The organism is Micromonospora sp. D93, from assembly GCF_018070365.1.
Lineage (GTDB): Bacteria > Actinomycetota > Actinomycetes > Mycobacteriales > Micromonosporaceae > Micromonospora > Micromonospora ureilytica.
On sequence record NZ_JAGPXW010000034.1, the window covers coordinates 1 to 57,671 of the forward strand.

The following is a 57,671-nucleotide window of genomic DNA, read 5'->3' on the forward strand; positions in this document are numbered from 1 at the left end:
CCGACTGCCCACCGGGGCAGTCGGCGGACCGGCTCTCAGCGGATGTCGGTGGTGGTCCAGCGTGGGGAGGCGTTGGTGACCGGGACGGTGTCACCGACCAACGTGGTCACCGCCTCGGTGTCCCGCCGCGCACTGGTGCCGACCCAGATCTCGACGTCGCCGGGCTCCACGACGCGGGTGAACGTGCGGTCGGAGAAGGCCAGACGGGTGGTGGGCACCGTCAGCTCGACAGTGACGGACCGGCCCGGTTCCAGGTGGACCCGCCGGTAGCCGAGCAGCTGAGCCACCGGCCGGGTCACCGAGGCGACCAGGTCGCGACCGTAGAGCTGGACCACGTCGTCGCCGGCGACCGTGCCGGTGTTCGTCACCCGCACGGTCACCCCTACCGTCCCGTCGGTGGGCACCGTGCTGGGCACTGTGAGATCGCCGTACGCGAACGTCGTGTAGGACAGGCCGTGACCGAACGGCGCCACGGGCGTCGCCAGCAGGTTGGTCCCCGCGTTCCCCGCGCCGAGGGTGGGGTGCAGGTAGGAGTACGGCTGCGCGCCGGCCGACCCGGGGAGGGTGACCGGCAGCCGGCCCGACGGGTTGACCCGCCCGGAGAGCACGCCCGCGATCGCCCCGGCGCCCTCCTCACCCGGGAAGAACGCCTGCACCACCGCCGCGCAGCGTGAGACCGCCCAGCCGACCGCGTACGGCCGGCCGGTGAGCAACACGAGGACGACAGGTGTGCCGGTCGCCAGCACCGACTCGACCAGTTCGCGCTGGACGCCGGGCAGTTCCAGGTCGTCCCGGTCGCAGCCTTCGCCGACGGTGCCGCGCCCGAAGAGGCCGGCGTGGTCGCCGACGACCAGGACCGCGACGTCCGCGTCGGAGGCCGTGGCGACGGCCTCGTCGAAGCCGGACCGGTCGTCGGTGTCCACGTCGCAGCCGCGTGCCCAGGTGACGAGATCGCCGCCGAACTCGGCCCGCGCGGCGTCGAGCACTGTGGACACCTCGATGCCGGTCTCCACGCCGGGGTGCTGGACGAGGACGTGGTTCAGGAACGAGTAGCACCCGAAGAGCGCACTCTGCCGGTCGGCGTTCGGGCCGATGAGGGCCACCCGTCGTCCCGCCGGCAGCGGCAGCACGTCCCGGTTGGCGACCAGCACGACCGATTCCTCGGCGAGCCGGCGGGCGATCGACCGGTGCTCGGGTGAGTCGAGGTCGATCGCCTCAGGCGGCTCGTCGCTGAAGGTCGCGTCGAGCAGACCCAGGTCCAGCTTCTGGCGCAGTACCCGCAGCACCGCGCGGTCGACGAGCGCCTCGTCGAGCGTGCCCGCCCGCACCGACTCCCGCAGGGTCAGATAGGCGTCGCCGGTCGGCAGTTCGACGTCGAGACCGGCGGCCAGCGCCTGCCCGGCCGCGTCCGCGTGGTCACTCGCCACGTGGTGCAGCAGGTTCAGGAACGCGACCCCGTAGTAGTCGGCCACCACGGTGCCGTCGAAGCCCCACGTGTCGCGCAGGATGCCGGTCAGCATGGTCGGGTCGGCGGCGACGGGCATCCCGTCGATCTCGGCGTACGAGTGCATGACACTGCGGGCGTCACCGTCGATGACCGCCATCTCGAACGGGGGGAGCAGTACGTCGGCCAGTTCCCGGCGGCCGATGTGCACCGGGCCGAAGTTGCGCCCGGCGCGCGAGGCGGAGTAACCGGCGAAGTGCTTGAGGGTGGCGTGCACCCCCTGCGACTGGAGGCCGCGCACGTACGACGTGCCGATGGTGCCGACCAGGTACGGGTCTTCGGCGATGCACTCGTCCACCCGGCCCCAACGGGGGTCGCGGATCACGTCGAGCACCGGAGAGAGCCCCTGGTGGATGCCCAGGGCCCGCATCGAGGCGCCGATCGCCGCGGCCATCTCGGTGACCAGTTCGGGGTCGAACGCGGCGCCCCAGGCCAGCGGGGTGGGAAACGTGGCCGCCTTCCACGCGGACAGCCCGGTGAGGCACTCCTCGTGGACGATCGCCGGGATGCCGAGCCGGGTTCCGGTGACCAGGTCGCGCTGGAACTTCCACAACCAGGCCGCGTGTTCCGCCGCGTCCACGGGGCGGGTGCCGTAGGTGCGGGTGAGGTGACCGAGCCCGTGCCGGGAGAACTCTTCGAGCTTGGCGTTCCCGCCGAACTCCCCCTGCATCGGTGCCACCGCCTCGCCGTCCTCCTTCTCCCAGAAGCCGACGAGCTGGGCGATCTTCTCCTCGATCGTCATTCGGCCGAGGAGATCGCGCAGGCGGGTCTCACCGTCGTGCCCGTCCGGTCGTCCGTGTTCCGGGCCTACCTGGGCCGGTGCCGGCCCGCCCACCACCGCGTGGACCTCAGTCATGCTGTGCCTTCCTGTGGTTGTGCTCGTACCGCTGCCGCTCAGCCCTTGACCGCGCCCTGCAGGCCGCCGACGATCTGCTTTTCCGCGAGCGTGAAGAAGAGCAGTGCCGGCAGCATCGCCAGCGAGGTGAAGGCGAGTACACCTGCCGTGTCGGTGGTGTACTGGCTGGAGAAGTTCTGCACGCCCAGCGGCAGGGTGTGCAGGCCGACGTCGCTGAGGACGAGCAGCGGCAGCAGGAACGAGTTCCAGCTCGCCACGAACGCCAGGACGCCAACCGTGACGAGCGCGGGCCGCGACAGCGGCATCGCGATGCGCCAGAGGAAACCGAGGCGACTCGCCCCGTCGATGGCGGCGGCGTCCTCCAACTCCCTCGGGATGGCCGACAGGAAGGGACGCAGGATCACGATCGTCAGTGGTAGTGAGAAGGCGACCTGCGGGAGGATCACCGCGTAGTAGGAGTTGATCAGGTTCAGGTCGCGCAGCATGAGGTAGAGCGGCAGGATCGCCGCCCCGGCCGGAAACAGTAGGCCGAGTGTGAAGAAGGTGTAGAGCCCCTCCCGCCCGCGGAACGTGTAGCGGGCGAGCACGAACGCGGCGGCCATCCCGAGGACGACGACGGCGAGCGTGGTGCCGAGGGCGATGACCGCGCTGTTGAATGCCTGTTGCCAGAAGTTGCTCTGGGTCAGCACCCTGGCGTAGTTGTCCCAGACGAACGGGTCGGGCAGGCCGGCCGGGTCGGCGACGATCTGCGGGGTGGTGCGGAAACCGCCGATGACCACGTAGACGACCGGGGCGATCGACACGGCTGCGATCGCGAGGGCGAGCGCGTAGGTGAGCGGGGTGCCCCAGGAGACCTGACGGCGCCCGGTGGACGGGGGGAGAACGGAGTTCACGGCCATCGTCACTTCGCCCTTCCGGTGATGGCGCCCTGGATGTCGCGGCGAAGCAGGAACCGCTGGAACAGCAGCGCCGCCACGAAGGAGATGGCGAACAGGATGACCGCCACCGCGTTGCCGTAACCCCAGAGCCGGGCGAAGAACCCGTTGTCCACCATGTAGGTCGCCATGGTGGCCGATGCGCCGAGGGACCGCACCGCGGGCACCGAGGTCACCCAGATCATGTCGAAGATCTGCAGTGAGCCGATCATGGACAGGAACATCCAGATCCGGATCGTCGGGCCGAGCAGCGGGATCGTGACATGTCGTTGGATCTGCCACCAGCTCGCGCCGTCGATGGCCGCGGCCTCGGTCAGCTCGTCGGGCACATTGGACAGCCCGGCGAGGAGAAGGATGATGGCGAAGCCGACGTACTTCCAGGTGAGGACAGCCAGCAGGGTCCAGATGACCACATCCAGGTCCGCGAGCCAGGCCTGCACGAAGCCGCCCATTCCCAGGGACCGCAGCAGCGCGTCGACGGTGCCGTCACCGGTCAGCAGCAGCTTCCACATGATGCCGACGGTGACCTCGGCGAGCACGTACGGCACGAACACCAGCAGGCGGAACACGGCCCGCCCACGGAAGCGACGGTTGAGCAGCAGGGCGACGCCCAGGGCGATCGGCCCCTGGATCAGCAGCGACCCGAACACGATGATGGCGTTGTTGCGCAACGCGTCGAGGAAGATCGGGTCCTGGAAGGCGAGGGTGTAGTTCCGCAGACCGACGAACTCGGTGGGAGGCCCGACCCCGCGCCACCGGAACAGGCTGTAGTAGACCGCGAAGCCCATCGGCACCAGCACGAACATCACGTAGATGACGACGGCCGGCGTGGTGAGCCCGATGATCTCGTACCACTTGCGGCGGTTGTCGGCTCGGCGGGCGGAGTCGCGCCCGGCCTTGTGGGGGCCCGCCGGCGACGCGGAGGCGCCGCCGGCGGGCATACGGATCTGGTTGGCGGAGGTCACTTGCTTGCGGCCGCCTTCATCGCCGAGACGACCTTCTCAGGCGTCCCGTTGCCGGCGAAGATGGCGACGATCGCGTCGTTCATCGCGTTGCCGACCGTGCTGCCGTAGGCCGTGTCCAGCCAGAGCTGGACGTAGCTCGCCCCGGAGGTTGCCTCCAGGATGGACTTCAGCGCAGGATCCTTCACGCCGGCCTCGGCGCCCTTGGCGACAGGCAGGCCAGTGCCGGTCTCGGCGTAGCCCTTCTGCACCTCGGGGCTCACGAGGTACTTGAGGAACTCGACGCACTCAGCCGGGGCGTTCTTGGCACAGGAGAAGCCGTCGCCACCGCCGAGGGCCGCCTTCGGGTCACCCGGCGAGCCGGCGATCGCCGGCACGGGGAACCAGCCGAGGAACGACGCGAGCTTCGCCTTGTCCGTGGTGACGGTGTCCAGCGTGCCGCGGTTCCAGTCACCCATGAGCTCCATCGCGGCCTTGCCGTTGGCGAGCATGCCGTTGGCGCTGGTCGGGTCGTTCTGGCCCGGCGTGGCGATGAAGTTGGGCTGGAACGGCTTGGTGTCGATGAAGGACTTGAGGTCCTGACCGGCCTTCACGAAGCACGGATCGTCGAAGTTCTTCTCCGCGGAGGCCTTCTTGAGGGCGTCGACCGAGCAGGCGCGCAGCGCCATGTTGTACCACCAGTGCGCGGCCGGCCACTTGTCACCGGCGCCCACGGCGATGGGAATGACATTCGTCGCCTTGAGCTTGGTGACCGCGGCGTTGAGCTCCTCGAAGGTGGTCGGCGGAGCCGCGATGCCCGCCGCGGCGAACATGTCCTTGTTGTACCAGATGCCTTCGATGCCCATCCGGTACGGCAGGCCGTACTGCTTGCCCTTGACCTGCCAGATCTCCGCGGCGCTGCCGATGTTGCCGACCTCGGTCTTGGTCTGGTCGGTGATTTCCTTGAGGTAGTCGGCCTCCACCTGCTCGGTCATCTCGCCGCCGCCCCAGGCCTGGAAGATGTCCGGTGGGTCGTTGCTGAGCAGCGCGGCGGGGAGCCGGGTGCGCTGGAGCTGGTTGGTCTCGATCGCCTCAATCTCGATCTTGACGGTGGAGTGGAGTGCGGAGAAGTCCTTGGCGACCTTCTCCCAGTAGGTCTTGCCGGGCCCGTCCTGTGAGGCGTTGTGCCACCAGGTCAGGGTCACCGGGTCCTTGTACAGCTCGCTCTGAGGGGCCGCCTCTTCGCCGCCGCCGCTACACCCGGCGACCACGAGAACACCTGTCATTAACAGTGCCAGGACGGCACTTCTACGCTGCTTCGTTGCCATCGATGTCTCCTCGACTAGTCAGTCGCGGTACTCGGCCTGCGGCGAAGTTTTACAGTCATGTAACTTGATGTCAATCGGTATCGATAACGTTTTCGAGTCGGTGACGACGCACCCCCGGCGGCGGCCCTATCATCATCGACGTGGTGTTTCAGCAGCGCGTCAAGATGTCGGATGTGGCACGTACCGCCGGCGTCTCGGTTGCGACCGTATCGAAGGTCGTCAATGGGCGCTACGGCGTGGCCCAGGCAACCGTGGAGCGTGTCCAGCGAGTCATCCACGAGCTCGGCTACGAGGCGAGCCTGGGGGCGCAGAGCCTGCGCAGCCACCGCACCAACGTGCTGGGCATCCTGGTCGCCGAGTTCGAGCCGTTCTCGACCGAGCTGCTCAAGGGGGCGTCCCAGGAGGTCGCGGGCAGCGGATACCAGCTGCTGGCCTACTCCAGCGGGGACGGCGAGGGCGCCGCCGTGGGGTGGGAGCGGCGTTCGCTCGCCCGCCTCTCCGGCACTCTCATCGACGGTGCCGTGATCGTGACGCCGACCGTGGTCGAGACCGAACACAGCTTCCACGTCGTGGCCGTCGACCCCCACACCGGGCCGTCCGACCTGCCCACCGTCGATTCGGACAACTTCGCCGGCGCCGTGCTGGCCACCAACTACCTACTGTCGCTCGGCCACCGGCGGATCGGGCACATCAGCGGACGCACCGACCTGAAGTCGGCGCAGCTGCGCGAGGCCGGCTTCCGCAGTGCGATGGCCGACGCCGGCGTGCCGGTGGACGAGCGGCTCGTCCGCGTCGGCGGGTTCCGGATCGAGAGCGCCGCCGGCACGGCCGCGGAGCTTCTCGCCCTCGCCGACCGGCCGAGTGCGATCTTCGCGGGTAACGACCTCTCGGCGATCTCCACGATGACCGTGGCCCGCGACATGGGCCTCTCGGTGCCCGAGGACCTGTCGGTGATCGGCTTCGACAACGTACCGGAGTCGGCGCTGGTCAACCCCCCGCTGACGACCATCATGCAACCGCTGCAGCGGATGGGCGCCGAGGCGCTACGCCTGCTCGTCGACCTGATCGCCGGCGTCGAACGCGACACCCACATCCGGCTCCCCACCGAACTGGTCATCCGCTCCTCCTGCCGCCCACTCGACTGACGTCCGGGGGCGGGGTACGCGGGGCACGCGACAGGGTGGCGGAACGTGAATCTCACCTAAGTCGAGACTTATCCCCCTAGGTTCGATGCGCAGGACGCAGCCGAACCGGGGAGAGACGTGGACAGCTATCCGGCGATCGAGGATCACGGACTCATCGGCGACCTGCAGACCGCCGCGCTGGTGACGTGTGACGGGACTGTCGACTGGTTCTGCGCGCCGCGGTTCGACTCGCCGAGCATCTTCGCCGCGCTGCTGGACAAGGAGAAGGGCGGCTACTTCCAGATCGCGCCGCACGACGTGCGGTACGTGACCAAGCAGCTCTACCTCCCCGGCACACCCATTCTGATCACCCGGTTCATCAGCGCCGACGGTGTGGCCGAGGTGATGGACTTCATGCCGGTCACCGGCGAGAAGGTCACCGACGCCCACCGCCTGGTCCGCATCGTCACCATGGTCCGAGGCAGCATGCGCTTCCGGGTGGAGTGCCGGCCACGGTTCGACTACGCCCGCGAAGAGCATCAGCTGGAGCGCCACCCCAACGGCTACGTCTTCCGCAGCCGGTCGGCGACGCTGACGTTCAACCCTGTCGATCCGGTGCGGCGGTTGATCTCCGAACAGGGTGACATCCACCTCGAGGGCGGCGACCTGGTCGCGTACGGCACGCTGAACGAGGGCGACACCGGCGGGGTGGTCCTGGAGACGGCCGGTAGCGAACCGCGCATCATCCCGCCGGAAGAGATCCAGGCCATGTTCGAGTGGACCCGGGACTACTGGCGGCGCTGGCTCGAACGCTCCCGCTACACCGGCCGTTGGCGGGAAATGGTCGAACGCTCCGCCATCACGCTGAAACTCATGACGTACGCGCCCACCGGCGCGATGATCGCCGCGCCCACCGCCGCGCTACCCGAACTGGTCGGCGGAACCCGCAACTGGGACTACCGCTACACCTGGGTACGCGACACGTCGTTCTCGGTGCACGCGCTGCTCGGCCTCGGCTTCACCGAGGAGGTCAGCCGGTACATGAACTGGTTGGACGAGCGGATCCGCGAGGCCGGCGACCACCAGGACCCACTGAAGATCATGTACCGGGTGGACGGCTCCTCCGACCTGCACGAGGAGGTGCTGGACCATCTGGAGGGCTACCGCGGCTCACGGCCGGTGCGGATCGGCAACGGCGCCGCCGACCAACTCCAGCTCGACATCCACGGTGAGGCGCTATACGCCATGCACCTCGCCGACGAGCAGGGCATCCGCGTCTCGCACCAGGTGTGGAAGAGCACCGTCCGGCTCGTCGACTGGCTCTGCCACAACTGGGACCAGCCCGACGCGGGCATCTGGGAGAGCCGCCACCACCCCCGCAACTACACCTTCGGCCGGGTGATGTCCTGGGTCGCGCTGGACCGGGCCATCCGGCTGGCCACCCGTACCGGCCGCCCCGGGGACATGACCTGCTGGACCGAACAACGCAACCGCATCTACGACCAGGTCATGGCCCGCGGATACGACCGGGCCCGCGGCACCTTCGTGCAGGCGTACGACGAGACCGTGCTGGACGCGGCGCTGCTCGCCATGCCGGCCGTCGGTTTCGTCACGCCGAGCGACCCGCTGTGGCAGTCGACCCTGCAGGCGATCGAGCGCGAACTGGTCTCGGACAGCCTGGTCCACCGCTACGACCCGGTCCACTCCCCCGACGGTCTCCCCGGCCACGAGGGCACCTTCAACATGTGCACCTTCTGGTACGTCGAGGCGCTGGCCCGTGCCGGCCGCCTCGACGACGCCCGACTCACGTTCGAGAAGATGTTCACCTTCAGCAACCACCTCGGCCTCTATGCCGAGGAGATCGCCGCGACCGGAGAGCAGATCGGCAACTATCCCCAGGCGTTCAGCCACCTCTCCCTGATCAATTCCGCGCTGACGCTCAACGACCTGCTCGACACCGAGGCCGACGCCCGCCGACGCCGGTAGCGCGGGCACGCTCGGCTCGGCTGCCGTGGGGTGCGCCGCCGACGGCGGGAAGGGCTTGACGCGTCCACGTGCAGCGCGCATCGTCAATACGTATCGACCATCTTGAATGTATTGACGCGGGGAGAACCGATGAAGGGCTTCGTCACGACCGCCTCGACTGCCGCCCTCCTGCTCCTGGCCACGGGCGGTGTATCCCACGGCCAGCCAGCAGCCGACGCGCCCTGCGCCGGACAGATCCACGCGAATCCGGGGTTCGAGCACGGCACCACCGGCTGGACCGCCGGCCCCCGCATCGTCGTGTTCGGCGACGCGACCCGGCCCGCACACACCGGCCGCGCGTACGCCGCCTTCGCCGGGCTGGACGTGACGCGTGGCGACCTGCTGCGCACCACCGTCACCGTGCCAGCCAACTGCGACCTGACGGTCCGCTTCTGGGTGCGGACCACCACCACGGAGACCAGCCGCGACGACTACCTGAACGTCGGAATGGCGGTCACCGGGATACCCCCGAAGACGAGGTTCTCGCTGGCCTTCGACGGCGGGGCGCAGTGGCGGCAATACACCATGTCGACCGGGACGGCGACGACCGAGCGCACCGCGACGGTCAGCTTCGTCGCCAGCGAGACGGCCGGCAACGGCGCCACGGCCTTCGACGTCGACGACGCGACCTTCACGCTGAGCTGACCTGAGCGGGGCCGGGCTTCGCAGCCGCGGTGCGCCCCTCGTCCAGTTGTCGGAAAGCACCCGCAGATCAGATAAGGACTGGACTGTCAATAAGCGATTCGAGATCGGTGAGGTCACAAGCAACCCCGAGACTGCAAGGCATTGAGACGCCAATCTCTGCCGGCGGATTTCCTGGTCGCTGAGGGCCATCAACCCTATGCTTGCCGCCTAATGCGGCTACGGCTCATCCGGGCCGAGGGTTACCCGATACGAGGATTCGCGAATGCGCCGGAAATCTGATTTGAGCAACAGCACCACCGGCGTCAACGACGTAACACCGGACGGCCAACTGCCGACCCCTACCACCGAGGGCGTCGCGCTCCGATCCGCCGTCGCCGAGGAGCAGGCGTTTCTGGACCTGGCCACGGCACGGCGCGACAGGCTGACCGACCGCCTACAGGCCGAGCTTTCGTCAGAGGCCCTGGACGCGTTGGAGCAGGCCCGGCAGCGCATGCTCCGCCAGCAGCACGACGAGTTGGCGCGAGCAGGGGAAGGGCTGGTCTTCGGCCGCCTCGACGGCCTTGATGGCACCGTGCGACACGTAGGCCGCGTCGGTCTCCGCGACGACGCCGAGGGCAGCGAGCCACTGCTCGTGGACTGGCGCGCTCCGGCAGCTCGACCGTTCTACACCGCGACGGCTGTCGACCCACAGGGTCAGGCACGACGCCGGCACATACGCACGACGGGATCGACAGTCGTCGGCGTGGATGACGAGCCGCTGGACGGGACCACAACTGCGGAACTCGTCGGCGAAGGCGCCCTACTGGCCGCCCTCGACCAGCGGCGCACGGGTCACATGTCGACGGCGATCTCCACCCTGCAACGCGAACAGGACGACATCATCCGTGCTGAGGCGACCGGCCCGCTGATCGTTCAGGGCGGTCCCGGCACGGGCAAGACCGTGGTTGCCCTGCACCGCGTCGCGTACCTGCTGTTCACCCACCGAAAGATGGCCGAGCAGGCGGTCCTGGTGCTCGGCCCCTCGCCGCGGTTCCTCCAGTACATCGCCCAGGTGCTGCCCGCGCTCGGTGAGACCGCCGTCGTCTCGGCGACCTGCGACACCCTGCTGACCGACGTCCACGTGGGTCGCGACGAGAGCCGACTTCTCGCCGAGATCAAGGGCCGCGCCCTCTGGCAGCCCGCGCTCGAAAGCTACGTCGCGTCGCTGCTCCCCCGGGCCCGCGAGCTGAAGCTGCGCTGGGAGGGCGAGTTCTACCTCATCCCAGCGGCAACAGTGGCGCAGGCGCTCGCCTCGGCGGTACAGGGACGCCCGTACCACCGCGCCCGCGCGGCCTTCGCCGAGCAGTTGCACCACCTCCTTGCCGATGTCGTCGCCGAGCAGCGTGAGGCGCTGATCAACGAGATGGAGGAGGGCTTCGAGGACATCCTCGCCCGCGTCGACAGGAGCATGGGGCATGACCACCACTCCACCCGCACGCCCACCGGCAGTGACATCGACGGACTGCTCTCCGACGAGGAGACCGAGCAGCTCCGTCGTCGTATCGCCGAGAACGCCACCATCGCCCGGTTCATCGAGTCATGGTGGCCAACCCTCGACCCCGCAACCCTGCTGGGTTATCTCCTGACCGACCGCACCCTGCTGGCCCGGTTCGCCCCGCAGCTGTCCCCCGAGGAGATCACCGCCGTCGCGGCCGAGCCCGCCCCCTGGGCGGCGAGCGACATTCCTCTGCTCGACGCACTCGCCGACCTGCTCGGCGAGGTCGACGCCCCGCAACCACCTGGCGAGTTCGTCGCCGACCGCGCTCGCCGGCAGCGCGCCTGGGTGTACGGCCACGTCGTAATCGACGAAGCGCAAGAGCTCTCCGAAATGCAGTGGCACATGGTGCTGCGGCGTTGCCCCAGTCGCTCCATCACCGCGGTCGGCGACATCGACCAGGCCGAGGCAGCGCACCGGCACGCCAGCTGGGCAGAAGCCGTACGGGCCGTTCTCGGAGACCGCTGGACCGCTGCGGAACTCACCATCTGCTACCGGACCCCGCGCGAGGTCATGGACCTCACCCGACCGGTCTTGAAGGCGGCTGGCAGCCAGAACGCGCCGCCCCGAGCGGTACGCTCCTCCGGCGTCGCCCCCTGGGAACTCACGATCACGCCCGCCGAGCTTGCCAGTGCCGCCGTCGACGCGGTGCGGCAGTTGCAACAACGGTGGCACGGTGGCACGGTCGGCGTCATCGCCCCCGCGGACCGCATCGCCGAACTCCTCGCCGTACTGAATGATGTGCCGGTGCTGACCGCGACCCAGTCCAAGGGATTGGAATGGGACGCGACGCTCCTCATCGACCCGCAGGGCATCGCCGGCGAACCACGCGGCTGGAACGGCCTCTACGTCGCGCTCACCCGATGCACCCAGGAACTCGGACAGCTGATCCTCACGCACTGAGTTCCGGCTGCGGGACGGTCTTGACAGCGCCATGGCACCGCCAAATAATTCAGCCATTGAACAAATCTCGCCCGTTGCCCGGCTCCGTCGACGGACGGCCCGTACCAAGCACGGAGGTAAGGTGCCGCTCGTCGCCGGGGTCGACTCGTCGACCCAGTCGTGCAAAGTCGTCATCCGCGACGCCGAGACCGGGAAGCTGGTGCGCGAGGGCCGGGCACTGCACCCGCCCGGCACCGCGGTGCCACCGGCCGCGTGGGAGGCCGCGCTGTCCGACGCGGTCGCACAGGCTGGCGGTCTGGACGACGTGGCGGCCGCCTCGGTCGCCGGGCAGCAGCAAGGCATGGTGTGCCTGGACGACGAAGGCGCCGTGGTTCGGGACGCCTTGCTGTGGAACGACACCCGCTCGGCCGGCGCCGCCGCCGACCTGATCTCGGACCTCGGCGGCGGCGAGGCCGGGCAGCGAGCCTGGGCTGAGGCGGTCGGCCTGGTACCGGTAGCCAGCTTCACCGTCAGCAAGCTGCGCTGGCTGGCCTCGGTCGAGCCTGAGAACGCCGCCCGTACGGCTGCGGTGTGTCTGCCGCACGACTGGCTGACCTGGCGTCTGGCCGGCGCGCCGGGGCTGGATGCTCTGCGCACCGACCGCAGCGACGCCAGCGGGACCGGGTACTGGTCGGCCGCGACCGGTGCGTACCGGTCGGACCTGATCCAGTTGGCGTTCGGTCGGGATGGTCTGCTGCTGCCGCAGGTGCTCGGGCCGACCGGCCGGGCCGGGCAGCTGCGCACCGGCGCGCCGCTGGGTCCCGGCGCCGGCGACTGCGCGGCTGCGGCGCTGGGTGTCGGCGCCGAGTCGGGCGACGTCATCCTGTCGATCGGCACCTCCGGCATCGTGTCCACCGTTTCTGATGTGCCGGCCGTCGACCCGAGCGGGATCGTGGCCGGGTTCGCCGATACGACCGGCCGTTTCCTGCCGGTGGTGTGCACGCTCAACGCCGCCCGGGTGCTGGACGCGGCCGCGACCATGCTGCGGGTGGACCACGCGGAGCTGTCCGCGCTGGCGCTGTCCGCCCCACCGGGTGCCGACGGGCTGACCCTGGTGCCCTACCTGGAGGGCGAGCGCACACCGAATCGCCCGCACGCCACCGGGGCCGTGCACGGCCTGACCCTGCGGACCTCGACCCCCGCACACCTGGCCCGTGCGGCGGTGGAGGGCATTCTGTGCTCACTCGCCGACGGGCTGGACGCGATGATCGCGCAGGGCGCGACTGTCAACCGGATCTTCCTGGTCGGCGGCGGCGCCCGCTCGGAGGCGGTGCGCCAGATCGCGCCCACGGTCTTCGGCTGCCCCGTGCTCGTCCCACCACCGCTCGGGGAGTACGTCGCGGACGGCGCTGCCCGCCAGGCGGCCTGGGTGGTGTCGGGCGGGCAGCAGCCGCCGGCGTGGACGATCGGGCAGGTCGAGGTGTACGACGCAGACGCCGTGCCGGCAGTCCGCGAACGGTACGCCGTCGCCCGCGCCAACGTCCTCGACCACGCTGGCTGACAACACGTCCGCCGCCACTGTGGACAGGCATGGATGGTTGATCGGATCCTCGCTACCACTGGGCGACTGGACGTGCCGACAGGCTGAGCTTGTTGGTGAGCGCTGAGCGGGTCGCGCGCATCGATGCCAGGAGTTGCAGCCGGTCCGCGTCGGCGCTGCCCGGCTCGGCGGTGAAGACGAGCATGAAGGGTCCGGGGCTTCCCGGTAGGGGGTAGGTGTCCCAGTCCAGGGCGATGTCGCCTACTTCGGGAATCCGGAAGGTCTTGGTACCGCTGACCGACTCACATACGTCGTGCTGGGCCCACAGCCGCCGAAACTGGGCGCTGCGGATGCTCAGCTCACCAACGATCGCGGCGGCGCGTGGGTGGGTGGGGTCGGTGGCGACGGCGGCGCGCATCATGCCGATGTAGTCCAGGGCCTGCCGCTCCCAGTCCGGGCAGCTACGCTCGCCGGTCAGCGTGTCGTCGAACAGCAGTAGGAGCATGTTGAGCCGGTCGGCAGGGTAGGCGTCCGGGTCGCCGAGCAGCGCCTGCGCCATCGGGTTCCAGTCGAGCAGGTCGAGATGCCGGCCGAGTATGACCGCAGGAGTGTCCATCACCCGCAGCAGGCGCCGTGTCCCATCCGGCACCCGCTCCGGATCGCGGTTCACCCGGGCGGGCATCGACCGGCGGGCGGCGTGGGCCAGGGTGAACAGGTGCCGGCGTTCCTTGTGGTCGAGGCCGAGCGCGCCGGCAAGCGCGTCCAGGACGTCGTCGGACGGGCGTACCTCCCGGCCCTGTTCGATCCGCTGGTAGTAGTCAGTGCTCAGCCCGGCCAGCAGGGCCAGCTCCTCACGCCGTAGCCCGGTGACCTTGCGCCGGCCGCCCGGCTCCAAACCGACGTCGTGCGGACGCAGCCGACTACGCCGAGCGCGTAGGAAGTCGCCGAGCTCACGAGCGTACGGATGAAGGCTGTTCATGCCGCAAGTGTGCAGCGGCCCGGACCGCCGAAGGTAGGTCCCTCAACCCTAGGCAACCGAGAACGACTGAACCCGTCGGGATCGCTCCTAACGTCGATGGGGCCAGCGCACCGACACCTCCAGGAGCAGCAGATGACCGGATGGACCACCGACCACATCCCCGACCAGCACGGTCGGGTTGCCGTCGTGACCGGCGCGAACTCGGGCCTCGGCCTGGTCACCGCCACCGAACTGGCCAGCCACGGCGCCCACGTCGTGCTCGCCGTTCGCCACACTCCCGCCGGCGAGGAGGCCGCCCGCCGCATCGGTGGCGACGTCGAGGTACGCGAGCTGGACCTGGCCTCGCTCGCCTCCGTGCGGACCTTCGCGGCGAAGCTGGCTGGCGACCACCCGGCGATCGACCTGCTGGTCAACAACGCCGGCGTGGTGCTGCTTGGCCCACGTCGCACCTCCGCCGACGGATTCGAGCTGCACCTCGCCACCAACATGCTGGGCCACTTCGTACTGACCGGCCTGCTGCTCGGCAACCTGGCCGCGGCGCGGGAAGCCCGCGTGGTCAGTCTCAGCTCGATCACCCACAAGAACGCGCACCTGGACTTCAATGACCTGATGTTCGAACACGACTATCGGGCAGCCACCGCCTACGGCCGGTCCAAGCTCGCCACCACGATCTTCGGCATCGAACTGGACCGCCGCCTGCGCGCCGCCGGAACGCCGATCGTCAGCGCCCTGGCCCACCCCGGTCTCACCCGCACCAACCTGACGCCGCGTGCCTGGGAACACCGTGGCCGATTCGGGCGACTGATCGCGTCGGCCGGCCTGCTGGCAACCCAGCCGGTGGCGCACGGTGCGCTGCCGCAATTGCACGCTGCGACCGAGCCCGGTGTGCGGGGTGGCCAGTTCTTCGGGCCGTCCGGACTCTGGGAGACGCGAGGCAGAGTCACCGAGGCCCGGCTCAGCCAGGAAGCCGCCGACCCGGCCGTCGGCACGCGACTGTGGGCGGCAGCCGCGGACCTGACCGGCGTCAACTACCTCTGACCTACGACGGTCACCGGCTGGCCGGCAGCAATCCCCGCATCGTCGCGATCAGCCGCCGCACCTGCCTTCGCGCGGCTGCCAGCCACGATCGCGCGTCCGACTCCCCCAGACCGAACGTTCTATCCGCTAAGATGGCCGCATGACGCGCGGCAAACCCGACACTCGGCCCTCTGAGGCGCGCCTCCGGCTGCTCAACACGGCAATCAGGCTCTTCTACTCGGAGGGCATCCACTCCGTCGGCATCGACCGGATCATCGCCGAGGCGAAGGTGACCCGGGCGACCTTCTACCGGCACTTCCCCAGCAAGGACGACCTCATCCTCGCCTACCTGCGTGAAGTCCATAAGATGGAGCGCAGCACGGTCGACGCGGCAATCGCCACCGACGACTCATCCCCGACCGACCCACTCCTTGCCATTGCCGGGTCCATCGCGCAGAACATCCAGTCCCCCGGGTTCCGTGGATGCGCCTTCCTGAACGCCGCTGCGGAATATCCGGGCACGGAACATCCCGTACGCCAGGAGATCATCGCCCACCGGCAGTGGTTCCTGGACACGCTCAGCACGCTGATGGGGCGGGTTCACCAGGAGACGGCGGATCCCGCCGCGCGCCATTTCGTCATGCTCCGCGACGGCGCCATGGCCGCCGGATGCCTCTTCGACCCCGCACTGGTGTCGGAGACTTTCCTCCGCGGCGTCGAAGGTCTTCTTCTGATCAATGCCGAGCGCCAGTCGACCGAATCCGCCGGCTAGAACCACGACGGCCCTCGCCACGTCGCCTCACGCCTCGGCTTCGCGCACGTCGGAATCCCCTCGACCGATCGGCGGGGCGGGAACCTCCACCGGTCGTCCCCGGCTCCGCAGCGCGTCGATCAGCGCGACAAGGGCCAGCACTCCGGCGAAGGCGGTCGCTGGTGTCAGGCGGGTGGCATTGAGGGCCGGCGGCTGAAGAACCCGTCGACCAGGTGGTCGGTGAAATCCGCGTCGACAGGCTCTCCGGTCACCAGGACCCGGTAGAAAATTGGTCCAACCATCTGATCGAGCTCGGCCGCGACATCGAGGTCGGCGGAGATTTGGCCCCGTTGCACCGCCCGATCCAGCGGTAGGCGGTCGCGTTGGCGCTGCTCGTCGAGAAACCGGGCGCGGAACGCTGCCGCGAAGGTCTGGTCGTGCTGGGCGTGGCCGATCAGTGCCTTGAAGACGGCGCCGGGATCGGATTGGCTGAGAATGTCAGCCAACTGCCGAAGGTGCGCGCGTAGGTCGCGGTCCAGGTCACCAGTGTCGGCCGGGGTCAGGTGCTCGGCCGCGTCTTGCAGGAAGGCGTCCATGAGGACGTCCGTCTTCGACGACCACCAGCGGTAGACGGTCTGCTTGGCGACACCGGCGCTGGACGCGATTTCTTCCATGGTGACGCCCGCAAAGCCCTTCGCGGCGACCAGGTCGTCGGCAGCCTCCAGCACCGCCTGCCGGGCACGTTCGCTGCGCCCGTGCCGGTTGCCATGGTGGCGGGTTACTGCCGGCCTGGCTTGTTCGTGCCCCATCATCGCCCTCCTCCTGTCGCAAACGATAGACCAACGGTCTAGACGTGACGCAACGTTGCGTCTAGCCTAGGCGCCATGACGTTCACTAACACGCTGCACGACGCCCGCGTAGCCGCCGCCCTGTCCGCGATGTTCCGCCAAGCCGAATACGACGACGCCATGACCAGGCGTTACCAGGCGCAGCGCGCCCCCGGGGCGGCGCCGATGACGCACCAGGAACACGCCGACGCCGCCGCGCAGGTCTACATGCCGATCTCCGCCCGCGGCGGGCAACTGATCTACAACCTCGTCCGGGCCGTCCGTCCGGCCACCGTCGTCGAGTTCGGCACCTCCTTCGGGATCTCCACCCTGTATCTGGCCGCCGCCGTCCGCGACAACGGCGCCGGCCGGGTGATCAGCACCGAGTTGAATGCGACGAAGGTCGCCGCCGCGCAGCGCACCTTCACCGAGGTCGGCCTGGATGAGCTGATCACCGTGCTCGAAGGCGACGCCCTGCAGACCCTCACCACCATTGAGGGCCCGGTGGATTTCGTTCTGCTCGACGGCTGGAAGGACCTCTGCCTGCCGGTGTTGCGACTGCTCGAGCCCCGCATCGCACCTGGCACCCTTGTCGTCGCCGATGACGTGAACCTGCGGTCCCTGCAGACATATCTCGACTACGTTCGAGAATCCGCCAACGGATACCACAGCGTGACTTTCCCCGTCGAGGACGGAATGGAGATCAGTTGCCGCCTCTGAAACGAGATTGGCCGAGTCAGGCCCAGGTGTGGTCGAGGGCCAGTGCCAGCCGCCTGGTCGACTGCCCCCGACACCCCAGGCGCGGGCGGCGTTTATGGCACGGCCCAACCGGCCAACGCGCAGCTCCCGCACGACCGCCGCCCTGTGACCAGCGCTCCGACGGCGACGGCCCGACGGCCCGTGCCCTCACAGCGAGCATGCAGATGGCGGATGAGTTGGGTATAGATTCAATTCTATGTAAGGTGGGAACGCTCCCAGACCGCGTCCACCACCCACTTATTCGAGGAGCTCACCATGTCGCGACGGCGAAGTCGCCCGGCCACCATGCTGGCCGGGCTGCTCATCCTGACCCTGTCCGCGTTGTTGTTGCCACCGGCGCCGGTGACCGGCGCCTCGGCGGCCGGCACATCTCACACCCGCGCTGCGCCTCTCGCCGAGCTGACCGTGGTCTCCGAACGGGTGGCTTTCGGTCTGCAGCGTCCGATCGCGATCACCGGGCTCCCGGACGGCCGGATGCTGATCGCGGAGAAGAACGGCACCGTCCGCGCCTATCACCCCGACACCGGCCTGGCACCCGACCCGGTGCTCGACCTCACCGCCCGGATCGACCCGTCGGACAACGAGCGCGGCCTCCTCGGCATCACGCCTGCGCCGAACTTCGCACGGACCGGGATGCTCTACGTGGCGTACACGAGCCTGCCGGCCGGCGCGCTGACCCTGGCGCGAGTGTCCCTCAACGCTCCTGATCGGGTGCAGGTGCTGCTCACCCAGGAGCACGCCGAGTTCGGCAACCACAACGGCGGACAGGTGGCGTTCGGCCGCGATGGCTACCTCTACTGGTCGCTCGGCGACGGCGGCAACGCGAACGACCCGTTCAAGAGCGGTCAGAACCTCGGCACCCTGCTCGGCAAGATTGTGCGGATCGACGTCAACCGCAGCTGCGGGGGGAAGCCCTACTGCGTGCCCTACGACAACCCGTTCGTCCGCACGTCGGGCGCCCGGCCGGAGATCTGGGTCTACGGGCTACGCAACCCGTGGAAGTTCTCCATCGACCCGGCCGACAACTCGCTGTGGATCGGTGACGTCGGCCAGGGCCTGATCGAGGAGATCAACCACGTCCGCCCGTCGCAGCGTGGCGCGAACCTCGGCTGGTCCTGTCGCGAGGGCACCCCGGTCTTCGACGAGACGCAGTGCCGGCCGGGCGTGCGGCTCACCGACCCGGTCGTCGAGTACGACCACTACATGACGGAGAACTGCTCCATCATCGGCGGCCTGGTGTACCGAGGGTCCGTCACCCCGGAGGCGCGGGGAACCTACATCGCGAGCGACTACTGCTCGACCCGCGCGTTCGCCGTGCGTCCCAAGTCCACGGGTGGCTACGAGTCCGCCGAGATCGGCACCTTCCCCACCCAGCCGACGGCGTTCGGCGCCGATGTGAACGGCGAACTGTACGTGCTCAGTGACCTCCCTGGCTGGCTGAGCAAGGTGCGGTTCGAGCGGATCCAGCCAGCCCCCACCGGCGGCCCGGCGAACCGCTGAACCTCGGCACCCTCCGCAACAGCCAAGGGGACGGCCGCCTTCGGGCGGCCGTCCCCGATCAGCCGGTCAGAGGCCGGCGGCGTGCGCGGCGGCGGTCCCGCCGACCACAGGTAGGACGATATTGCTGCTCTTCAGCGCGACCTGCAGGTTCGCGGCGGTGGTGTCCGCCTGGCTGGAGTACTGCGGGTAGCTGGCCACGATGATCACGCCGATCCGGTGGCCGGGCTTGAAGACGTAGTCCTCCGGCAGCAGCGGGAAGCTGAAGTTGTACGACTCCCCCTGCACCAGTGGCACGGCAACGCGGATCGACTGCCGGTTCTGCGCGTCCATGATGCCCTTGGTGACCAGCTCGTAGTCTGCCGTGGCCACCCGCTTCGTCGTCTGCTTGTAGCAGCCGTCGTCGGTCGGGCTGCTCTGCCCCCAGCAGTCCTCAGTGTCCAGGGTGATGATTCCCTCGCCGGAGGCCCGGTGCGCGACCCGCTCGTCGGTGCCGTAGTCGACCAGGATCGCCCCGAGGTTGGTGTCGGTCTGGTCGGCGGAGGCCCGCAGTTGCACGGTGGGGGTGCCGGAGATGTGCAGCGGCGCGGAGAGTGGCGCGGAGAGGAAGGCCAGCCGGTTTGGCTGCACCACGTCCGGGTTGAGGATCATCGTGTTCTGACTCTGCGTGCGGTTGTCCTGGAACGCGCCGGTCGCCGGCTTCGCGGTGGGCACCAGCCCGAGGCCGCCCGCGCCGGTGGTGCCGGGCTGGAGGAACACCTCCGTGTCGGCCTTGCCGGGGATCGGCCAGTCGGCGTGGGTCTCCCACACGTCGGCGGACCGCTCCAGGTCCACCCGCGGCTCGTCCATGATGCCGTTGGCGACGTTCTGCAGCCAGAAGTCGAACCACCTGTGCAGCGTCGACACCCACACCGCGCGGCGCGAGTCGAACGGGTCGACGTGGCCCTCCTGGGACAGCCACAGCTTGCGCGGCACGTTGTTCTCCGCCAGGGCGTACCAGAACTTGCTGAAGTGGTCCGGGCGGACGTTGTCGTCGTTGAGGCCGTGGTAGAGCAGCACGCTCGCGGTGACGTTGGGGACCTTCTTGACGTAGCTGCGCTCGTTCCAGAAGGACGTGTAGTCGCCGTGCTCGTCGCCGTCGGCGGCGCCTATCGCGTCGCGCACCGGCTTGCAGTACTCCCGGCGCTCGGGGTTGGTGACCGTGTTGGCCAGCGAGGACACGTAGCTGTTGCCCCGGGTGACCACGCCGTTGCTGCGCACGTAGTCGTAGTACTCGGTCGGTCCGCTGATGGGCACGACAGTGGTCAGGCCCTTCACGCCGGTCACCGCCGTGGCCATGGCCAGCGAGCCGTCGTACGACTTGCCGATCATCCCCGTCTTGCCGTTGTGCCAGTCCGCTTTGACGACCTCACCGGCGGCGTTACGGGCGGTGGCCCGGCCGTTAAGCCAGTTGATGGCCTGCTTGGCGCTCAGGTTGTCCTGGTTGGCGTTGGTGGTCGGGCAGCCGGTGGAGTTGTTGGTGCCGACCATGTCCAGCAGGATGACCGCGTAGCCGCGCGGCACGAAGTAGTTGTCGTAGAACAGCGGCCACTTGTCCAGCAACCCGTCGCCGTCGAGGTCCGCCTTGCACTCGGACTCGTTGCCTCGGCAGACCGTCGAGTAGTACGGGCTGGCGTCCATCACCACGGGGGCCTTGAGCCCCTGTGCGGTGGCCGCCGGCCGCATCAGGTCGAACGCGATGATGTCGCGCAGACCGTCGTTGTCGCTGTCGAAGGTGGAGTCGATGAAGAGGCGTTCCCGAATGGCGTCGGCGTAGCCGAACACCGGCTGGGTGACCCCGTCCTGGACGACGATCGACGGCGGGCCGTCCGCCGCCAGCGCCTGTGGCGCCGCGCCGAGGGCGGCGAGCACTGTCGCGGACAGTACGGCCACGCCTCTGCGCCAGCGCGTTCCCACTGTAGACATGCAATCTCCTTGATATGTCCGAGGCTGCGTACGCTACGAGCCGGTGGCCTGCGCCACCATCTGCACGTGTAGGAACTTCGCCGGGTGTGGTTCGACGGGGTGCCTGCGCGACGGGACTACGGCTGGTCGGCCAGCACCAGCTCCCGCAGCCGCCTGTCGAGTGTTGGGGCGTCCAGGCCACCCGGCCAGCCGCGGAGCAGGGCGCCGCCCTTGGCCACCAGCACGACGGCCGGCGGCTCCCGCACCGCGTACGAACGCCAGATCGTCTGCTGGTCGTCCAGGACGACCGGATACTCCACCCGGTGAGCGCGTAGGTACTCCTGGACCTCGTCGGCCTGGTCCGCGCCGGCCACGCCGACGAAGACCACCCGGTCCCGGTAGGTGCGGGCAAGCTCACTGAGGGCGGCCTGGCGGCTGGCGCAGGTGGTGCACCAGGAGCTGAAGAAGGCGAGCACGACGGGACGTTGCGCCCACAGCTCGGCGGCGGCGAACGGTGTGCCGTCGGTCAACGCGCCGGTGAACGCCGGGGCGGCCGGGGCGGTGCCGGGCGCCGGTCGCAACGCCAGGTCGGCGGGGAGCGGCCCGGGCAGCGCCGCCGCCCCTCCGGCGGGAGCCGGCGGGGGCTCGGGCTCGGGCGTACTGCTGCATCCACCCAGCAGCGCCGCCGCCAGCACCAGCGGCAGGAGTGCCTGTCTCATGACGGGACCACCGCCACCAGTGCCGGGCCCTCGCTGCTGTCCGGCGTCAGGTCGAGCGCCGGGCGGCCGTCCACCTCCAACCGGTAGGAGGCCCGCTGCGGCACCCGCACTCCGACGGCGAATTCGCAGTAGGTGGGCAGGCGCTCGACCCCCAGATCCTCGGCGAAGGCGGCCACCGCGGTCCCCGCCGACAACTGCCCGCTGGCCAACGCCGCCCCGTCCGGGTCGAGCACGCGGAACGGCGCCCGGTTGTGGAAGTGCTGGTACGGACCGGTGCCGGCGCAGTCCACGCCCGCGGCCCGGATGTTGATGTCGCGGACCAGGACCCGGACGGTCGTCGGGGAGACCGCCTCCTGGGCGGCGCCGACGGCGCCGCAGCCGGTCGCGCCGGCAAGCAGCAGGGGCAGCAGAGTCGTGATGCTTCGCCGCACGTCATTCTCCTTCCGCCCGCCTGTCGGGTCCGCGGCGGAGGGCCGCCGCGGACCCGACAGGAACGGGGTCAACCTCGGGCGCAGGTCAGGACTTCTCGACCCGGCATTGCTTGGTCACCGTCTTCGTCGGGTCGCTCTCCGAGGTCGCGGTGAGCTTCACGAAACCGGTGTCCGCGGCGGCGGCGGTGGCGCCCACCGACACCTTGACGGTGGTGGCCTTGCCGAACTGCGCGGTGGCGAGCTGGTTGGGAAGCCAGGTCCGCCAGCCCTTGCCGGCCACGTCCGCCGACAGGCGGTAGACGTCCGACTTCAGGTACGCGTTGACGTTCTCCGGGTGCTGCTGCCCGCCGGCCGAGTACGAGCCGGTGTTGGTCAACTCGAACGAGCAGGTCACCCCGCGGTTGGTCGGCTTGCCGCCGCCGGTCACCTCGCCCTTGCCCAGCAGCACGCCGTGACTGCTCGGCCCACCGGTGCCGTCCAGCGAACGCACGGCCACTGTGTAGGAGAGCGAGCCGGCCGAGTCCCGCTTGAGGTCGATGACGTAGAAGTGCAGCCGGTTGGCCTCGTCGACGTACTCGTACTGGCTGCCGGTGTCCGCGCCGGCGTGGAACAGCGCGTCGGAGAGCTGCCGGTAGTCACCCATGGTGATCTTCTGCGGGGTGCCGTCCGGCCGGTAGAAGTCGATCATGTCGATGTCCTGCGGGTTGGCGTCCACCACCCACTGGAACGGCGCGCTGTCGGCGTTCTTCGTCTTGCTGACCAGCACCCCGCTGTCCGGGGTGAAGGAGTCCGCGCCCATCCGGTCGACGACCTCGACCGTGTAGTTGTTGAAGTTGCCACCGTCGCACAACGGGTCGGTGGTGACACCGCACGTCGGCGACAGGTCCTTGTTCAACGCGATGTTCACGCCGCTCAGACCCTTCGGGCCGGCGTCGACCGCCCGGGCCGTGACCTGCGCGACCACCAGGCCCGAGGAGGCCAGCGACTCCCGCGAGAGCCGCAGCACGTGCTCCTCACCGAGCAGACCGATCTTGAGCTTGTCCCGCACCGTGTGCAGCGAGCCCATCGAGCCACCGTTGGTCGGCGGGATCTGCCAGCGGGTGTGCGGACCGCCCGGGCCGTTGAACGACCCGCGCGACATCATGCTCCAGATCCCGGTGTACGCCCTCCGCAGCGGCTCGCCGTAAGGGTTGTTGTAGTTGTCGCCGATGCCCAGCAGGTGGGTCAGTTCGTGGGCGTAGACACCCATGCCGGAACTCTCCCCCTGCGTCGAGGAACCGCCGCCAGCGTTCGGCCACAGTGTCGCCGCCGCCTTCCACGAGGTCCAGTCCACGTAGCGGGTCTTCGCCCAGTTCGGCAGGTTGGGGTCCGGCGGGCCCCAGGCGTCCGGCACGTCCTCCTTGTTCTGGAAGATCATCTGCCCGAACTCCTGCCAGGTCGACGACTCGTCCTGGCCGGCGCTGAGGATGAACACCAACTCGTACTGGTTGGCGACCTCCTCGCCGACGGCCGCCCGCCAGGCGCCCAGGCCGTCGGTGCGGATGTTCTTGCCGCACACGTCCCCGCTCGGGCAGGCACCCGGGTTGAACCCGTTGTCCAGCCCGTACTGGTAGGACTTGGCCGGCATCTGGTACGGCCCGAACCCGGCGAGGTCGACGCCGTAACGGCCGTTGGAGTCCTGCATCCAGTACTCGTGCAGGGTGTGGCCCTTGTTGAGGGTGTTCGGGGTGTTCAGGAAGTCCTGGTAGAACTTCGGCACGTCCGCCCGAGGAATGTTCGTCGCGACGGACTGCGGGTTGCCGAAGACCGTCGAGCGGGCCCGCTGGGAGACCGCGAACGTCTCGTCCGGATAGTCGAGCGCCACCAGGGCGATCTTGAAGTTGCGGACCGAGCCCGAGACGCTCGGGTCGGCCCAGTTCCTGCCGGGCACGGCCTTGAAGTCGTTCCAGGTCATCGTGTCCGGGTTCTGCCAGACCTGCGGGTCGACGACCTGGAACGGCGCGGAGCCGCCGGCCGGGTTGGCCGGGGCCGCGGCGGCCTGCGCCGCCCCGGTCGCCACGAGCGTGGTCACCACGGCTGCGGCCAACACGGCCCGCCTCAGCCGGGTTCGATGGGGGGTAACACGGTGCACGGAACCACCTCTCGTCGGAGGAAAACGCGGCGCCGGCGTCCCGGTGGGGGTAACGAGGAACACCTGTCAGCAGGCCGCGCAGCGAATCTAGGAGGGCGGACCGGTGCCGGTCACCGTGCAGATGTCGGCAGGTGGGCCGGCGACTTCCGACACCTGAAGGACCGGCGCCCACCGGCGATCAGCCAGGGCCGACCTCGGAAGCCGGTTCGGCCGTTGCCGCGAGGGCCCGCAGCATGTCCCGGCGCACCTGGTCGGCGGTAGGCCCGGACAGAGGTCCGCGCGGTGGACGGCACCGCCCGCCCAACCGCCCGGCGCACTCCATGGCGAGCTTGACGGCCTGCACGGCCTCTGGCCGGGAGGCCCAGCCGAGGATCGGGTGCAGCTCGGCGTAGACCGACAGCGCCCGGCCCAGGTCGCGGGCGACGCACAGCTCGTACAGGCGCACGGCGTGGCGGGGCAGCGCGTTGGGCAGGGTGGCGACCCATCCCGCGGCGCCGCACAGCACCAGTTCGAGCACCACGTCGTCGGCGCCGACCAGCACGTCGACGTGCGGGCAGAGGTCCCGCAGGCGGTGCAACCTGCGTACGTCGCCGGTGACCTCCTTGACCGCGACGATCCCGTCGATCTCGGCGACGGTCGCCAGCAGGTCCGGTGTGAGATCCAACCGGGTGTCGTACGGTTCGTTGTGGGCGACCACCGGCAGGCCGACCGCCGCCACCTCCCGGTAGTGGGCGACCACGTCGGCGGCGCGGGCGGCGGGCCCGTCGGGTGGCCGTGCGAGCACGCCGTGGGCGCCGGCCTCGGCGGCCTGCTCCGCCCAGCGGCGGGCCTGCCTGCTGCCGTAGCCGCCGACGCCGGGCACCACCGCACAGCCGGACGGCGCGGCCTCCACCGTCGCCCTCACCACGGCGGCCCGCTCGTCGTCGGAGAGGGCCCGGTACTCCCCCATCGACGTGCATGGCGCGACCCCGTGGCACCCCTCGGCGGCGAGCCAACTGACGTGTTCCTGGAGCTGGTCGAAGTCGACCGACAGGTCGGCGCGGAACGGCGTGGTGATGGCGACCAGCACGCCCCGCCAGGGCCTACCAGTTCCCACTCGGAAATCCCCTCCCCACCGGCACCACCCGTCATCGCACCCGCGCCGTCTGAGGCGACGCTGGCGCGGTCCGTACCGGAACCCTAGGAATGTCTGTCGTCCCCGGTCTTCGGACAGATGCCGGAACCGTCGCGCGGCCGCCCGTCTTTTTGTCGTGACTTCGACAGTGGACCTTGCGCGATGCCCCACCCGCACCGGAGGGTAAGGACTGGCGGTCGCGCGATCCCTGTCACGCAGCGCAACCTGGGGAGTTACATGCACGGTGAGCTCCAGCGAATCGTCGACGCGGTCGCCGCCCGGGTGGGGCGACCCGCCCTCATCGAGGACCGGCGCCAGCGGGTGGTTGCCTACAGCGAGCACGACGGTCCGATGGACGACGTCCGCCGGACGTCGATCCTGCGCCGGCAGACGACGCCGGAGGTGATTGCCTGGTTCCGAGGCATGGGCGTGCTCACGGCGCACGCACCGGTCCGCACCCCCGCGTGCCCCGAGCTGGACCTGCTGGCGAGGGTTTGCGTGCCGATCCGGCACGACGACCTGCTGCTCGGGTTCGTCTGGTTCATCGACGCGGACGGTTCGATGACCGACGCCGACATCGCCACCGCGACCGGCCCCTTCACCGACCTGTCGCTGGCCCTGTACCGGGAGAACCTGCTCGGTGAGCTCGCCTCACAGCGGGAGACCGAAGCTACCCGCGCCCTCCTGGTGGAGAGCCGGCAGGCGCGCGAGCACGCGGCGCGGGCACTGCTGGAGGAGGGCGTCGTGGTCGCCGACGGGTCGACGGTCGCCCTGGTCGCACAGCTCGTACCGGCCGCCGGGCGGCAGCCCGACGAGGTGGCCCGGATCGCCCTGGAACAAGCCCTGGTCACCACCCGCCGGTGGATCGGAGTACGGGAGACGCTGCACCTCGTCTGGCACGACCACGGGGTGCTGCTGGTCTGCGGCGACCGGATCGCCGGGCGCCCCTCGCCGGAAGCCTCCGCAGGGCACCTCACCGAGGCGCTGGGCACCGCGACCCGGGGGCTGGCCTCGGTGGACCGGACCGTGACGGGTATCGGCCAGCCTCGCGCCGGGCTGTGCAACGCGGTGGAGTCCTATCAGGAGGCCGCGCAGGCCGCCCGGGTCGGTACGCAACTGCCCGCGCTGGGCCGAGTGGTCTCCTGGGCCGGCCTCGGCATCTACCGGGTGCTCTCCCAACTGGACAGCCAGCACCTCGACGTCGCGGGCGTCCATCCCGGGCTGGAGCGGCTGCTGCGCGACGACGCCCACCAGGTGCTGCTGGAGACCCTCGAGGCCTACCTCGACCTGGCGGGCAACGCGCACGCCACCGCCGAGAAGCTCCGCCTGCACCGGACCACCCTCTACTACCGGCTGCAACGGGTGGAGCAGCTGGCCGGAACCGACCTCAAGGATGGCAACGAACGGCTGTGCCTGCACCTGGCCATGAAGCTCGGTCGGCTCAGCGGCCATTACCGAGCGGCGTGACACCGCTGGCCAGGCAGGCTCCGTGGTCTCCGGTTGCAACGCGCTGCGTTGACCCGACAGCACCCCGTAGTTAGCGTCAACAAGCCCGTCCACTTGAGAAAGCCCCACCCCGTCAAGGAGGATCAATTGAGACTGCGACAGCGAAGGCCACGTCTCGGGCTGATTCGGCAGGGTAGAGGTGTCGCGGTCCTGGCGCTGGGTGCGCTTCTTTCGGTCTCGTTCGCGGCGACGCCCGCGCACGCTGCCGAGGATCAACTAAACGATGGTCTGGTGCATCGCTTCGCCCTCGACGAGACCAGTGGGACGACGCTGGTCAACTCGGGTAGCGCGGGCGCGGCGGCGAACGCCACGCTCGTGAATCCCGAGAAGGCAGCATTGACCGGCGAAGGGGTCCGGTTCAACCCCGACTCCTACGAGAGCGCCCTCGACGGCGCATACGTGGCGCTGCCGAACGACATCACCGCCGGCATGTCCAACCTCACTATCGACTATGACGTGTGGGTCGACCCGGCGAACGTCGGCGAGCACCAGATGTGGGGTCTTGGCCGCAAGTCCGGCTCGTGCGACGTCGACACCGGCGCTGAGGGCTCCATCTTCGCGTCGAACACCCAACGGTTCCGCGTCGCTGTGGGTCCGGCGAACCTCCAGCAGAACCGGGTCCGCATGCTTGAGGGCGCGTGGACCCATGTCACCTACACCCAGTCACTGAACACGAACGGAACGAGCTGGACCGGCAGCCTCTACCTCGACGGCGTGCTGCACGCGACGTCGACGAACCTGACCACGGCACCGTCGGTGAACGCCGCGGGGACCAACTGCAACTTCCTCGGTCGCTCGCAGACGTCGGGCCACTACTCGTTCCGCGGAACGATGCGGGACTTCCGCGTGTACGACCGGGCAGTGAGTCTCGACGAGACAGTCGTCCTGGCAGAGAAGACTGTCTCCGACGGCGTTCGCGCCGACGCCGCGGCCATCGACCTCGGCCTGACCAGCGCGGTCGTACGAGATGTCGTTCTGCCCAAGGTGGGTTCCGTGGCGGGCTCGGCCATCACCTGGAGTAGTTCGGACCCGTCGGTCGTCGAGGTCTACACCCCGCCACCCCTCCCCAGCGCACGCAAGGTTGCGGTGACCGGCAGGATCACCCGGCCCACGCAGGGGCAGCCCGACGCGACAGTCATGCTCACGGCGACTGTCCGCAAGGGTGCCGAGGAGGTCACCACGCGGGAGATCCCCGTCGTGGTGAAGGCCGAGTTCGACGATGCGCAGGCGGTCGACCGTGACGCCTTCGACCTGACCCTGGACGCCACCGACGACGTACGCGAGAACCTCGACCTCGCTGCCAAGGGCGAGTTCGGCTCCACGATCACCTGGAGGTCGACCACCGGCCTCGTCACCCCGACGGGTGAGGTCAGCCGCCCGGCCTTCGGCCGTGAGGATGTTGCCGCCACCCTGACGGCGACCATCACCAAGGGTACGGCCTCGCGGAAGAAATCGTTCCCGGTGACCATCACGGCCATGCCACGCTCCGAGAAGTACGAGCGGTACTTCATGGGGTACTTCAAGGGCGAGGGAATTGCCGACGGCGAGCAGATCATGTTCGCCACATCCAACGGAAACACCGCTCTGGACTGGACCGGTCTGACCGGAGGTCGGCCGTCACTCATCTCCCAACTGGGCGACCAGGGGCTTCGTGACCCGCACATCGTCCGCTCACCCGACGGCGACACCTTCTACATGATCGCCACGGACCTGAACTGGTACGACCAGGGTGGATACGCCATCAACGACACCCAGTACATCGAGGTGTTCGAGTCGCACGATCTTGTGAACTGGACCCCTCAGCGGCACGTGAAGATCGCGCCCGACAACGCGGGCAACGCCTTCGCGCCAGAGTCGCTATGGGTCGAGGAGATCGGCGCCTACGTCGTGTTCTGGGCCCAGTCGCTGTGGAGCGACCCGGTGACCCGCACCGGTCAGGGGAACGCGCAGATGTGGTATGCCACAACACGAGACTTTCAGACGTTCTCCGCTCCCCGGGTCTGGCAGAACCCGGCACCGCTGTCGCGGATCGACACGACAGCGATCCGGGTCGGTGACCACTACTACCGGGTGACCAAGAACGAGGCCGGCAACCAGGGCTCGGACATCTTCTCGGAGAAGCACACCGACTTCCTGGACAGCAACATCAACAACTGGACGTTGGTCGCGCCAGCTCTGGGGCGCACGACATGGGTCGCCAACCAGGGGTACGAGGGACCGGTCATCTTCAAGGCGAACCCCGGTGACACCTCCTGCCCCGGCCAGTTCTACCTCTGGGGCGACCGGTACACGAACGGTGGGGGATACCAGGCCGCGTGCCACGAGAACATCGAGGCTCCGACGTGGAACGCCAAGGCGATCACGATGACCAACGCGGGTGTCGTCCGTCCGCGTCACGGCACCGTGATCCCGCTGACCGTCCGCGAGTGGAACGACATCCGCGGGAACCCGAACAGCGACGTCACGACCACCACCGAGGTGGCTGTCGAGCCGTACGCGAGCGGGGCCCCGACGACCAGGGCCACCGTGACAGTCACGGCAGCTGACGGGTTCGAGACCGGCGGTCAGGTGCGGTTCAGCATCGGCTCGTGGTCGAAGCTCGCCCACCTGAGCGACGGCAGGGCCACCGTCACGTTGCCGACGGGTCTGCCCGCGGGTGCCCGGACGGTCAAGGCCGATTACCTCGGCTTCGACTACCTGAAGGCGTCGGAAGGTACGGCGTCGTTCGAGGTGCCCTCGGGCCCGGCCGCCGTCAAGGTCCGGGCGAAAGCCACGCCGGCGTCGGTTGTCCGCGGGGACACGTTCAGATTGAACGTGACTGTTGGGCCGGCGGGCAGGCCGAAGCCGCACGCTCCGACCCCGACCGGCGAGGTCACCGTCACCTTCGGCGGCACGGTGCAAGTCGTGCCACTGGTGGCCGGTAAGGCCGTCGTCGAACTGCAAACCGCCGATCTGCAGCCCGGGGCCTACCAGGTCCACGTCGCCTACTCCGGCAACCCGACCTACCAGCCCTACGCCGACACCTACCAGAAGTTGACGGTGCGGAAGCCAGCATAGGCACCCGAGGCGTGCTGAGACTCGCCACAAGAAGGAGCGGGCGAGATCTGAATGATCTCGCCCGCTCGCTACTGCACGGCACGTCATCGGAACGTGCCCGAGAGGTAGACCCCGAGACCAGCCAGCAACAGGCTGATCAGGCTGGCGCCGGCGCGTACCGAGTTCCACCACGTCCAGGCGGACGAGTAGGAAGCCCACACCCGGACCGCCTCCGCAGGATCGGTCGGCACGCCTGCGGCGTCGAGCGTCTCGTTCATCGGCACGTTGACGACGACCGTCGGGATGAACGCGCCCACCAGGTACACCCCCGCGACCGCCAGGAACAGCACACCCGCCGGCCGCTTCCCGAGGATCAACAGGAACACACCGGTCACCGTGGCGGCGACGAGCGGGCCGAAGAACGTGACGAAGAACAGCGGATTCTGGATCCTCTGGTTGATGCTCGTCATGGCCCGGATCGCGGTGCCAGCGTCGGCGGCGTTCAGACCGGGCATCACCGCCACCGAAAAGGCGTAGTAGACACCGGTGATCGCACCCGTCACCACCAGAGTCACCGCCGCCGACCAGGCAGCGAGGTTGGCGTTCATGCCCAGTCTCCATCGGCTGACGTGTCCCATGCACCAGCGGCGGCGGCGTCCCGGGCATAGTCGGTGAAGTCGCGCGGCATGCGGCCCAGCGCCCGTTGCACACCATCGGCGAGCTGCGCATTGCGGCCGTCCAACACCTTGCCGAACAGCTCGGTCAGCACCGCCGCGAGCTCCGCCGGCACGTCGTACCCGGCCATCACCGCGGCGTACTCCTCGGGCGATACCGATCGGTAGCGGATCTCCCGCCCGAGCGCGTTGCCGATCTCCGAGGTCGCCTCGGCGAAGGTGAGAAGCCGCGGGCCGGTCACCTCGTAGAGCTGCCCCGCGTGCCCATCGTCGGTCAGCGCCGCGACCACGATGTCGGCGATGTCGAGGGCGTCGACGAACGGCTCCGGCACGTTCCCGGCCGGGAGGATGACCTCGCCGCCGCGTACCGAGTCGGTCAGGAAGTCCTCGCTGAAGTTCTGGCTGAACCAGCTCGCCCGCACGATCGTCCAGGCCACTCCGGAGTCCTGGACCACCCGCTCGCTGAGTTTGGCCTCCTCCTCGCCCCGGCCGGAGAGCAGAACCAAGCGATCGATCCCGCCGGACACCGCCTGCTCGGTGAACGAGCGGATCGTCGCGAGGGCGTCCGGCGCGACCAGGTCCGGGTAGTACACCAGGTAGACCGACGAAACCCCGTCCAGTACGGGTGCCCAGGTGCGCTGGTCGGCCCAGTCGAACGGCGGCTCGCCGGAGCGGGAGCCGACCCGTACCGGCCGGTCGAGTTCGGACAGCCGGTCCACCACCCGGCGGCCGGTCTTGCCGGTGCCGCCCAGTACGAGGATTGGCTGCTCATCAACGGTCTTCATCATGCCAACCAGTCAAGTCGAGGGCGAGCACACCGGGAATGGGCGAGACTCTCGATCGCATGTCCCGGCGTCTCGACCGCCCACGTCACAGGGCTAACCTGGGCGGATGGATGCGCTCGCGGGGCTGCTGGACGGGCCGAGGGCGCGCGGTGCGTTCCTGATGCGGTCGGTGTTCGACCCGCCCTGGTCGGTACGGATCCAGGATCGCGCGCCCCTCACCCTGGTCACCATGCTGCGCGGCACGGCGTGGGTGGTGCCGGACCGGGGTGCTCCGGTGCCGCTACGCCCCGGCGATGTCGCGATCATCCGTGGCCCGGAGCCGTACACGATCGCTGACGACCCGGCCACGGCGCCGCAGGCAGTTATCCATCCCGGTGAGCGCACCACCACACCCGCCGGGGACGAGTTGTGCGAAGTGATGGACCTGGGTGTCCGGACTTGGGGCGAACGCGCCGACGGGACGGCGGTGCTGCTCAGTGGCACGTACCAGTTGCAGGGCGAGGTCAGCCAACGGCTGCTGAGGGTCCTGCCCCACCTCCTGGTGCTGCCGGCCGGAGCACTGGACAGCCCGCTCATCCCGTTGCTCGGCGACGAGATGACCAAGGACGAGCCGGGGCAGGATGTGGTCCTGGACCGGCTGCTCGACCTACTGCTCATCGCCGTACTTCGGGCCTGGTTCTCCCGGCCCGAGGCGGCGGCGCCCGCCTGGTACCGAGCGCACGGCGATCCGGTGGTCGGCAGGGCGTTGCGACTGCTGCACGACCACCCGGCAAAGCCCTGGACGGTGGCCACCCTCGCGGCCGGCACCGGTATCTCGCGGGCGGTGCTGGCCCGCCGGTTCACCGAACTGGTCGGCGAGCCTCCGATGGCGTACCTCACCAACTGGCGGCTCGCGCTGGCCGCCGACCTGTTGCGCGAACCGGACGCCACCGTCGGCGCGGTGGCCCGCCAGGTCGGCTACGGCAGCTCATTCGCACTCAGCGCGGCCTTCAAACGGGTACGCGGTCTCAGCCCGGCCGAACACCGGCAGGCCATCAGGTCGCCCGACCTCACTCCACCGGGATGACAGTGCCGAGGCTGGCCGTGGGCATCCGTTCCTCATCGTGGACTGCCCTCCGGTCGAACTGGCCACGCGGCTCAGGTGCCCCGCCTGGCAGTCGGGTCACCGCGCCGGATCGGCCGGGAGCCGATGCCGTCGGATCAGCCGCTGCCCGATGAAGGTTCGCCAGACCCGGTCCGCGACAGTCGGTTCGACGATCCAGAGCCGACGCTGCGCCTCGGCGAGGGTGAGCGGCGCGCTGAAGAGATCCAGGAACAGCCGGCTGCTGCGGTTGAGTGCGAACACCTGACCGTCGACCCGGCGGAACAGGTGCCGGTCCGCCGGCAGGTCGCCGGGGACGCCTTCCTGCTCGTCGGATCGGATTCGCCGGTACGCGTCCCAGACCTGCTCGTCGTCGCGATCCACGAAGGCGCCGTTGGCGAGGAACTCGGTCTGGTCGTCGGTGTCGTGGCGTACCCGGTCGTGGGAGAGGACGCCGCGTACCGCGGTGCCGTACCGGTCGTGGTAGAAGAACGTGTGCGGGGTGTCGGTGGCGCCCAGCCACGGACGGTGGTAGTGCCCGGGGTTCAGGCCGGCCTTGGCCTGGGCGACCTCGGCCTGCGCGGCCTCGGTGACCGGCTCGTCGAACTTGAGCATCCGGACGATGTCCGATCCCTCCACCGGCCGCACGTTGGTGATGCCGAACCGGTCCGGCTCCTTGGCGACGATGGCGCCCGGCGTCAGCATGAAGTCGCCGAGCCCGCCCAGGGTCCACAGATCCGGATTGTCACGCAGGAAATTGACGCTGTCCAGTGCCTCTTCGCGGGTCTCGGTGGGGAAACCAGTGAAGCCCATCATCTGCACACCAATGTTCGCCTTGGTCATCGCCATCATGGTGCGTCGTGCCTGCTCCGGCTTCGTGCCCTTGTCGATCAGATCGAGGACGCGCTGGTTACCGGACTCGAAGCCGACTGAGATGGCCACGCAGCCGCTGCGCCTCAGTAGGTCGCAGCGCTCGTCCGACCAGTACTTCTCCAGCCGGATCTCGGCACCCCAGCGGAAGTCCAGCCCTCGCTCGACGACCTGCTCGGCGAAGCGCAGGATGGTCGCGGGAGCGAGCACATCGACCGAGAAGTAGATGAACTTGGCGAACTTCGACAGTTCGGTGACGTCCGCGATCATGGTGCTCACCGTGTCCTGCCGCCATGGGCTGGTGGGACCGTCGGTGTTCAGTCCGTAGTCGCAGAACGTGCACTTGTTCCAGTAGCAGCCTCGGGTCGGCGAATAGTAGACGAACCGCTCCGGGCTGAGGTAGAGGTCCCAGGGCAGGCCGGAGAAGTCCGGGACCGGCACCTGCGCCAGGCGTTCGTAGCGCAGGGGCAGTTGACGCTGGCGGCCGTACTTGGGGTGCAGCCGGACGTTGGGGTGCCCGGCCGGCAGGGTGCCGGTCTGCACCGCGTCCAGGATCTCCGTGTACGCGCTTTCCCCCTCCCCGACCACTATCGCGTCGAAGTCGGCCAGCACCTGGAAGACGTACTCGGGTTTGCTGGCGCACTTCCAGACGTCGGAGATCTCCGTGCCACCCGCGATGAGGAAGACGTCCGGGCAGGCCTGCCGGACGAGTCGGGCGATCCAGAGCGCGAACGGCAGCTGCCACTGGTAGGTGGCGCTGATGCCGATCACCTGGTGCCCGCCAGCGGCCAGCCGCGGGATCAGCACGTCCTCGTAGTACGGCAGGAAGGGTCGGTTGAGCCGAGCGAGCAGCGCCTCGTCCGTCAGCGCGGCCACCGAGCCGATCGATATCATCGGCGGTGGGTGGAGCCGGAAGCCGGCGTGGAACTGCCCGGGGAACCCGACCGTGCCGAGGGTGTCCATCCAGGAGATCACGCCCTCGACGGCGTCCTGGTAGTGCCGGTAGTCGTAGAACAGGGTCGGATCCTGCAGCACCCCGATCGACCGGCGCAGCCGCTCCGGATCGGGGTCGGGCAGGCCGAGCTGGTTCGCCCGGGCCATCAGCGCGTCCGGGCCGCTGAGGTCGTCGATCGAGAGCCGGGACAGCTCCCGCCGAAGCCAGTCGTACGCCGACGGGGTGTACGAGTGGTGGAACGCCTCGATGTTGGCGTCGATGATCTCCGCCGGCTGGTGCCCCTGTGCGCGGGCGTACGAATCGAGGTAGTTCAGGGAGTGGTATCCCGAGGTGGGATCGGTCAGCGGGGGGTAGATCAGTGCTGCCTTCACAGTGCCGCTCATCGACTCCTCCTCAGCCGACCCGGGCCGCGGAACCGGCCAGGGTGTCCTGCGTGCGCGTGCCCACGGCGGGCAGTCGCGGGGCACCGAACGCCTTGACGTACGCGACAAGCGGTTCGGCGGCGTACCGGAACGCCGCAAGGTCGACGAAGCCCCGGTCCCACGCCGCCGCTTCCAGCCCGTCGGCGGCACAGCCCCACAGTCTTGCGAAGCACGCGTCGACGATCTCGGTGCGGAAGTGCAGCCGAGCACCCGGGCGGCGACGCCCCGTCGTACGCGGGACGAGCGTCTCGTTCAGTGACGCCGCGGTCGCCGCCACCTGCCGTGCCGCGGTGAGTAACGCGGGGGTACGCAGCGGCGCCGCGACCATCCACAGAGCCAGGCTGCGGTACGGCGTGGTGCCGAACGCCCGCACCAACACCCGCAGCACCGCCTCGCGGTCGTCGAGCCCCCGTTCCCGGTCGGTCAGCCAGTCCCACCCGCTCGGCGGCGCACCGGTCAGCCCTCGCCGGCGGGCCACCTCGTTGGCGCGCTCCTCGACCCTCGGGTCGTCGATGTCGACCTCGGCCAGCCCAGCCAGCACCCCCCTCCGGTGCCAGGCCGCCGACTCGGGATGCAGCAGCATCAGCACCGCGGCGGCCTCCCGGTCGCTGGCCCAGTGCCCGCCGACCGACTCGCCGGCGAACCGTGCGCGCCAGCTGTCGAGAAAGCGGGTGTGCAGGTTGTCGAGCGGATGGTCGCCGGCGTGCGCCGGGCACAGCTCGGGGGCGTTGTCCGCAGCCATCGACAGCAGCAGCCGTGCGTCTGCGCCCTTGGTGTCGCAGGGGTCCCGCCGGTGCCACGTCAGGAACCGGCTCACCACGGCCGCCGCCTCGGGTGGCGCGCTGCGTTCCAACGCCTGGTACGACCGCCGCCGGAAGGGCAGGTCCCGGCCGATGTCCAGCAGCAACGCAGCCTCGGCGTCGCTGAGCACACCGGCGGCGACGGCGCGGCACAGCGCGACCCGGATGTTCACCAGCGGGACGCTCAAGGCGCGGTGGCCTTCCTCGGCTGGCCCGTGCACGACGGCCACCTCGTCGTCGCCCGTGACGGCCCCGTCGCGGTAGAGCTGGAATACCTCGCCCACGCCACGCATCCCGAACGGCCACAGCTCGGCGGCGCGCAGCGCGCCCATGCTGGCTGCGCCGGCCACTGTCACGCCACGGTCGAGCAGATCGAGGATCTCCCGGTGGCGGACCGGCGGGTGTTGCAGGAAGAACCCGTCGATGACGAGGACCCGGTCACCGGGGGCAACGTCCAGGCGGAGCAGGTCGCCGTGCGCGACGGGCGGCAGCACCACCGCGTCGGGCAGCAGCCGACCGACCTCGTCGGGCGGCAGGCTCGGACCTATGAAGACGACGTCAGTCACGGGGCACTCCCGGTCGGGTACTCAGGGCCCGCTCGTCGAACATCCGCAGGCCGGGGGCGAACACCTTGCTCACCGCAATGCCGATGTCGTCGTGCGTCAGGTCGACGCTGAACGGCTCGACGCCGGTGACCCGCTGCACCCGCGACGCCAGCTCGCGCAGCACCTGGGTCACGTCCCCCACGGGTGGTGCATCCCGGCGGACCGGCCGGACGGGCCGGTCGACGGTGGGAGGCGGCACCGGCGGTGCGCCGACATCGTGGTAGGCGGTGGCGTCGATGTCATCACGGGCTCCGGAGACCATGACCAGCCGCGATTGCGCTGCCTCCGCCATGGCCCGACCGACGGCGATCTCCGGGTCGACGTGGCAGCCGAAGCCGCCGAAGGTGACCGGCAGGTCCTCCGACCAGATCGAGGCGGCGTAGCAGGGTACGTCGACCGCGTTGGTGATGTCGCAGACCTCCACCCAGCAACCGGCCCGCACCAGCGCCTCGTGCACCGTGCGGGTCATCACGTTGGTGGCGGTGCCCGGGTCGGCGTAAATGCGCTCGGCCAACGGTGAGGTGCAGTACGGGGCGATGCAGTCGCGTTCGACGACCTCCAGCAGAGCGTGCAGGCTGGCCTCGGCGAAGGTGTTCCCGGTGGCCAGCCCGTTGCTGCTGGGTGTGAACAGGGCACGGTCCCAGCCACGCCGGATGGTGAAGTCGAGTTCGATGGTGGCGCGGGGCACCAGGCAATCCGCCCCGGTCACCAGCCCACGGCCAGCCACCCAGTCGAGCTCGACGGCAGGGGTCAGGGGTGACCGTTCCGCCAGGTGAAGCCACCGGACGTCGTACGGCAGGTCGAGCGCCTCGGCCGGGGACCGGACGACGGTCCCCGGCCGGAGGTTCTCGGCATGCCAGGACTCGATGCTCTCCATGACCGCGCTGACCCGGGCCTGCGTCGCGGTGGCGCCGGTGCCGACGCTCACCGCCATGGTGGCTCCGACCGGCCGGTAGGCGACGTGTACCGGTAGGCCGATCTCGTCGAGCCGGGTGATGTCGGCGACCCGGGTGATCCGGAACCGGTCGAGCATGCCACCGACCCGCTCCCAGGTCTGCTCCACGGTGGCCGTCCGGTAGGTGCCGGATCGGAACGCAATGGTCTCGGTCGTGTCAGTCATCGAGGCTCCCGGAGGGGGGTGGGGAACTCAGAGGATGAGGACGGCGATGATGTTGACGTTGTTGTCGGCGATCGGGGCCACGCCGCCAGCGACCGTCTCCAGCTCGGCCTCGGTCAGCTCGTTGAGGTCGACCAGCGGCACCTCGGGCACGTGCAGCACGTGCAGGCCGGGCGTGCCCGCCCAGTCGGCGACGACCTGGTCCTTGGTGTAGAGCGTGGCGGGCTGGGCGCGGTCGACCTCGACCCTGGCGCCGGGGGCGACCGGCAGGCCGGCCGCGGTCGCGTAGCCGGTCGGGTCGGCGAGCAGGCGCTGCAGTTCCTCGTCGCTGCGCCATACCGCGGTGACCAGTTCCGAGTACTTGGTCACGAACCTCGCGCCATATTCCTGTTCGTCGTTGCTCATCGTTCGGTCCTTTCCTCGGGGGTCGCTGCGAGACGGGGTGATCGCTGTGGCGAGAACGCTACGAAGATCGAGCTTCGACAATCAATGATTTCGTCTGAGTGTCATCAGAATCTGCCGCGCCGACGAGTGGGCGGCAGACTTCGGTGTCAGGTGCAGCAGCACGGGCAGCAGCAGGCACAGCTGGGGTCCAGGCCGGCGACGACGCTGTCCAGTTCGTCCTCGGCCAGTTCCGCCTGGGCCACCGGCAACAGCGACGGAACGAAGAGCACGAAGGTGCCGGTGGTCCCCGCCTGCTGCCAGGACTCGATCTGCACCTCAAGGTCCGGATCGGCGTCGGCGATGTCCCGCACCACCCGGACCTGCACATCCTCCGACAGGTGCAGCCCGTAGCCGGCGAGGAAACCGCGTGGGTCGCGGTCGAGCGCCTGCTCCTTGACCGGGTCGGCCCAGACGTCGGCGACCAGCCGGCTGTACGCGGCCACGAAGACCGCTCGATCGACAGGTGTCATGCCCTGCTCCCTTCGGTGGTCGACCACCGGTGGCGGCGACGGGCAGCGCGGGAGGTTCCGGGCCGCCGGTTTCGCTTCATCGTGGGTCACCTGTGGATCCGATCCACACGGGGAGCGGGAATTTCATCGAATGTGGCCGCGAAAAGGTCGCGCCACGGCGAAAACCGGGTAATTGGGAATCAGCGACTCGCGGCGGATGGCGATCCTAATCAATGTCACCACTGTGGACAAGTAGTAATTCCTCGCCTTTTACCCGCCCGGCGCCCACACCTACGCTGCGATCGGCGGACCGCACAGCGTGACAGCGGTTCGACGGGGTTGCCGTGTTCCGTCACCGAGTGCTGCCGGAGGCCACCGTGACCATCGACGAGGTGACGACGACGCCGGGCGGTCCGGTCGGGTACAGCGTGGACGAGCTCGCCCGCAAGGTGGGGATGTCGCCGCGCAACATCCGAGCGCACCAGGCCCGACGGCTGCTGCCCCCGCCGGTGCGGCGCGGTCGGGCCGCGCTCTACGACGACTCCCACGTCCGCCGGCTGGACGCGATCCTCGCCCTGCAACGACAGGGCTTCAACCTGGTGTCCATCGAGGCGATGCTCGGGGTCCGGGCCAGTGACGAGGCGCCCGACGGACTGACCGCGATGCTGCAACGCCTGACCGCCGACCGTCCCGCGCTGGCCCACGCGCTGACCCGGCACGGCGTGATCGGCCGGACCACCGACGGCAACGTCCGCACCGTCCGACCACGTCCGCTGCGCGCCGCCCTGGACCTGCATCGGGTACGGGTGGGCACGGTGCCGGCACTGCAGACCCTCAGCGAGGTGCTGGACAGCCTCCGGCCGGTGGCCGACGAGCTGGTCGCCGCCGTCACCGCCCGGCTGCTGACCCTCGCTCCGGAGCTGGTACGCAGCGGCGCCCGGTCGTCCTGGGCCGATCTCGACCGGGAAACCCTCCTGCTGACCCAGGGCGTGGTCAACGTGCTCACCGAGGCGTTCCGGCTCGCCGTGGAGAACCAGTCGGAGGCGCACGTCGCCGAGCTGCTGGAGAACCACCTCGACGCGGACGTGTGCCTGGAGGACAGCACGGACATCGACAACGGCTGACCGGGCCGTCAACTCGTCGCGGGCTGCCCGTCCGCCTGCCGGCTCTCCGGCACGGTATCGGACCGTTCCGGTTCGGTGAGCAGTTGCCGCCGCGCCAACCGATGGAACAGCCCTTCAGGGTGGTCCATCAACTCGTCGAAACTGCCCCGCTGGACGATCCGCCCTGCTTCGAGGACCACGATGGTGTCCGCAGCACGGACGGTGGACAACCGGTGGGCGATGACCACCCGGGTCGCGGCCAGAGCCGCGGTGCTCCGGCTGACCACCTCCTGGGTCCGGTTGTCCAGAGCGCTGGTCGCCTCGTCGAGGAAGATGATCCGGGGTAGCGGGGCCAGCGCGCGGGCGATCAGCACCCTCTGACGCTGCCCGACGGAGAGCGTCCCGCCGCCGAACGGCACCATCGTGCTCATCCCCATTGGCAGCGCCTCCAGGTCATCGGCGAGGCCGGCCATCCGCGCCGCCTCCCAGACCTGGTCGAGTGGAAAGCTGCCGGCGCCGCAGATGTTGTCGCGTACCGAGCCGGCGAAGAGCTGACCATCCTGCAGGACCACTCCGCACTGCCTGCGGACCGCGTGGACGTCGAGTTCGGAGAGGTCCTGGCCGTCGTAGAGCACTGCGCCCTGCTGCTGGCGTTCAAAGCCGAGCAGCAACCGGAGCAGTGTGGATTTTCCGCAGCCACTCGGTCCGACGATGGCGACGAACTCACCCGGGCGGACGTGCAGGTCGATGTCGATGAGCACCGGTGGCTCGTCCGGCTGGTACGCGAAAGTGAGCCGGTGCAGCGCGATCTCGCCGCGCAACTCGCCCGGGTCCACCCGGTCCGGCCGCGCCTCGGGGTCGGCGCGCAGGATCTCCCGCAGGCTGCCCAGCCGGGGCACTGCCGCGATCACTTCGACCCCGGCCGACACCAGCACCAGCAGCGCGCCGAGCAGCATCGCGAAACCGACGTTGAGGATGAAGAAGTCGGCCGGCGCGACCCGGCCGGCCAGCGGCCCCATCAACACGGCGAACAGGACCAGTTGACCGGCGACCGGCAGCACGGTGCCGAAGGCGACCAGGCCCGCCTGACTCTGCCGGACCCGTTGCAGCGCCGCTCGGGCCGTCGCGGCGACCTCCGACCAGCGTGCGTGGGCACGGGTTTCGGCGGCCGCCAGTTTGATCTTGACGATGCCGCCGAGCAGTTGGTTGGTCATCGCTGCCGCCCGGTGCTCGGCCGGCAGCGCGGACCGTTGCTGACGGACGATCAGCACGGCGAACGCGCCGAACGTCAGCATGGTGACGGCGACGATCCCCGCTCCCCACAGCCCGAGCACGGGCTCGACCACCAGGAGCATGCCGAGGGTCACCGCGACGATCGCGGCCGCCGAGACGAGCTGCGGCAGCAGCGCGCTCAGCGCCTCACCGACGAACGAGATCCCCAACATCGAGTTGGCGATCTCACCGCTGCTGCGACCGGCGAAGAACCGGGCCGGCAGCCGCATCAGCCGGTCCCAGATCGCCAGCTGCGCGCCGGACTGCATCCGGCCGTCCAACCGCAGCAGACGCAGGTTCTGCACCACACCCACCAGCCCCGCGACCACCGCGGCGCTGAGCATCAGCGCGAGGAAGCCGCCTAGGCCGTTCACCTCGCCCTGCCGGGCAAGTTGGCCGAGCACCTCGCCGGTGGCCAGCGGCACGCCCAAGCCCAGCAGCGCCACGCAGGTGGCGGCGAACAGCAGACCCCGCACGTCGCGGGACGCACCGACCAGCCCGGCCCGCAGCAGGTGGCGCATCCGAGCGGTCGGCGGCAGCGGCGCCTGCACCTCGGTCGCCTCGGCAGCGAACGTCGCGGCCACTGTCGCGTCGATCGGACCGTACGCCCGGGTGTCCGGGTCGACGTGGTGGTATCGGCCCCGGCGGAACACCAGGGGCACCGCGACGGCGCGCTCCGGGTCGTCGCCGGCCCGCCACCCCACCAGTGGCCCCAGGTCCCGCCGCCACCACCGGTCCGGCAGCCGCACCTCACGCAAGAAGAGGCTGGACGCTCGGGTCACCGCGTGCACCGCCGCGCGATCGTCCAGCGGCGCCCTACTGCGGTCGGCCGGCTCGTTGATCGGGCTGCCCATCCCCTCGGTGACCACCCGGACCACCGAGGCCGCCCGCCCATACCGGTCGAAGCCGGCCTCACCGTCGGGAACCGAAACCGCACCGCCCGCGCCGATCACCCCGATCGACCGGCGGGCCGCCGCGGCGAGCACCGCCGCGTCGGTCTCCCGGCGCCGCTGCACGGCGCTCAGCAACGCCGCGTCGGCCTCCTCGATCCGGGTCTCCACCATCCGCAGCAGCCGGGCCACATGCTGGTCGACGGCCGACCGGAGCTGACCGTTGACCAGCAGGTCCCAGCTGCCGCGGCTCTCCACCGCGCACGGCGACTCGGCCACCACCCAGTCCCGCTCGGCGACCAGCAGCAGCTCCCGCTCCCCCGACGTCTCCGCCGGGCCACCGTCGTTGCGTCGCAGTTGTCCACCGGCGCTGCGCAGCCACCACGCGCCACCGGTCGAGGTGAGGGCGCTCCCCTGCGCCAGTGAGATGATCTCGCATCCGCGGAGGGTGGACGCCGCCCGGGGCGCCTGCCCGCGGCGCAGCGCGTCGGCGACGGTGACCAGCACCAGGTCCAGCGCCGCGACCAGCTCCGTCGCGGCAGTCCGTGCCCGCAAGGACGCCCCCTCGTCCGCCACGCGGCCGAGCCGAACATGCCGCTCCAGCAGGGACAGGTGACGCCGGGACAGCCCGCGCAGCTCCGTGCCGGGCAGCGGCACCAGGATCAACCGCCACGCACCGATCGCGGTGGACGTCGGCACCAGGCCACCCGCAGGCAGCCGGGCCACATGGTGGCGACGCGAGGGGCTCATCCCGGCCCGGCGCACCGCGAACAGGTCGGCCTCACCCCCGGTCACCAGCCAGCCGGCCGCCGGGCCGTCCAGGCGACAGACCTGGCGTACGCCGTCCGCGCAGAAGCCGATCAGGCCGCCGGCCTGGGGATCCTCCACCGCGCCACTCATCAGCGTCTCCTCGGATCGTCGTGGTCAGTGCTCCCGGACCAGGCGCGCGTACGCCCCGTCCTGGGCAACCAGCTGGTCGTGGGTGCCGCGCTCCACCTCCCGGCCGCCGTCCAGCACGACGATCAGGTCGCAGTCGCGGACGGTGGACAGGCGGTGGGCCACGATCAGGCAGGTCGCCCCCCGCCGGCGCAGGTGCCTGTCGATCCGGCGTTCGGTCTCGGCGTCCAGCGCGCTGGTGGCCTCGTCCAGCACCAGCACCCGGGGATCGCGCACGAGCGCTCGGGCGATCTCCAGCCGCTGCCGCTGCCCACCGGAGAAGTTGCGGGCGTTCTCCCGCACCGGACTGCCGAGGCCACCCGGACGGGCCGCGACCTCGTCGTAGAGGCACGCGTCGGTCAGCGCGCTGACCACGTCCTCGTCGGCGATCGTGAGGTCCCACATGGTGACGTTGTCCCGGACCGTCCCCTCGAACAGCCGTTGGTCCTGGTCCACCATGGCGACGGTCGCCGCCCAGAGCCCGTCGTCGACTGCGGCCCGCTCAAGGCCGTCCACGGTGACCTGTCCGGTCCAGGGACGGTAGAGCCCGGCGACCAGCCGGCCTACCGTCGACTTGCCACTGCCCGAGCGCCCGACGAGCGCCACCCGGGCACCCGGCGGCAGGTCAAGGCTGAAGTTCTCCAGCAGTGGACGACCCAACGGGTTGTAGCCGAAGGTGACCTCCTCAATGCGCAGGTGCCCCTCCATCGGCGTCATCGGTCGGGCGGATCGGTCCTGGGCCGACGGCAGTGGGTACCGCTCCACGTCACGCAGCCGGTTGAGGTCGGCGCTCATGTCCTGCAACCGCGAGCCCAGCGCGGTCAGGTTGCCCAGCGGGCGGTTCATCGCGGCGGCCAGGCTCTGCATGCCGACCAGCACGCCGACGCTCATCGCCTCCGCCACGACCTGCCGGCTGCCCAACCCCAGCAGCACCGCGGTGGTCCCCGAGGCCAGCAGTGCCGGCAGGACGGAGAGCACCGCGGTGGGCACGCCCAGCCGTTGCTGACGGGTGGCGACGGTGGCGTGGCGCGCCGCGAACCGGGCCACGGCGCGTTCCTCCTCGCCGCCGGCCTTCACCGTCTCGATCATCTGGACGGTGGTGTACACCGTTGTCACCAGCTTGCTGCGGTCCGCCTGAAGACCGGCGACAGCGGTGGACCGGGTCGAGGCGACATAGCGGAGCACGCTGACGTTCAGCCCGGCGAGGACCACCGCACACAGTCCGAGCAGCAGGTCGTAATGGCAGAGCAGAGCCCCGTACGCCAGCACCAGGCCGGTGTCCACCACAGTGGTGGCGGTCCGGCGGGTAAGCACCTCGGCGACCACCTCGTTGCCGCGGACCCGCTGGCTGAGGTCGGCGGCCTGCCGCTGGTCGAAGAAGGTCGGCGGCAGCCGCAGCAGATGTCGGAAGAACCGGGCGGCGCTGGCGAGGGCGAGCGCCGTCTCCGCGCGTACGGTCAGGCGTTGCTGAAGCAGGCTGGCCAGGAAGGTCAGCACGGTGGCCACCGCCACCGCCGCCACCAGGCCGGCGAACGCGGCCCGATCCTCCTGCAACAGCACCCGGTCGACGAAGACCTTGGCCATCACCGGGATGGTCAGACCGACCACGGCGATCAGCAGGCCGAGCAGCAGCATCTGCGCGATCGCCGAGCCCGGGCCGCGCCACCGCTCGGCCAGCGCTCGCACCAGCCGGTAGCGGGTGCCGCCGGGCCGGAACTGCGGGCCGGGCTCCATGGTGAGCACGATGCCGGTGAAGGCGCCGTCGAACTCCTCCCAGCTCACCGCACGGGGACCGGTGGCCGGATCGTTGATGAAGACCTTGCGGCCCAGCCCCTCCAGCACCACGAAGTGCTCGAACCGCCAGAACAGCACCGCCGGCAACGCCACGGTGGCCAGGCCGGCCAGGTCCATCTGGAAACCCTTGGCCACCATGCCGTAGCGGCGGGCGCCCTTGAGCACGGTGGCCGCGGTGGAGCCGTCCCGGCTCACTCCGCACACCCGGCGCAACTCCTCCAGGGGCACGTGCCGACCGTGGTGCGCGAGCAGGATCCCCAGCGCGGCGGCACCGCACTCCACCGCCTCCATCTGGATCAGGGTGGGCGTACGGACCCGTCGACGCCGGATCCTGGGCAGCTCCGGCGTGCCGCTGACGGCGGTCGTCGGCGTGCTCATCGCCGCAGCAACCAGTCGATCGGGTGTTCCCGGTCCACTGTGAACCAGGCGGTGACCTCGCTGGCCGAGTTGAGCTGGAACGGCGGCGGAGACTTGGTCCAGCGCAGGCCGCCCGGGGCGGCCGGGTCGGGCTCCAGGGCGACGGTCACTCGGACCACGCTGCCGCGGGCGAGCAGCCGCCGGACGTCCGGCCCGGTGCCCAGGAAGGCGCGCAGCGATGCCTCGGTCTCCGGGAAGGCGCCGACCGTGGTCACCTGGCCGGCCAGGGTGCCGAACACGTTGCGCGGCGCGGCCGCGGCGGCCACTTCGACGGTCACACCGGGTTGCAGCAGCGGGGCGGCGACGGCGGGGGCGTAGACGACTGCCTGCAACGCGTCCCCGGCGGTGTCGAGCCGTTCCAGGTCGGCCAGGTGCGTGCCCGGGGTGACGATCTCGCCTTCCGAGACCAGCCAGGCGACGACGTACGCGTCACCCGGCGCGGTCTCCACCCGCACCTTGCCGTCCGCCGTGCGCAGGCTGTAGAGGGGGGTTCCCTTCGGCACCCGCTGGTGCGGTGACGCCCACACCTTGGTGACCTGGCCGCTGTCGAGCGCGTCGAGGGCCGAGATCCCGTTCGAGTGGATCAGCACTCCGGCCGCCTCGACGGTCCGGGGCACCACCGTGCGCACCGACCACACACCTGCGGCGACGACGACGATGACCAGCGCGGTGGTTGCCAGCCAATTCGGGACTGTGGTCAGCCGGACCGCCCGGTCCAGTTGCTCGGGCGCCTCCAACTGGCGCAGAGCCTGCCGCCGGAACTTCATGGCCGGTTCTCCGCCGCGGCCGGGCCGGTGGCGCGGTGTGAGCCGAGCAGGAAGTCGGCCACGCTCGGCTCGACCAGCGGGTCGAGCCCGGACAGTTCGGCGAAGGCCTGGGAGTCCCCGGCGCCGAGGGCGCACGGCGCCAGCCCCATGGCGGTGGCGACGAGATACATCTGCTGGGTCAGCACACCCGCGTCCTTGAGAATCATGGCGTAGCTCATCCCTTCGTACTTCCACATGAGCCGCTGGACCCGGGCGGTGACCACCAGGACTGTCTGCGGCGGCCGAGGCAGGGCGCCGGCCGCCCGGGCGTACGCCAGCAGCCGGTCCGCGGCCGGTCCCCAGCCGGCGACCGGCTCCAGCCGGTGCCCGACGGCGTCGTAGTGGTAGAGCCCGGGGTCGAGCCCTGCGCAGCGCGCGACCAGTGGGTAGATCTCCAGCTCGTAGACGCCGCCGCCGCCCGGGTAGGGCCGGTGGCCGATCTCCTGCCCGCCGGCCTCGCCGACGGCGCTGGTGTGCTGCGACCGGTGCAGGAACTCCGCCAGCCGCTCCAGCGGCAGCGGCGCCGCGTCGTCGTGTTCGCGCACGCTGCGCCGGTCGGTGACGACCTGACTGAACGCGGGATCCGCCTTGGCGATCGTCGCCAGGTCCGGCAGTGGCAAGTCCACCGCCCGGCCCCCGTCGTACGGGCGGCGCAGCGGTTGCGGGGCGAAGCTCCCCCGCATCCGGTAGGTTCCGCCCACCGGCAGCGCGTGTCGGCCGGCCCGGGATCGGTGGTGTAGCCGCAGCTCCTCCGGCGACCAGTAGGCCAGCGGCGCGTCGTCGCACTCTGCCTCGAACTCGGCGTCGGTGACCAGGATCCGGGCGGTGGCCAGCTCGTCGAGCACCCGTCCGGCGACGTCCGGCGGCACGCCGAGCGTGCGGGCCACCGACTCGGGTCCGACGCCCGGCGCGGCGGCGGCCAGTACCGCGCCGAGGGCGGCGTCGGCGCAGCCGACAACGAGGGTGCTCAGCGGTGATGCGGCCACCAGCATGCCCCGTTCGTGCTGGAGGGCGGCGAAGCGGGAGAGCCGGTAGCGGACCCCGGGTGTGTGTGGGCGACTCTCCGGCAGACTGCCTCGGCCCAGGCCGGTGGGCACCAGGTCGAGCAGCGGCCGATCGTCGACCTGGACGCGGCGTTCCAGCCAGGAGTGGGCGAGCAGCCGGCGCAGCAGTAGCTGGGCGGGCAACACCCGGTTCTCCCCCTCCAGGCCGCTGATCAGCCGGCCGACCTCGACGTCGTTGACCCAGTCGGCGGCGAGCCGCAGCAGCAGCGCCCGCCGGCCCATGCCCGGTTGCTCCAGGGTGACCTGGAAGCGGGTCTGCCTCAGCGTCAGCGAGCCGTCCTCGCCGAGCCGCAACTCCGCGTCACGGCGCAGCCGGTACGACTCCTGAATCGGCGGACCGCCGACGGAGCCGCTCACGACGACCGCCGACCGACCAGGTCCACCACGGTGGTCATCCCCACATCCTTCCCACGATCCCGGTGGCCCGGGAAAGCCCGGCTAGAAGAAGACGTTCAGCGGATTGGCCGATGTCTCGTCGACGGCCAGTGGGCCCCGACCGAGGCGGGCCGGCACGTCCCACAGTCGGCCGGGACCGAGCCGGCGCCAGAAGTGCCGTAGGCCCGGCACGACGACTTTCACCACCGCCAGGTCGACATCCGGACGAGACTGGTCGACGACGATCACCTCCAGGCCGGCCCGCTCCGCCCGGCGTACGCAACGACGCACGTCATCCCCGACGTCGCCGGTGGTCAGCGTCGGGTGGTCGGCCGCGGTGCGCGACGGCCGGGTGGGATCCGGGGTCAGCCAGGGCTGTTCGGCCACCCGCACGGTGCCGAACCAACGCGCGGTGTCCGGGTCGTCGACGCCGTACCGGTTGCGGGCGGAGGTGGGACCGGCGACGGCGGGCAGGAACTGGTTCACCTCGGTGAGCGCCCGGGTCAGCGCGACCCGCGCGTCCAGGTGCGCGCCGAAGCCGACCAGGACGTCCTCCGGCCCTCGGTCGACCCGCCGGGACACCGCGGCGAACGTGGGTACGCCGAGGTCGGCGGTCAGGTCGAGGGCCCACAGTTCGCGGCCGAGTGCGGCGGTGTGATGGTCGACGCAGGCGGCCGTCCACGGGTCGCCGAACGAGGCGAGGTCCACCCCGGGCATCCGGGATCGGTGGTACCACCACAGGGCCACGCTGTCCCGCTCCACGAGTTCGCAGATGCCCTGCAGGATTGCCTCGGACAGGTTGCCGCCGGCCGCGCAGCCGTTCGAGTCGGCCGAGCACACCCCCAGCCCGGTCAGCTCCGGGTGCCCGTACCAGCAGTGCGCGGAGGGCAGTTCGCGCGGTGTCTGCCGGGTCAGCGACCAGCCCGTGGTCCAGTCCAGCTCCACCTCGTCGGGCAGCGGGCGGGGAATGCGGTGCAGGTGGCCCAGGTCGCGGTTGAGCCGGTGCCGGTCGGCGTACTGGCGTTCCGAGAAGAGCAGCAGCTCCCGCAGGTGTACGGCGCGGTCCGGACCGAGCTGCCGGTAGGTGGCCCGGTGCACCGGGCGGTCGCCGCGCCACACCCCGCAGTAGCGTTCCACCGCCTCCCCGACTGCGCTCATCCGGGCCTGCAGGTCGGTCCGGCCCTTGCCGCCGCTCTGCCCGCGCAGATTGCGGCGCAGCGCGGCGAGCTGGCGGGGCTGGGCGAAGTTGTGCCCGGCCGAGTAGGTGTGGGTGACGCCGTTGTCGGTCGTCTCCAGCGGGGTCAGCCGGCTCACCACGCCCAGGTACCGGCTGACGTGGTGGACGAGCGAGGCGTACGCCTCGGCGGGTTCCCGGATGCGGGAGTCCCCGGCCCGACTGGGCTGGGTGCCGCTGGGTGGCAGGTCGATCCGTGGCTCGGCCTTGCGGACGAGGTCCGGGTTACCGCAGGCGGGGCACTGCGGCTGGCGTACCAGTTGGTGGCTCTCCGTGCTCAGGTCCCGGGTGTCCAGGGCGACCATCCGGCCGGTGAGACGGGGCGACGCGCCCCGGACGGCGAGCACGGCGAGCTCGGCGGCGAGCAGCCCGGCCGCCATGGTGGCCAGTCCGGGCAGGACCGCGCGGCCGGGCTGCGGAAGCGGACCGGCCAGGTCCTGCGCGTCGAGGAAGGCGTTCACCTGTTCGTTCTCCTGCCAGCGTTGGCGCAGGCAGGCCCAGCAGCCGGTACGGCCCGGCACGAGGTGCGGGCCGAGGAAGACGACGTTGCCGTGTGGCCGGGCCAGCGTCCACGCGCGGCCGGCGGCCAGGTGACGGTTGTTGATCAGCGCGAGCCGGGGGTCGAGCATCGACGACGGCAGCACCAGCACCTGGGCGTTGCCCGGGCCCGGGTCCGGTGCGTCCGGCCCGACCACTGTCGGGGCGAGGCCGAGGGCGCGCAGCGCGTCGGCGGTCTCGGCCACCCGGGGCGCCCCGAGGTCCACGATGGTGACCCTTCCCCCGGCCATCCACCGCCGCCCGACGTCGGGCGGCACACCCCGGGCGTCCCAGCCGGCGGCCTCGGCTGCCGAGGTGTGCGCCGGGCCGGACACCAGAAGGCCGTGGTCGCGCAGCCGGGCGAGGGCTGCGGCGACAGCGGTGACCGGGTGTCGGGTGGCCAGGCGGGCCACCACGTCGGCCAACGGGGCGACACCGTCGAGCTGGTCGGCCAGGTCCGCGGCGACCGGGTCGTCGATGAGTAGGCTGCGGGTCTCCCCCAGCACCACGAGCGGACCGTCGGGCAGCCGCACCGGCACGTAGTCGGATCGGAAGCGCGGACGCCACATGGGTTCCTCCCGAGCTTCGTGGCCGGACCGCGGCACCGCCGGCCCCGCCGGCGATCACGGCTGCTGTCATCGTCGCGGTCCGGTGGCGTCCAATCCGAGTGATGCCACCGGTTTCTGCCGTCGCCGACGCCGTGGACGCTCGGCGGCAGGGTCAGTCGGCGGTGACGGTCAGCGCGCTGTCGTTGAGCCCGAGCACTGATGTGCCGACGGTCTGTGCCGGCACAAGCAGCACGAAGGTCTCCACCCGGGTGACCCGGATCGACTTTCCGCTGATCGCCTTGAGGTGACCGGTGGCGATCAGGTCCGGGCTCTGCGGTTCCAATCGGACGGTGGCCGAACCGCCGGGCGCCGGGCGCAGCGTGTCGGTGGCGTGGATCGTCAAAAAGGTGAGCGTGCCGGTCGGCACCGCGACCGCGCAGTCGGACCACTCCGCCCGGTCCATCGTCCGCTGCACCGCCCCGCCGACACCGGCGAGCTGCTGCCCGTAGACCTCCCAACCGCCGGCGAACTGGCCGTCGAGCAGCGCGCTCGACACGACGAGGGACCGGTTGCCCGTCGTGGACCCGATGCTGCGGGCGAACACCTCGGCGGCGAGGGCCCGACGGCTGGTCGCGTCCAGGGCGGCGCCGCCCGCGGTGGCGGGCCGGCCGTCGATGCTCCGGGCGACCACCAGCGAAGGTTGAGTGACCTGAACGTTGTGGCTGAGCTTCCACTGGCCGTCAGCACCGAGCACGAACTGGCTGACGTCCGTGGGCGCAAGCTCCGAGCCGGTCAGCCGGAGAGTCGCCGTGGCGAGGAAACAGGCCGGGTCGGCGGGTGGCACCGCGAAGACCGGGTTTATGTGCTGGAAGGACGGTTGCGCACGCTGGTTGTACGCGGCCCGGCGTACTGCGGCGATGCTGAGGTCCAGTGAGGGCGAAACCTCCTGCGCGCGCAGCGCCTCGACGTCACCCGCCACCGAGGCGGCCGAGTCGGCCTGGTCGAAGGCGGTGAGCACGAGCGCGGCCCGGTCCCGACCGAAAGTGGCCGAACCGTGGGGCGCCGGGGTGGCCGCGTCCACTGGCTCACCACCACAGCCGGTCAGCACGAGCAGCGCCACCGTGGCGGCGGCGAACGGCATCGCCGGCACCGGCGCGGCGAGGGTTTGCGGGCTCCTGACGGATCTTCTGCCCAGCATCTCGTCCTCCATCCACCACCGGTCCACGGGAATCGCGCCCGATGCAGTCGAGTATGTGAGCGGCTGTCCGGCTACGACGGTGGCGGCGCGGCCTCGTGGTGCCCGGCCAGTCGACGTTGCACCGAACGACGTCATCCGGCCGGGATTGCCGTCATCGATCGGTGTCATCGAGACGAGCGACCCAGGCGGCCAGGCCCGACCGGGAAGCGACGCCCGTCTTGCGGTAGAGGCGGGTCAGGTGCGCCTCAACCGTGCGGGGGCTGATGTTCAGCTGCCGCCCGATCAGTCGGCTGGTGGCCCCGGTCGCCGCCAGCCGCGCGATGTGCCACTCCCGGTCGGTCAGGGCGGCGACCTCGCGCGGGCCGACCGGACGGGCCAGTCGCAGGCCGACCCGTTCCGTTCCGCACCACCCGGCCAGTTCCAGCGCCCGGCGGCGGGCCCGCGCCGCCAGGCCGGCCTGGTCGGCCGCTTCGGCTGCCCGGGCCAGGGAGGCCAGGGCAAGGCTGCGCCGTAGCACCATCCCGCCGGCGCGGAACAGGTCGGCCGCGGTCTCCAGGTGCAGCAGCGCCGCCCGGACCTCGCCGCGGGCGAGCAGCACCTCGCCGTACGCCGACTCGGCGAAGCCCCGTTGCCCGGACAGACCGACCTGATCCGCCTCGGCCATTGCCAGCCGCGCCTGCCGCTCGGCGTCGGCCACGTCGCCCGTAGCGAGCGCGGCGGCGCAGAGCAGCTCGTACCACCTGGGCCGCAGGGACGTCTGGAGACGGCTCAGCCGGCTGTCGCCGCCGGCTGAGCGCACCAGTTCCGCACAGGTCGCCGGATCACCCGACAGCAGCGTCGCGGTCGCCAGCGCCGTCGCGGCGGTACGACCGCACCAGGTGGCGAGGTCGGTGGCGATTCCGGCGGCGCTGCGGGCCAGCGCCACCGCCCGGTCGTCGTCCCGAGGGCCACCACGCCACGCCGTCGCCTCCGCCTCGAACGCCAGGGCGAAGCTCAGCAGGTCGCGACCGCCGATCCGCCGGGCAACGATGCCCGCCTCGGTGGCCAATCCGATGGCGGCGTTCAGCTGCCCGCCGTGGTAGGCCACTTGACTACGACCGAGCAGCAGCTGGCACAGTCCGTCGTCGCGGTGCGAGGCGCGGACGAGGGTCAGCCCTCGGTCGAGGTGCCGCACCGCGTCGGCCTGCCGTTCGAGGTACAACTCGCTCAGGCCGAGTGCGGTGAAGCAGTCGGGGTGGTCCCGCACGTCCCGGTCCGGCAGCGAGTCGACGATCCGGGCGCCGGCATCGAGCAAGCCCTGGGCGTCGTCGAGGGCGCCGTCGAGGGCTGCGGCCAGACTACGCACCGCCAGCAGGCTGGCCCGGTCCGCGCCGGAGCCGCCGAGATCTCCGCTGAGCACGTCGGGCAGCGCGGTCACGGGGCGGCCGGCCAGGATGCCGGCGGCGCCGATCTCGGTGGCGAGGCGGTAGCCGTCGCCAGGTCCAGCATCGGCTGGCAGGGCGGACAACTCCCGCCGGCTGATGGCCACCGCCTCCGCGTAGTTGCCGAGCAGACGTTCCACGCGCGCCCAGAGAGCTACTGCCTGCGCCCGCCGTCCCTCCGGGTCGGCGGGGAACAGCGGCACGATCTCCTGGAGCAGGGCCCTGCTCTCGGCCAGATTCCCCGCCTCCCCGGTGATCTCGGCCAGCGCGAGCGACACGTCCTGGCGACGTTGCGTCAGACCGGCCGTCGGCCGCAGCGCACGCAGCGCCAGCCGCAGCCAGCGGATGGCCAGGTCCGGCGTCTCGCGCCGGACCTCCTGCGCAGCCCGGCAGAGCACGTTGACGCAGCGGTCGGCCCAGCCGCCGTTCGGCAGGGCGAGCAGGCGCTCCGCGTAGCGGGCCCTATCCGCGGGTGGCGCGCCCAGATCGACCAAGGCGGTGAGCGCACGCGCACACGCCTCCACCTGCCACTGCGTGTCGGTGTCCTGGGCGACCGCCATCCGCAGCACCGGGTGCCGGGAGGCGAACCGTCCAGTGCCGGGGACGCGGCGGATCAGGTCAAGCCGGGCCAGCCGCCAGCAGGCCTCGACCGCCAGTGACGTCGGGACCTGCGCAACCTCGGCGAGCAGGTCCGCGGTGAAGGGCGCATCGACGATCGCCCCGGCCCGCAGACAGGCCAGCTCGACGGGGGGTAGGTCCGTCCACTCGCGGCGCAGCACGGCCACCGCCGCGTCGGACAGCCGGCCACCCTGTGCTTCACGGATCGGGTCTGCGCTGTTCGAGGTGGGGTCGCTCGGCAGCACCGCCAGGTAACCGGGGTTGCCGCCGGTCAGGTCGTACCGGGCGCGCAGCTCCACTGGGTCGATGTGGGGGTGCAGGAGCGCGACCTCAGCCACGCTGAGAGGGCGAAGTTCGGTCCGGTCGTGTGACGTCGGTTCCGCATCGGCGTGCTTGTCGGGATCCGGTAGCCCGAACGGCATCGGGGTCGCCATCTGCCGCGGGCGGTAGACGAGCACGAGCAGCAGCGGAGCGGGCACCGGATACCGCAGTAGGTGGGCGATCAGACCGGTGGAGGAGGCATCCGCCCAGTGCAGGTCGTCGAGGACCAGCACCAGACCGTCCCGTGCCGCCAGGCCGATCAGCCGGCGGGCCAACTGGTAGGTCCGGAACCGCCGGGCGTCCGACGCTCGCGCCGGCGCCGCTGGCACCGCAGCGACGGACTCCGCCCAGCTCTCCCCGGTGGGCCGTCCAGCACGCACCCCGCGTCGGAGTGACTGCCCCTCCGTGAAGGCATGTCGAAACACATGGAAGGGGACTCCTCGCTCATCCGGCGAACAGGTCCCGACGGCCCAGGGGACAGTGGAGTCGCACCGCTCCAGGGCCTCGCGGACGAACCGGGTCTTGCCGATGCCCGGCTCTCCGACCACCTCGCAAACCATTTGCCGGCCACGGCTCAGCGCGGTGGCCTGGGCTCTCCCAATACGTGCCAACTGTGGTCGCCGCCCGACGAAGCGCGGGCTCGATGATGCGCTTTCCAGCCCAGGTGTCATCACGCAGACCAGACGCCTTCCGGCACACTCAATGGGAATTGGTCACACTATACCGGAGCACCGCCAAATGTCGAAACAAACCGACGCGGCCACCCCCTATTTGACAGGTGACATCGAGATGCAGTTCTTTCCGACATCGCACCACAACCCGCAGAAAAGGACCGGTAGCCAGAAGCGCGGAACGATGTCCATGAAACCCAATAAATCACCTGCCATCCACTGCGCCCGGGCTGTCGCCAACGAGCCCCAGGCGCTGCCGGGCTCCGGGGCTACGCCCAGCCCAGCTGGACAATCATCGGAGGGCCGCACCTAATCTGATATCGCCACGATTATGGCCGTCTATATTGAATCGACCGAAGCGGTCATACTCCCACCTTGGCCCCTCAACCGTGACGCTCATCCCACACGATCACGATGAACCGACGGCAAAGGATTCCCACAGCGCAAATGACCGGAATCCCACCGCCAGAACTGGCCGCCTATTTTCAACATGCGAACAGCAACATGCAGACGCAACAAGCATATAAGAGACGAGCACAGAAAGCCGCAGGCAGCCAGCCGACGGAACCGGGCCGAGCGCCTGTCCCCTGCGCCAGGTTCCCATGACGAACCAGACCCTGGACAACGCCCCTCCTGCGTTGTCGTCACCCTGTGTCTGCGCCCGCAGGCTTCCAGCCGGCGAGCCGGCGCGGTGGCCAACCGCCCAACAGCTTGAGCCGCCCACACCGGCGATGCACTTCCCAACGTCGGCAAGAGCCGGAACAGCGTAGGGTCGGCGTGCAGTGAAGGACTTCGCGTCCGCCGCGGGTCTTCCGTCACCTGCACGCCGCGATCAGGCGAGCACCACGCTGCACGTTCACCGACCTGCTCCAGGAGGTTCGATCATGTCCAAGGACTCGACGAGCAAGGCGAACGTCAAGAAGAAGGGCAAGACGATCAAGGAGAAGCAGACTGCGAAGCGCCTGAAGCGCGACGAGCAGAACGGGCACTCCTCAAACGTCGTACCCACCGGGCGCTGACGCCGGCAGCATCGCTGAACTGTCCGAATGCGGCAGGTGGGGATCCGACGATCGGCGGATCCCCACCTGCCGCTGCGGTGTTCAGTGACGGCGGTGAGCCGTGACGATCCAGGCACGTGAGTCGAAGTACACGCCGCCGCCGGTGTGGTGGGCGTCGAGGGTGGCGCGTAGCCGCGTGCGTGCCTGCTCGGCGGCCGCCGCGTCGAGATTGGCGAGCAGGTTCTTGGACTCCCACAGGCCGAGCACGGCGTCGAAGGCGGTGGCGCTGTCCGGGCCGTAGTAGACGGGCTTGTTCACGTCCGTGAAGCTGACTTCCGCGAAGCCGGCCGCCGTCAGGACGCCTTCCGTGACGGTCGGGTCAGCGAGTGAGAACGGGTCCGGGCCGCGCGGTGTGGCTGATGCGGGGCCGAGTGCCTGGCGGATCGAGGTGGCCCACTCATTGCGGTCGCGCTCTTGCCAGACCAGCAGCACCAGGCGCGCAGAGGGGCGGAGGGCGCTCCCGATATTGATGAACGCGGCGACCGGGTCGGCGAAGAACATCGTCCCGAATCTGCTGATGCAGACGTCATAGTACGTCGGTGGAAAGCGGTGGACCTGGGCGTCCGCCTGTTGATAGGTGATGTTGGTCAGTCCCTCGTCGTCGCTGAGCTGACGAGCCCGTTCGAGCATTGGCGCGGCGAGATCGACGCCTACCGCGCTTCCGGCCGCGGCGGCGCGGGCGGCCTCGCGCGTGGACTGGCCTGTGCCACAGCCGATGTCGAGCACACGGTCGCGAGGGCCGACGTGGGCAGCGGCGCGGAAGAGTTCGTTGTGCAAGCGCAATTCTGCGTCGTAATCGAACAGGTCGGACATCCCTGTCACCGGTCCCTTTCGATATCTGTTTGGACGGGGCCATCGCGGAGTACGCCGCGCACCTGGTCCAGCGACACTGTTTCAGGCGGGAACTCCGCCAGCCACCAGGTGGCGCCCGCCTCGGCGTAGGGCGTCGGATCGGCGCCGGGCGGGAGGGCGATGGCGATGTCGTACGGGGTCGTCTTCGGCCGGCGGAGACCAGTGATCGTGGTAGCGATGTCGGCGAGCTGGTCCGGGTGTTCGAGATTGATCGGGAAGAAGCCGTCGTGCCGGGCGGCGCGGCGCAGCGGTCTGACGTTACCGGGATAACCCGCGGCCCAAACCGGGACGCCCGGGCGCTGAACCGGTCTGGGGAGGAAGGACATGCCGTCGACGGTGTAGTGCGGGCTGTGATGGTGCACGGGGCTGCCGGACCACGCGGCGGCGAGGATTTCCAGTGAGTCGTCGAGCATCTGACCCCGCCGCCGATCATCGAGTTCCTCGCCGGTCGCAGACAGCTCGTCGGCGAAGCGATCGCTGCCGAGACCGACACCGAGCGTGAGGCGGCCGCCGCTGAGCTGGTCCAGCGTCGCGGTTTCCCTGGCGACCTTGGTCGGTCGGCGGCGGGCAAGGGGCGTGACCATGGGACCGAATCGGAGACGTTCGGTGGCGGTGGCGATCGCGGCCAGCGTGATCCACGGGTCGGCCACCTGTCGGACCGGCGCCCGCCAGCGCAGGTTGTCCCACACGAACACGCCATGCCAGCCGGCCTCCTCCGCCTCGGCGGCCAGTCGTGCCACCGCCATTGGATCGGCGAGATCGTCGAAGACCGGCAGCCAGAGCGCGGACCGCAACCCAGTCATCGTGGGCCATCTCCGACGCGGACGAATTGGTGACCGTGTAGCCCTGGCTGGTGGATCTGCCGACGTCCTGGTCGTCGTGATGAATCACGAACCCGTCGCCGCGCGATCTGATCGCACAGCTGGATCCCAGGCCGCACCGTCGATGAGCGGGATCGCAGCGCTCGCGAGGTTTCCAAAGGTCTCAAGGCACACCTCGACGCCGTTGATCGATGAGTCTCGCCGCGCGAATGAGGATCGGTCATGGGCGCCACGCTAAAGCAGGCAGTGCATCGCGAATAGCGATAGTTGCCGATCAAGTCAATCGTGATAGCCGATGTATCGGCTATGGTTGGGCTCATGTCTGACGTCGAACTGCGGCATCTCACCACGATGGCCGCCGTGGCGGACGAGGGCACGTTCGGGCGAGCGGCCGCGCGGCTCGGGTACACCCAGTCGACGGTGAGCCAGCAGGTCGCGGCTTTGGAGAAAGCCGTCGGCGGCGCCGTGTTCGACCGACCGGGCGGGCCGAAACCGGTGCGGATCACCCCACTCGGCAGGGTGGTGCTGGCACACGGACGCGATCTGCTGGCGAAGGCCCAGGCGATGGCAGCAGCCGTCGACCGGTTCAAGGCCGGCGACGGCCGGGTCGACATTGGCACCTTCCAGAGCGTGTCCAACGTGATCCTGCCGCTGGTCATACGCCGGCTTCGGGACGAGCACCCCGACTGCGACATCAGGCTGTTCGAGGAGGAGACCGACCAGCCGAAAGTTCATGAGCTCGACCTGATGTTCTTCGACGGCCGCGTCGATGGCGAGGTCGAACTCCTCAAGTTGCTCGACGATCCCTACCTGTTGGTGGCCCGCCGCGGCACCTTCCCCGACGGTCCGGTGCGGCTGGCCCAACTCGACGGCGCACCGATGGTGGCGCACCCGCCGATCTGCGACCAGGCCCGGATGGAACAGGCGCTCGCGCGACGCGGCGTCCGGCCGCACATCGTGTGCCGCACCGCGGGCAACGAAACCGTGCTGTCGATGGTGCGCGCCGGCATGGGTTCGGCGGTCATGCCACAACTCGCGTTACACGGTGGCGATGTCGACCTCGACGAGTCGTTGTGCGTGCACGAGCTCAAGCCAGCGCTCCCCCCACGCGAGATCTTCCTGCTGTGGCAGGCACATCGCACCCACTCTCCACTCGTGGCGCGGACGATCGAGATCGCCGTGGACGTCGTGGGCAAGATCGCCACGCGCACTTGACCCGATCACGTGCGCTCGCACTCCTCGCTCGGCGCAGAACTGGCGTACCAGGGCCTGTGTCGAAGTCGGCCACAGCGGACAGTGCCGATGCACCGGGTCACTCTCGGATCGGACGAGCACTCCCGCGCCTGGCACGACCCGACGGTTCCCCGAGCCGCCACGTAGTGCCGGGCCGGTGGCCTCGCGCCAGAGCGCTGCCGTGCCCCCACACAGCCACGTCCAGAGAAAACGATCTTGCTGGTATTCACCGACGAAGGATCATGTGCTACGGTAGCCCAGTTGCAGTTTTGATT

General features: G+C 70.1%; 42 protein-coding genes. 15 read left to right on the top strand and 27 right to left on the bottom strand.

Annotated elements, in window-relative coordinates:
• Positions 1-35: 35 nt before the first annotated feature.
• From KBX71_RS28445 to KBX71_RS28460, 4 genes are read right to left on the bottom strand one after another with little or no spacing between them, the layout of a single operon-like run.
• A complete protein-coding gene (locus tag KBX71_RS28445; RefSeq protein ID WP_210820881.1) occupies positions 36-2,360 on the bottom strand; it encodes a glycoside hydrolase family 3 N-terminal domain-containing protein in 2,325 nt (774 codons plus the stop codon).
• 38 nt (positions 2,361-2,398) lie between these two features.
• The gene (locus KBX71_RS28450) at positions 2,399-3,265 is read right to left on the bottom strand and encodes a carbohydrate ABC transporter permease (protein ID WP_196927136.1); all 867 of its coding nucleotides are present in this window, start codon (positions 3,263-3,265) and stop codon (positions 2,399-2,401) included.
• Positions 3,262-4,260, bottom strand: coding sequence for a carbohydrate ABC transporter permease (locus KBX71_RS28455; protein ID WP_210820882.1), 999 nt, complete (start codon positions 4,258-4,260; stop codon positions 3,262-3,264). Before KBX71_RS28455 ends, KBX71_RS28450 begins: the two co-directional genes overlap by 4 nt.
• Positions 4,257-5,564, bottom strand: coding sequence for an ABC transporter substrate-binding protein (locus KBX71_RS28460; RefSeq protein WP_210820883.1), 1,308 nt, complete (start codon positions 5,562-5,564; stop codon positions 4,257-4,259). Before KBX71_RS28460 ends, KBX71_RS28455 begins: the two co-directional genes overlap by 4 nt.
• Before the next feature lie 140 nt (positions 5,565-5,704).
• Between KBX71_RS28460 and KBX71_RS28465 the strand changes: the two genes are divergently transcribed.
• The 5 genes from KBX71_RS28465 (at position 5,705) to KBX71_RS28485 (ending at position 13,335) form a co-directional block, all read left to right on the top strand.
• Positions 5,705-6,709, top strand: coding sequence for a LacI family DNA-binding transcriptional regulator (locus KBX71_RS28465; protein ID WP_210820884.1), 1,005 nt, complete (start codon positions 5,705-5,707; stop codon positions 6,707-6,709).
• Between the two features lie 117 nt (positions 6,710-6,826).
• On the top strand, positions 6,827-8,674 hold the full coding sequence (locus KBX71_RS28470) for a glycoside hydrolase family 15 protein (RefSeq protein WP_210820885.1): 1,848 nt from the start codon (positions 6,827-6,829) through the stop codon (positions 8,672-8,674).
• Positions 8,675-8,803: 129 nt separating this feature from the next.
• Positions 8,804-9,358, top strand: a complete 555-nt coding sequence (locus KBX71_RS28475; protein ID WP_210820886.1) for a hypothetical protein — start codon at positions 8,804-8,806, stop codon at positions 9,356-9,358.
• 262 nt (positions 9,359-9,620) lie between these two features.
• Positions 9,621-11,795 carry a UvrD-helicase domain-containing protein gene (locus KBX71_RS28480; protein WP_210820887.1) on the top strand — a complete coding sequence of 725 codons (2,175 nt, stop codon included), beginning with the start codon at positions 9,621-9,623 and terminating at the stop codon, positions 11,793-11,795.
• A gap of 121 nt (positions 11,796-11,916) precedes the next feature.
• Positions 11,917-13,335: a xylulokinase gene (locus tag KBX71_RS28485; RefSeq protein WP_210820888.1), complete on the top strand. Its 1,419-nt coding sequence runs from the start codon at positions 11,917-11,919 to the stop codon at positions 13,333-13,335.
• A gap of 52 nt (positions 13,336-13,387) precedes the next feature.
• Here KBX71_RS28485 and KBX71_RS28490 read toward each other — a convergent pair whose 3' ends face one another.
• Complete coding sequence (locus tag KBX71_RS28490) at positions 13,388-14,293, bottom strand: helix-turn-helix transcriptional regulator (protein WP_210820889.1); 906 nt, start codon at positions 14,291-14,293, stop codon at positions 13,388-13,390.
• Between the two features lie 132 nt (positions 14,294-14,425).
• Here KBX71_RS28490 and KBX71_RS28495 point away from each other — a divergent pair, with 132 nt between their 5' ends.
• Both KBX71_RS28495 and KBX71_RS28500 read left to right on the top strand, forming a co-directional pair.
• Entirely contained in the window at positions 14,426-15,331 is a 906-nt protein-coding gene (locus KBX71_RS28495) for an oxidoreductase (RefSeq protein WP_210820890.1), read from the top strand.
• Between the two features lie 139 nt (positions 15,332-15,470).
• Positions 15,471-16,082, top strand: a complete 612-nt coding sequence (locus KBX71_RS28500; RefSeq protein WP_210820891.1) for a TetR/AcrR family transcriptional regulator — start codon at positions 15,471-15,473, stop codon at positions 16,080-16,082.
• A gap of 164 nt (positions 16,083-16,246) precedes the next feature.
• Here the strand turns inward: KBX71_RS28500 and KBX71_RS28505 are convergent, their stop codons facing one another.
• Entirely contained in the window at positions 16,247-16,870 is a 624-nt protein-coding gene (locus KBX71_RS28505) for a TetR/AcrR family transcriptional regulator (RefSeq protein WP_210820892.1), read from the bottom strand.
• 75 nt (positions 16,871-16,945) lie between these two features.
• Here KBX71_RS28505 and KBX71_RS28510 point away from each other — a divergent pair, with 75 nt between their 5' ends.
• Entirely contained in the window at positions 16,946-17,608 is a 663-nt protein-coding gene (locus KBX71_RS28510; RefSeq protein ID WP_247684269.1) for an O-methyltransferase, read from the top strand.
• Positions 17,609-17,902: 294 nt separating this feature from the next.
• Positions 17,903-19,147: a sorbosone dehydrogenase family protein gene (locus KBX71_RS28515; protein WP_210820893.1), complete on the top strand. Its 1,245-nt coding sequence runs from the start codon at positions 17,903-17,905 to the stop codon at positions 19,145-19,147.
• A 66-nt stretch (positions 19,148-19,213) separates the two neighbouring features.
• On the opposite strand, the gene KBX71_RS28520 is transcribed toward KBX71_RS28515, so the two are convergent.
• From KBX71_RS28520 to KBX71_RS28540, 5 genes are all read right to left on the bottom strand, one after another.
• Positions 19,214-21,109 carry a CocE/NonD family hydrolase gene (locus tag KBX71_RS28520; protein ID WP_210820894.1) on the bottom strand — a complete coding sequence of 632 codons (1,896 nt, stop codon included), beginning with the start codon at positions 21,107-21,109 and terminating at the stop codon, positions 19,214-19,216.
• Positions 21,110-21,225: 116 nt separating this feature from the next.
• Positions 21,226-21,807: a TlpA disulfide reductase family protein gene (locus tag KBX71_RS28525; protein WP_210820895.1), complete on the bottom strand. Its 582-nt coding sequence runs from the start codon at positions 21,805-21,807 to the stop codon at positions 21,226-21,228.
• Positions 21,804-22,238, bottom strand: a complete 435-nt coding sequence (locus KBX71_RS28530) for a hypothetical protein (RefSeq protein ID WP_210820896.1) — start codon at positions 22,236-22,238, stop codon at positions 21,804-21,806. The genes KBX71_RS28525 and KBX71_RS28530 overlap by 4 nt, the downstream gene beginning before the upstream one ends.
• Positions 22,239-22,323: 85 nt before the next feature.
• Positions 22,324-24,369, bottom strand: a complete 2,046-nt coding sequence (locus KBX71_RS28535; RefSeq protein WP_307847356.1) for a M6 family metalloprotease domain-containing protein — start codon at positions 24,367-24,369, stop codon at positions 22,324-22,326.
• A 178-nt stretch (positions 24,370-24,547) separates the two neighbouring features.
• Positions 24,548-25,465: a dihydrodipicolinate synthase family protein gene (locus tag KBX71_RS28540; RefSeq protein ID WP_210820897.1), complete on the bottom strand. Its 918-nt coding sequence runs from the start codon at positions 25,463-25,465 to the stop codon at positions 24,548-24,550.
• Between the two features lie 255 nt (positions 25,466-25,720).
• Here KBX71_RS28540 and KBX71_RS28545 point away from each other — a divergent pair, with 255 nt between their 5' ends.
• Both KBX71_RS28545 and KBX71_RS28550 read left to right on the top strand, forming a co-directional pair.
• Positions 25,721-26,950, top strand: a complete 1,230-nt coding sequence (locus KBX71_RS28545) for a CdaR family transcriptional regulator (RefSeq protein ID WP_210820898.1) — start codon at positions 25,721-25,723, stop codon at positions 26,948-26,950.
• Positions 26,951-26,998: 48 nt separating this feature from the next.
• Positions 26,999-30,046, top strand: a complete 3,048-nt coding sequence (locus KBX71_RS28550; RefSeq protein ID WP_210820899.1) for an immunoglobulin-like domain-containing protein — start codon at positions 26,999-27,001, stop codon at positions 30,044-30,046.
• 83 nt (positions 30,047-30,129) lie between these two features.
• Here KBX71_RS28550 and KBX71_RS28555 read toward each other — a convergent pair whose 3' ends face one another.
• Positions 30,130-30,633, bottom strand: coding sequence for a DUF1772 domain-containing protein (locus KBX71_RS28555; protein ID WP_210820900.1), 504 nt, complete (start codon positions 30,631-30,633; stop codon positions 30,130-30,132).
• Positions 30,630-31,487 (bottom strand): NmrA family transcriptional regulator, encoded by an 858-nt coding sequence (locus KBX71_RS28560; protein WP_210820901.1) that lies wholly within the window; start codon positions 31,485-31,487, stop codon positions 30,630-30,632. Before KBX71_RS28560 ends, KBX71_RS28555 begins: the two co-directional genes overlap by 4 nt.
• Before the next feature lie 103 nt (positions 31,488-31,590).
• On the opposite strand from KBX71_RS28560, the gene KBX71_RS28565 reads away from it, so the two are divergent.
• Positions 31,591-32,550 (top strand): AraC family transcriptional regulator, encoded by a 960-nt coding sequence (locus tag KBX71_RS28565; RefSeq protein WP_210820902.1) that lies wholly within the window; start codon positions 31,591-31,593, stop codon positions 32,548-32,550.
• Between the two features lie 96 nt (positions 32,551-32,646).
• On the opposite strand, the gene KBX71_RS28570 is transcribed toward KBX71_RS28565, so the two are convergent.
• The 5 genes from KBX71_RS28570 to KBX71_RS28590 form a co-directional block, all read right to left on the bottom strand.
• Positions 32,647-34,773, bottom strand: a complete 2,127-nt coding sequence (locus tag KBX71_RS28570) for a radical SAM protein (RefSeq protein WP_210820903.1) — start codon at positions 34,771-34,773, stop codon at positions 32,647-32,649.
• 10 nt (positions 34,774-34,783) lie between these two features.
• Positions 34,784-36,178, bottom strand: coding sequence for a TfuA-like protein (locus KBX71_RS28575; RefSeq protein ID WP_210820904.1), 1,395 nt, complete (start codon positions 36,176-36,178; stop codon positions 34,784-34,786).
• Positions 36,171-37,337 carry a YcaO-like family protein gene (locus tag KBX71_RS28580; RefSeq protein ID WP_210820905.1) on the bottom strand — a complete coding sequence of 389 codons (1,167 nt, stop codon included), beginning with the start codon at positions 37,335-37,337 and terminating at the stop codon, positions 36,171-36,173. The genes KBX71_RS28575 and KBX71_RS28580 overlap by 8 nt, the downstream gene beginning before the upstream one ends.
• Positions 37,338-37,364: 27 nt before the next feature.
• Positions 37,365-37,739 (bottom strand): class IIb bacteriocin, lactobin A/cerein 7B family, encoded by a 375-nt coding sequence (locus tag KBX71_RS28585; RefSeq protein WP_088948968.1) that lies wholly within the window; start codon positions 37,737-37,739, stop codon positions 37,365-37,367.
• A gap of 146 nt (positions 37,740-37,885) precedes the next feature.
• Positions 37,886-38,248 carry a hypothetical protein gene (locus tag KBX71_RS28590; RefSeq protein ID WP_210820906.1) on the bottom strand — a complete coding sequence of 121 codons (363 nt, stop codon included), beginning with the start codon at positions 38,246-38,248 and terminating at the stop codon, positions 37,886-37,888.
• A 323-nt stretch (positions 38,249-38,571) separates the two neighbouring features.
• Between KBX71_RS28590 and KBX71_RS28595 the strand changes: the two genes are divergently transcribed.
• Entirely contained in the window at positions 38,572-39,351 is a 780-nt protein-coding gene (locus KBX71_RS28595; RefSeq protein ID WP_210820907.1) for a MerR family transcriptional regulator, read from the top strand.
• Between the two features lie 8 nt (positions 39,352-39,359).
• Here the strand turns inward: KBX71_RS28595 and KBX71_RS28600 are convergent, their stop codons facing one another.
• The 7 genes from KBX71_RS28600 to KBX71_RS28630 all read right to left on the bottom strand — a co-directional run bounded on the left by KBX71_RS28600 (position 39,360) and on the right by KBX71_RS28630 (position 53,432).
• Complete coding sequence (locus tag KBX71_RS28600) at positions 39,360-42,392, bottom strand: ATP-binding cassette domain-containing protein (protein ID WP_210820908.1); 3,033 nt, start codon at positions 42,390-42,392, stop codon at positions 39,360-39,362.
• Between the two features lie 24 nt (positions 42,393-42,416).
• Complete coding sequence (locus KBX71_RS28605; protein WP_210820909.1) at positions 42,417-44,600, bottom strand: NHLP family bacteriocin export ABC transporter peptidase/permease/ATPase subunit; 2,184 nt, start codon at positions 44,598-44,600, stop codon at positions 42,417-42,419.
• Positions 44,597-45,406, bottom strand: a complete 810-nt coding sequence (locus tag KBX71_RS28610) for an HlyD family efflux transporter periplasmic adaptor subunit (protein ID WP_196927167.1) — start codon at positions 45,404-45,406, stop codon at positions 44,597-44,599. The genes KBX71_RS28605 and KBX71_RS28610 overlap by 4 nt, the downstream gene beginning before the upstream one ends.
• The gene (locus tag KBX71_RS34660; protein ID WP_210820910.1) at positions 45,403-46,866 is read right to left on the bottom strand and encodes a SagB family peptide dehydrogenase; all 1,464 of its coding nucleotides are present in this window, start codon (positions 46,864-46,866) and stop codon (positions 45,403-45,405) included. The genes KBX71_RS28610 and KBX71_RS34660 overlap by 4 nt, the downstream gene beginning before the upstream one ends.
• A gap of 81 nt (positions 46,867-46,947) precedes the next feature.
• Positions 46,948-49,224: a TOMM precursor leader peptide-binding protein gene (locus tag KBX71_RS28620; RefSeq protein ID WP_210820911.1), complete on the bottom strand. Its 2,277-nt coding sequence runs from the start codon at positions 49,222-49,224 to the stop codon at positions 46,948-46,950.
• Between the two features lie 151 nt (positions 49,225-49,375).
• Entirely contained in the window at positions 49,376-50,401 is a 1,026-nt protein-coding gene (locus tag KBX71_RS28625) for a hypothetical protein (protein WP_210820912.1), read from the bottom strand.
• A gap of 151 nt (positions 50,402-50,552) precedes the next feature.
• Complete coding sequence (locus tag KBX71_RS28630; protein ID WP_247684270.1) at positions 50,553-53,432, bottom strand: AAA family ATPase; 2,880 nt, start codon at positions 53,430-53,432, stop codon at positions 50,553-50,555.
• 884 nt (positions 53,433-54,316) lie between these two features.
• Between KBX71_RS28630 and KBX71_RS34340 the strand changes: the two genes are divergently transcribed.
• Positions 54,317-54,451, top strand: coding sequence for a hypothetical protein (locus tag KBX71_RS34340; protein WP_256442175.1), 135 nt, complete (start codon positions 54,317-54,319; stop codon positions 54,449-54,451).
• Positions 54,452-54,532: 81 nt separating this feature from the next.
• Here the strand turns inward: KBX71_RS34340 and KBX71_RS28635 are convergent, their stop codons facing one another.
• Entirely contained in the window at positions 54,533-55,303 is a 771-nt protein-coding gene (locus KBX71_RS28635; protein WP_210820914.1) for a class I SAM-dependent methyltransferase, read from the bottom strand.
• Between the two features lie 5 nt (positions 55,304-55,308).
• A complete protein-coding gene (locus KBX71_RS28640) occupies positions 55,309-56,145 on the bottom strand; it encodes an LLM class flavin-dependent oxidoreductase (RefSeq protein WP_210820915.1) in 837 nt (278 codons plus the stop codon).
• 336 nt (positions 56,146-56,481) lie between these two features.
• Between KBX71_RS28640 and KBX71_RS28645 the strand changes: the two genes are divergently transcribed.
• A complete protein-coding gene (locus tag KBX71_RS28645; protein ID WP_210820916.1) occupies positions 56,482-57,378 on the top strand; it encodes a LysR family transcriptional regulator in 897 nt (298 codons plus the stop codon).
• Positions 57,379-57,671: the final 293 nt, after the last annotated feature.

Bases quoted from the DNA above. Each gene is read 5' to 3' on its own strand.
- KBX71_RS28445 (WP_210820881.1), bottom strand. From the start codon at position 2,360: ATGACTGAGGTCCACGCGGTGGTGGGCGGGCCGGCACCGGCCCAGGTA.
- KBX71_RS28460 (WP_210820883.1), bottom strand. From the start codon at position 5,564: ATGGCAACGAAGCAGCGTAGAAGTGCCGTCCTGGCACTGTTAATGACA.
- KBX71_RS28475 (WP_210820886.1), top strand. From the start codon at position 8,804: ATGAAGGGCTTCGTCACGACCGCCTCGACTGCCGCCCTCCTGCTCCTG.
- KBX71_RS28480 (WP_210820887.1), top strand. From the start codon at position 9,621: ATGCGCCGGAAATCTGATTTGAGCAACAGCACCACCGGCGTCAACGAC.
- KBX71_RS28490 (WP_210820889.1), bottom strand. From the start codon at position 14,293: ATGAACAGCCTTCATCCGTACGCTCGTGAGCTCGGCGACTTCCTACGC.
- KBX71_RS28495 (WP_210820890.1), top strand. From the start codon at position 14,426: ATGACCGGATGGACCACCGACCACATCCCCGACCAGCACGGTCGGGTT.
- KBX71_RS28500 (WP_210820891.1), top strand. From the start codon at position 15,471: ATGACGCGCGGCAAACCCGACACTCGGCCCTCTGAGGCGCGCCTCCGG.
- KBX71_RS28505 (WP_210820892.1), bottom strand. From the start codon at position 16,870: ATGGGGCACGAACAAGCCAGGCCGGCAGTAACCCGCCACCATGGCAAC.
- KBX71_RS28510 (WP_247684269.1), top strand. From the start codon at position 16,946: ATGACGTTCACTAACACGCTGCACGACGCCCGCGTAGCCGCCGCCCTG.
- KBX71_RS28515 (WP_210820893.1), top strand. From the start codon at position 17,903: ATGTCGCGACGGCGAAGTCGCCCGGCCACCATGCTGGCCGGGCTGCTC.
- KBX71_RS28520 (WP_210820894.1), bottom strand. From the start codon at position 21,109: ATGTCTACAGTGGGAACGCGCTGGCGCAGAGGCGTGGCCGTACTGTCC.
- KBX71_RS28525 (WP_210820895.1), bottom strand. From the start codon at position 21,807: ATGAGACAGGCACTCCTGCCGCTGGTGCTGGCGGCGGCGCTGCTGGGT.
- KBX71_RS28545 (WP_210820898.1), top strand. From the start codon at position 25,721: ATGCACGGTGAGCTCCAGCGAATCGTCGACGCGGTCGCCGCCCGGGTG.
- KBX71_RS28555 (WP_210820900.1), bottom strand. From the start codon at position 30,633: ATGAACGCCAACCTCGCTGCCTGGTCGGCGGCGGTGACTCTGGTGGTG.
- KBX71_RS28560 (WP_210820901.1), bottom strand. From the start codon at position 31,487: ATGATGAAGACCGTTGATGAGCAGCCAATCCTCGTACTGGGCGGCACC.
- KBX71_RS28565 (WP_210820902.1), top strand. From the start codon at position 31,591: ATGGATGCGCTCGCGGGGCTGCTGGACGGGCCGAGGGCGCGCGGTGCG.
- KBX71_RS28570 (WP_210820903.1), bottom strand. From the start codon at position 34,773: ATGAGCGGCACTGTGAAGGCAGCACTGATCTACCCCCCGCTGACCGAT.
- KBX71_RS28580 (WP_210820905.1), bottom strand. From the start codon at position 37,337: ATGACTGACACGACCGAGACCATTGCGTTCCGATCCGGCACCTACCGG.
- KBX71_RS28585 (WP_088948968.1), bottom strand. From the start codon at position 37,739: ATGAGCAACGACGAACAGGAATATGGCGCGAGGTTCGTGACCAAGTAC.
- KBX71_RS28590 (WP_210820906.1), bottom strand. From the start codon at position 38,248: ATGACACCTGTCGATCGAGCGGTCTTCGTGGCCGCGTACAGCCGGCTG.
- KBX71_RS28600 (WP_210820908.1), bottom strand. From the start codon at position 42,392: ATGAGTGGCGCGGTGGAGGATCCCCAGGCCGGCGGCCTGATCGGCTTC.
- KBX71_RS28605 (WP_210820909.1), bottom strand. From the start codon at position 44,600: ATGAGCACGCCGACGACCGCCGTCAGCGGCACGCCGGAGCTGCCCAGG.
- KBX71_RS28610 (WP_196927167.1), bottom strand. From the start codon at position 45,406: ATGAAGTTCCGGCGGCAGGCTCTGCGCCAGTTGGAGGCGCCCGAGCAA.
- KBX71_RS28620 (WP_210820911.1), bottom strand. From the start codon at position 49,224: ATGTGGCGTCCGCGCTTCCGATCCGACTACGTGCCGGTGCGGCTGCCC.
- KBX71_RS28625 (WP_210820912.1), bottom strand. From the start codon at position 50,401: ATGCTGGGCAGAAGATCCGTCAGGAGCCCGCAAACCCTCGCCGCGCCG.
- KBX71_RS28630 (WP_247684270.1), bottom strand. From the start codon at position 53,432: ATGACACCTGGGCTGGAAAGCGCATCATCGAGCCCGCGCTTCGTCGGG.
- KBX71_RS34340 (WP_256442175.1), top strand. From the start codon at position 54,317: ATGTCCAAGGACTCGACGAGCAAGGCGAACGTCAAGAAGAAGGGCAAG.
- KBX71_RS28635 (WP_210820914.1), bottom strand. From the start codon at position 55,303: ATGTCCGACCTGTTCGATTACGACGCAGAATTGCGCTTGCACAACGAA.
- KBX71_RS28640 (WP_210820915.1), bottom strand. From the start codon at position 56,145: ATGACTGGGTTGCGGTCCGCGCTCTGGCTGCCGGTCTTCGACGATCTC.
- KBX71_RS28645 (WP_210820916.1), top strand. From the start codon at position 56,482: ATGTCTGACGTCGAACTGCGGCATCTCACCACGATGGCCGCCGTGGCG.